The sequence below is a fragment of the Mycobacterium paraterrae genome, assembly GCF_022430545.2.
Classification (GTDB): domain Bacteria; phylum Actinomycetota; class Actinomycetes; order Mycobacteriales; family Mycobacteriaceae; genus Mycobacterium; species Mycobacterium paraterrae.
In genome coordinates this window covers 967,969-1,024,615 of record NZ_CP092488.2, presented here as the reverse complement: position 1 = coordinate 1,024,615, position 56,647 = coordinate 967,969, and the positions used below count along the sequence as shown (strand labels likewise).

The 56,647-nt window shown below is 65.4% G+C and carries 56 protein-coding genes (1 of these 56 cut by a window edge); 33 read left to right on the top strand and 23 right to left on the bottom strand.

The genetic code is table 11. The annotated features are described in order from the left end of the window. Nucleotides 1–309, bottom strand: the 5' portion of a protein-coding gene (locus MKK62_RS04785; RefSeq protein ID WP_131806047.1) for a hypothetical protein. 3 nt of this gene lie to the left of the window's left edge; only the first 309 of its 312 coding nucleotides appear in the window; the start codon lies at nucleotides 307–309; the stop codon falls past the left edge of the window. A gap of 59 nt (nucleotides 310–368) precedes the next feature. Next, nucleotides 369–1,544, bottom strand: a complete 1,176-nt coding sequence (locus tag MKK62_RS04780) for a rolling circle replication-associated protein (protein ID WP_240262119.1) — start codon at nucleotides 1,542–1,544, stop codon at nucleotides 369–371. Nucleotides 1,545–2,282: 738 nt separating this feature from the next. Between MKK62_RS04780 and MKK62_RS04775 the strand changes: the two genes are divergently transcribed. The 3 genes from MKK62_RS04775 (at nucleotide 2,283) to MKK62_RS04765 (ending at nucleotide 3,898) form a co-directional block, all read left to right on the top strand. Then, the gene (locus MKK62_RS04775; RefSeq protein WP_434085071.1) at nucleotides 2,283–2,690 is read left to right on the top strand and encodes a MarR family winged helix-turn-helix transcriptional regulator; all 408 of its coding nucleotides are present in this window, start codon (nucleotides 2,283–2,285) and stop codon (nucleotides 2,688–2,690) included. A gap of 40 nt (nucleotides 2,691–2,730) precedes the next feature. Next, entirely contained in the window at nucleotides 2,731–3,093 is a 363-nt protein-coding gene (locus tag MKK62_RS04770) for a nuclear transport factor 2 family protein (RefSeq protein ID WP_240262121.1), read from the top strand. A gap of 64 nt (nucleotides 3,094–3,157) precedes the next feature. Beyond that, nucleotides 3,158–3,898 carry an SDR family NAD(P)-dependent oxidoreductase gene (locus tag MKK62_RS04765; RefSeq protein ID WP_240262122.1) on the top strand — a complete coding sequence of 247 codons (741 nt, stop codon included), beginning with the start codon at nucleotides 3,158–3,160 and terminating at the stop codon, nucleotides 3,896–3,898. Between the two features lie 30 nt (nucleotides 3,899–3,928). On the opposite strand, the gene MKK62_RS04760 is transcribed toward MKK62_RS04765, so the two are convergent. After that, a complete protein-coding gene (locus MKK62_RS04760; protein ID WP_240262123.1) occupies nucleotides 3,929–5,155 on the bottom strand; it encodes a cytochrome P450 in 1,227 nt (408 codons plus the stop codon). A gap of 103 nt (nucleotides 5,156–5,258) precedes the next feature. Between MKK62_RS04760 and MKK62_RS04755 the strand changes: the two genes are divergently transcribed. The 3 genes from MKK62_RS04755 to MKK62_RS04745 all read left to right on the top strand — a co-directional run bounded on the left by MKK62_RS04755 (nucleotide 5,259) and on the right by MKK62_RS04745 (nucleotide 7,822). After that, complete coding sequence (locus MKK62_RS04755; protein ID WP_350355757.1) at nucleotides 5,259–5,876, top strand: M15 family metallopeptidase; 618 nt, start codon at nucleotides 5,259–5,261, stop codon at nucleotides 5,874–5,876. A gap of 86 nt (nucleotides 5,877–5,962) precedes the next feature. Further along, on the top strand, nucleotides 5,963–6,775 hold the full coding sequence (locus MKK62_RS04750; protein WP_240262124.1) for a methyltransferase domain-containing protein: 813 nt from the start codon (nucleotides 5,963–5,965) through the stop codon (nucleotides 6,773–6,775). Nucleotides 6,776–6,865: 90 nt separating this feature from the next. Next, on the top strand, nucleotides 6,866–7,822 hold the full coding sequence (locus MKK62_RS04745; RefSeq protein WP_240262125.1) for an LLM class F420-dependent oxidoreductase: 957 nt from the start codon (nucleotides 6,866–6,868) through the stop codon (nucleotides 7,820–7,822). On the opposite strand, the gene MKK62_RS04740 is transcribed toward MKK62_RS04745, so the two are convergent. Next, a complete protein-coding gene (locus MKK62_RS04740; RefSeq protein ID WP_240262126.1) occupies nucleotides 7,819–8,706 on the bottom strand; it encodes a LysR family transcriptional regulator in 888 nt (295 codons plus the stop codon). The genes MKK62_RS04745 and MKK62_RS04740 overlap by 4 nt on opposite strands. Before the next feature lie 166 nt (nucleotides 8,707–8,872). Here MKK62_RS04740 and MKK62_RS04735 point away from each other — a divergent pair, with 166 nt between their 5' ends. Continuing rightward, nucleotides 8,873–9,772, top strand: coding sequence for an SDR family oxidoreductase (locus MKK62_RS04735; RefSeq protein ID WP_240262127.1), 900 nt, complete (start codon nucleotides 8,873–8,875; stop codon nucleotides 9,770–9,772). An 84-nt stretch (nucleotides 9,773–9,856) separates the two neighbouring features. On the opposite strand, the gene MKK62_RS04730 is transcribed toward MKK62_RS04735, so the two are convergent. Both MKK62_RS04730 and MKK62_RS04725 read right to left on the bottom strand, forming a co-directional pair. Further along, entirely contained in the window at nucleotides 9,857–10,309 is a 453-nt protein-coding gene (locus tag MKK62_RS04730) for a TIGR03618 family F420-dependent PPOX class oxidoreductase (RefSeq protein WP_240262128.1), read from the bottom strand. Nucleotides 10,310–10,346: 37 nt separating this feature from the next. Then, complete coding sequence (locus tag MKK62_RS04725) at nucleotides 10,347–10,646, bottom strand: 2Fe-2S iron-sulfur cluster-binding protein (RefSeq protein ID WP_240262129.1); 300 nt, start codon at nucleotides 10,644–10,646, stop codon at nucleotides 10,347–10,349. A gap of 72 nt (nucleotides 10,647–10,718) precedes the next feature. On the opposite strand from MKK62_RS04725, the gene MKK62_RS04720 reads away from it, so the two are divergent. The 5 genes from MKK62_RS04720 to MKK62_RS04700 all read left to right on the top strand — a co-directional run bounded on the left by MKK62_RS04720 (nucleotide 10,719) and on the right by MKK62_RS04700 (nucleotide 15,877). Beyond that, a complete protein-coding gene (locus MKK62_RS04720; RefSeq protein ID WP_240262130.1) occupies nucleotides 10,719–12,122 on the top strand; it encodes a class I adenylate-forming enzyme family protein in 1,404 nt (467 codons plus the stop codon). Continuing rightward, nucleotides 12,100–13,005, top strand: coding sequence for an acyl-CoA dehydrogenase family protein (locus MKK62_RS04715; protein ID WP_240262131.1), 906 nt, complete (start codon nucleotides 12,100–12,102; stop codon nucleotides 13,003–13,005). The genes MKK62_RS04720 and MKK62_RS04715 overlap by 23 nt, the downstream gene beginning before the upstream one ends. Continuing rightward, nucleotides 12,992–14,080, top strand: a complete 1,089-nt coding sequence (locus MKK62_RS04710; RefSeq protein WP_240262132.1) for an acyl-CoA dehydrogenase family protein — start codon at nucleotides 12,992–12,994, stop codon at nucleotides 14,078–14,080. Before MKK62_RS04715 ends, MKK62_RS04710 begins: the two co-directional genes overlap by 14 nt. A gap of 1 nt (nucleotide 14,081) precedes the next feature. Continuing rightward, nucleotides 14,082–14,849: an enoyl-CoA hydratase/isomerase family protein gene (locus MKK62_RS04705; protein ID WP_240262133.1), complete on the top strand. Its 768-nt coding sequence runs from the start codon at nucleotides 14,082–14,084 to the stop codon at nucleotides 14,847–14,849. A gap of 185 nt (nucleotides 14,850–15,034) precedes the next feature. Then, on the top strand, nucleotides 15,035–15,877 hold the full coding sequence (locus MKK62_RS04700; protein ID WP_240262134.1) for an SDR family oxidoreductase: 843 nt from the start codon (nucleotides 15,035–15,037) through the stop codon (nucleotides 15,875–15,877). 34 nt (nucleotides 15,878–15,911) lie between these two features. On the opposite strand, the gene budC is transcribed toward MKK62_RS04700, so the two are convergent. After that, the gene (gene budC / locus MKK62_RS04695; RefSeq protein WP_240262135.1) at nucleotides 15,912–16,715 is read right to left on the bottom strand and encodes a meso-2,3-butanediol dehydrogenase; all 804 of its coding nucleotides are present in this window, start codon (nucleotides 16,713–16,715) and stop codon (nucleotides 15,912–15,914) included. A 29-nt stretch (nucleotides 16,716–16,744) separates the two neighbouring features. Then, the gene (locus MKK62_RS04690) at nucleotides 16,745–17,836 is read right to left on the bottom strand and encodes an NADPH:quinone reductase (RefSeq protein WP_240262136.1); all 1,092 of its coding nucleotides are present in this window, start codon (nucleotides 17,834–17,836) and stop codon (nucleotides 16,745–16,747) included. Between the two features lie 60 nt (nucleotides 17,837–17,896). Here MKK62_RS04690 and MKK62_RS04685 point away from each other — a divergent pair, with 60 nt between their 5' ends. Continuing rightward, nucleotides 17,897–18,214, top strand: a complete 318-nt coding sequence (locus MKK62_RS04685; RefSeq protein WP_240262137.1) for a putative quinol monooxygenase — start codon at nucleotides 17,897–17,899, stop codon at nucleotides 18,212–18,214. On the opposite strand, the gene MKK62_RS04680 is transcribed toward MKK62_RS04685, so the two are convergent. Next, entirely contained in the window at nucleotides 18,211–19,818 is a 1,608-nt protein-coding gene (locus MKK62_RS04680; protein ID WP_240262138.1) for an FAD-dependent oxidoreductase, read from the bottom strand. The genes MKK62_RS04685 and MKK62_RS04680 overlap by 4 nt on opposite strands. A gap of 25 nt (nucleotides 19,819–19,843) precedes the next feature. Further along, nucleotides 19,844–20,536: an IclR family transcriptional regulator gene (locus tag MKK62_RS04675; RefSeq protein WP_240262139.1), complete on the bottom strand. Its 693-nt coding sequence runs from the start codon at nucleotides 20,534–20,536 to the stop codon at nucleotides 19,844–19,846. 142 nt (nucleotides 20,537–20,678) lie between these two features. On the opposite strand from MKK62_RS04675, the gene MKK62_RS04670 reads away from it, so the two are divergent. From MKK62_RS04670 to MKK62_RS04625, 10 genes are all read left to right on the top strand, one after another. Beyond that, nucleotides 20,679–21,542 (top strand): alpha/beta fold hydrolase, encoded by an 864-nt coding sequence (locus tag MKK62_RS04670; protein ID WP_240262140.1) that lies wholly within the window; start codon nucleotides 20,679–20,681, stop codon nucleotides 21,540–21,542. A gap of 2 nt (nucleotides 21,543–21,544) precedes the next feature. Beyond that, nucleotides 21,545–23,254 (top strand): bifunctional 3-(3-hydroxy-phenyl)propionate/3-hydroxycinnamic acid hydroxylase, encoded by a 1,710-nt coding sequence (locus MKK62_RS04665; protein ID WP_240262141.1) that lies wholly within the window; start codon nucleotides 21,545–21,547, stop codon nucleotides 23,252–23,254. Beyond that, on the top strand, nucleotides 23,202–24,119 hold the full coding sequence (locus tag MKK62_RS04660; RefSeq protein WP_240262142.1) for a 3-carboxyethylcatechol 2,3-dioxygenase: 918 nt from the start codon (nucleotides 23,202–23,204) through the stop codon (nucleotides 24,117–24,119). The genes MKK62_RS04665 and MKK62_RS04660 overlap by 53 nt, the downstream gene beginning before the upstream one ends. Before the next feature lie 62 nt (nucleotides 24,120–24,181). Further along, the gene (locus MKK62_RS04655) at nucleotides 24,182–25,840 is read left to right on the top strand and encodes an FAD-binding protein (RefSeq protein ID WP_260060492.1); all 1,659 of its coding nucleotides are present in this window, start codon (nucleotides 24,182–24,184) and stop codon (nucleotides 25,838–25,840) included. Then, nucleotides 25,837–27,141 (top strand): LLM class flavin-dependent oxidoreductase, encoded by a 1,305-nt coding sequence (locus MKK62_RS04650; protein ID WP_240262143.1) that lies wholly within the window; start codon nucleotides 25,837–25,839, stop codon nucleotides 27,139–27,141. The genes MKK62_RS04655 and MKK62_RS04650 overlap by 4 nt, the downstream gene beginning before the upstream one ends. 3 nt (nucleotides 27,142–27,144) lie before the next feature. Continuing rightward, entirely contained in the window at nucleotides 27,145–27,975 is an 831-nt protein-coding gene (locus MKK62_RS04645) for a coniferyl-alcohol dehydrogenase (RefSeq protein ID WP_240262144.1), read from the top strand. Beyond that, on the top strand, nucleotides 27,963–28,952 hold the full coding sequence (locus MKK62_RS04640; protein ID WP_240262145.1) for a cyclase family protein: 990 nt from the start codon (nucleotides 27,963–27,965) through the stop codon (nucleotides 28,950–28,952). Before MKK62_RS04645 ends, MKK62_RS04640 begins: the two co-directional genes overlap by 13 nt. Further along, a complete protein-coding gene (locus MKK62_RS04635) occupies nucleotides 28,952–29,779 on the top strand; it encodes an alpha/beta fold hydrolase (protein WP_240262146.1) in 828 nt (275 codons plus the stop codon). Before MKK62_RS04640 ends, MKK62_RS04635 begins: the two co-directional genes overlap by 1 nt. An 81-nt stretch (nucleotides 29,780–29,860) precedes the next feature. Further along, nucleotides 29,861–30,976, top strand: a complete 1,116-nt coding sequence (gene pstS / locus MKK62_RS04630) for a phosphate ABC transporter substrate-binding protein PstS (RefSeq protein ID WP_240263823.1) — start codon at nucleotides 29,861–29,863, stop codon at nucleotides 30,974–30,976. After that, the gene (locus MKK62_RS04625; RefSeq protein ID WP_240262147.1) at nucleotides 30,973–32,886 is read left to right on the top strand and encodes a serine/threonine-protein kinase PknD; all 1,914 of its coding nucleotides are present in this window, start codon (nucleotides 30,973–30,975) and stop codon (nucleotides 32,884–32,886) included. The genes pstS (MKK62_RS04630) and MKK62_RS04625 overlap by 4 nt, the downstream gene beginning before the upstream one ends. Nucleotides 32,887–32,908: 22 nt before the next feature. Here MKK62_RS04625 and pstA read toward each other — a convergent pair whose 3' ends face one another. The 3 genes from pstA to pstS (MKK62_RS04610) all read right to left on the bottom strand — a co-directional run bounded on the left by pstA (nucleotide 32,909) and on the right by pstS (MKK62_RS04610) (nucleotide 35,989). Next, on the bottom strand, nucleotides 32,909–33,814 hold the full coding sequence (pstA, locus tag MKK62_RS04620; RefSeq protein WP_240262148.1) for a phosphate ABC transporter permease PstA: 906 nt from the start codon (nucleotides 33,812–33,814) through the stop codon (nucleotides 32,909–32,911). A gap of 64 nt (nucleotides 33,815–33,878) precedes the next feature. Further along, a complete protein-coding gene (gene pstC, locus MKK62_RS04615) occupies nucleotides 33,879–34,853 on the bottom strand; it encodes a phosphate ABC transporter permease subunit PstC (RefSeq protein WP_240262149.1) in 975 nt (324 codons plus the stop codon). 11 nt (nucleotides 34,854–34,864) lie between these two features. Further along, a complete protein-coding gene (pstS, locus tag MKK62_RS04610) occupies nucleotides 34,865–35,989 on the bottom strand; it encodes a phosphate ABC transporter substrate-binding protein PstS (RefSeq protein ID WP_240262150.1) in 1,125 nt (374 codons plus the stop codon). 236 nt (nucleotides 35,990–36,225) lie between these two features. Here pstS (MKK62_RS04610) and MKK62_RS04605 point away from each other — a divergent pair, with 236 nt between their 5' ends. From MKK62_RS04605 to MKK62_RS04565, 9 genes are all read left to right on the top strand, one after another. Then, nucleotides 36,226–37,041 carry an SDR family NAD(P)-dependent oxidoreductase gene (locus MKK62_RS04605; RefSeq protein WP_240262151.1) on the top strand — a complete coding sequence of 272 codons (816 nt, stop codon included), beginning with the start codon at nucleotides 36,226–36,228 and terminating at the stop codon, nucleotides 37,039–37,041. 44 nt (nucleotides 37,042–37,085) lie between these two features. Continuing rightward, nucleotides 37,086–37,739 carry a TetR/AcrR family transcriptional regulator gene (locus tag MKK62_RS04600; protein WP_240262152.1) on the top strand — a complete coding sequence of 218 codons (654 nt, stop codon included), beginning with the start codon at nucleotides 37,086–37,088 and terminating at the stop codon, nucleotides 37,737–37,739. Between the two features lie 10 nt (nucleotides 37,740–37,749). Continuing rightward, nucleotides 37,750–37,944, top strand: coding sequence for a ferredoxin (locus tag MKK62_RS04595; protein WP_240262153.1), 195 nt, complete (start codon nucleotides 37,750–37,752; stop codon nucleotides 37,942–37,944). Between the two features lie 3 nt (nucleotides 37,945–37,947). Continuing rightward, nucleotides 37,948–39,192, top strand: coding sequence for a cytochrome P450 (locus tag MKK62_RS04590; RefSeq protein WP_240262154.1), 1,245 nt, complete (start codon nucleotides 37,948–37,950; stop codon nucleotides 39,190–39,192). 175 nt (nucleotides 39,193–39,367) lie between these two features. Next, a complete protein-coding gene (locus MKK62_RS04585) occupies nucleotides 39,368–40,429 on the top strand; it encodes an amidohydrolase family protein (protein ID WP_240263824.1) in 1,062 nt (353 codons plus the stop codon). Between the two features lie 8 nt (nucleotides 40,430–40,437). Then, a complete protein-coding gene (locus MKK62_RS04580; RefSeq protein ID WP_240262155.1) occupies nucleotides 40,438–41,685 on the top strand; it encodes a M24 family metallopeptidase in 1,248 nt (415 codons plus the stop codon). 2 nt (nucleotides 41,686–41,687) lie between these two features. Further along, nucleotides 41,688–42,818, top strand: coding sequence for a M24 family metallopeptidase (locus MKK62_RS04575; protein ID WP_240262156.1), 1,131 nt, complete (start codon nucleotides 41,688–41,690; stop codon nucleotides 42,816–42,818). Nucleotides 42,819–42,838: 20 nt separating this feature from the next. Then, on the top strand, nucleotides 42,839–45,241 hold the full coding sequence (locus MKK62_RS04570) for a CaiB/BaiF CoA transferase family protein (RefSeq protein ID WP_240262157.1): 2,403 nt from the start codon (nucleotides 42,839–42,841) through the stop codon (nucleotides 45,239–45,241). Next, entirely contained in the window at nucleotides 45,238–46,044 is an 807-nt protein-coding gene (locus tag MKK62_RS04565) for an SDR family NAD(P)-dependent oxidoreductase (RefSeq protein WP_240262158.1), read from the top strand. Before MKK62_RS04570 ends, MKK62_RS04565 begins: the two co-directional genes overlap by 4 nt. Nucleotides 46,045–46,069: 25 nt before the next feature. On the opposite strand, the gene MKK62_RS04560 is transcribed toward MKK62_RS04565, so the two are convergent. From MKK62_RS04560 to MKK62_RS04550, 3 genes are all read right to left on the bottom strand, one after another. Further along, the gene (locus MKK62_RS04560) at nucleotides 46,070–46,909 is read right to left on the bottom strand and encodes a mycofactocin-coupled SDR family oxidoreductase (RefSeq protein WP_240262159.1); all 840 of its coding nucleotides are present in this window, start codon (nucleotides 46,907–46,909) and stop codon (nucleotides 46,070–46,072) included. A gap of 29 nt (nucleotides 46,910–46,938) precedes the next feature. After that, nucleotides 46,939–48,138 (bottom strand): cytochrome P450, encoded by a 1,200-nt coding sequence (locus MKK62_RS04555; RefSeq protein ID WP_240262160.1) that lies wholly within the window; start codon nucleotides 48,136–48,138, stop codon nucleotides 46,939–46,941. A gap of 285 nt (nucleotides 48,139–48,423) precedes the next feature. After that, entirely contained in the window at nucleotides 48,424–49,077 is a 654-nt protein-coding gene (locus MKK62_RS04550) for a TetR/AcrR family transcriptional regulator (protein WP_240262161.1), read from the bottom strand. Nucleotides 49,078–49,257: 180 nt separating this feature from the next. Here MKK62_RS04550 and MKK62_RS04545 point away from each other — a divergent pair, with 180 nt between their 5' ends. Continuing rightward, complete coding sequence (locus tag MKK62_RS04545; RefSeq protein ID WP_240262162.1) at nucleotides 49,258–50,433, top strand: acyl-CoA dehydrogenase family protein; 1,176 nt, start codon at nucleotides 49,258–49,260, stop codon at nucleotides 50,431–50,433. A 148-nt stretch (nucleotides 50,434–50,581) separates the two neighbouring features. Here MKK62_RS04545 and MKK62_RS04540 read toward each other — a convergent pair whose 3' ends face one another. The 7 genes from MKK62_RS04540 to MKK62_RS04510 form a co-directional block, all read right to left on the bottom strand. Then, nucleotides 50,582–51,325 carry an acyl-CoA dehydrogenase family protein gene (locus tag MKK62_RS04540; RefSeq protein WP_240263825.1) on the bottom strand — a complete coding sequence of 248 codons (744 nt, stop codon included), beginning with the start codon at nucleotides 51,323–51,325 and terminating at the stop codon, nucleotides 50,582–50,584. A 50-nt stretch (nucleotides 51,326–51,375) separates the two neighbouring features. Further along, nucleotides 51,376–52,473, bottom strand: coding sequence for an acyl-CoA dehydrogenase family protein (locus tag MKK62_RS04535; RefSeq protein ID WP_240262163.1), 1,098 nt, complete (start codon nucleotides 52,471–52,473; stop codon nucleotides 51,376–51,378). Continuing rightward, complete coding sequence (locus MKK62_RS04530; RefSeq protein ID WP_240262165.1) at nucleotides 52,470–52,895, bottom strand: nuclear transport factor 2 family protein; 426 nt, start codon at nucleotides 52,893–52,895, stop codon at nucleotides 52,470–52,472. The genes MKK62_RS04535 and MKK62_RS04530 overlap by 4 nt, the downstream gene beginning before the upstream one ends. Beyond that, a complete protein-coding gene (locus MKK62_RS04525) occupies nucleotides 52,879–54,093 on the bottom strand; it encodes a metal-dependent hydrolase family protein (RefSeq protein ID WP_240262166.1) in 1,215 nt (404 codons plus the stop codon). The genes MKK62_RS04530 and MKK62_RS04525 overlap by 17 nt, the downstream gene beginning before the upstream one ends. 3 nt (nucleotides 54,094–54,096) lie before the next feature. Next, nucleotides 54,097–54,420 (bottom strand): hypothetical protein, encoded by a 324-nt coding sequence (locus MKK62_RS04520; RefSeq protein ID WP_240262168.1) that lies wholly within the window; start codon nucleotides 54,418–54,420, stop codon nucleotides 54,097–54,099. After that, a complete protein-coding gene (locus tag MKK62_RS04515; protein ID WP_240262169.1) occupies nucleotides 54,404–55,693 on the bottom strand; it encodes an aromatic ring-hydroxylating oxygenase subunit alpha in 1,290 nt (429 codons plus the stop codon). Before MKK62_RS04515 ends, MKK62_RS04520 begins: the two co-directional genes overlap by 17 nt. Before the next feature lie 105 nt (nucleotides 55,694–55,798). Then, entirely contained in the window at nucleotides 55,799–56,356 is a 558-nt protein-coding gene (locus tag MKK62_RS04510; RefSeq protein WP_240262171.1) for a carboxymuconolactone decarboxylase family protein, read from the bottom strand. Nucleotides 56,357–56,647 lie beyond the last annotated feature (291 nt).

Below are 56,647 nucleotides of genomic sequence, written 5' to 3'. Positions count from 1 at the left end.
TCCGGAGCATCCAGGCGACGCGGGGTCGTCGGAGTGAGCTACAGACAGCGCGTGACGCAGCGGATGAAGTACGGCTGGCCCACCCGTATGCACCGCCAGCCGCAGCTGCTCAATGACTGTGTGCACCTGACGTCGCTCTTCAGTGTCGGAAAGTCCGAATTCATAAAGCTCCCAACGATATTTATGATCCTCCAGCCGCAGGAGTAGCTCGTTGATCACGTTGTCCAGGTCCATCTGCTCAGCGGCCAATTCCTGATGATTCCTCGGCCGCTCACCATCCGGCAGGCGCGGCGACAGTTCGATGGTCACGTGCTAAGCGTATGTAGCCGGTTGCTGCAATGCGACGGTCAGAGGTGAATTGCGTTAGATCACTTACGGCCCGCGAGTTGTTCGTCGCGCACCGCCTTCGCCCGATCCGCCGATAACGCTGCCGCGAGCTGGGATGCGAACGCTGGTCCGTCGTTCACAAGGGCGTAGCCACCCGCGAAGCCGCCTTGGCGGCAGAGAAGTCGCCTCCGACAGACGTTGCGGTGGCGTACTTTGCCAGTCTTGGAGTTTGTTCGTTGAACTGCGACGCGGGTCATTCGCGGAACGAGTGCGGTGGGGAAGCAGTGGGTGCAATCGCTATGAATGGCCTGTGAGCGAGACCACCGACGGATGATCCTTCGGGCCGTCAGGTATGCGTCCTGGGCGATCTCAACGACTGCGGTTGCTCGTTCCAACCCGTGGACCCCCCAAAAGCGACCCGGTCCGCGGCCCGGCCGCCGCCAGGCCTCCGGAACGATGTGCTGGTATTCCTTGTCGCCCAATCTATTCGGTGATGAGTGCTTCGTGAAGTAGATCGCCAAGCGTTTGGGGTCGCAAGCACGCAATCCGTTGAGGCTGTCGATAGCCGTACCGGCGCGCAAGTGGCGTGTGCGTTGTTCAGGGTCGGGATGGGCGACGACTTCCGCCCATTCCTGCGACAACCATTCGCTGAACCTACGGCCTGATCGACCGACGGTATACGGGGGAGCCATCCATAGGTGAATGTGTGGTGCGCCGCGGCGTTGAAATTCCATCTTCCAGATGTAGCGCGCTGGTTCACCCCATTCGCGCTGAAATCGTTTGCGCCACAGCATCATATGTCGCTTTACGCTGGCTCCATCGGGTGCGACCGATTCCCAGTCGCCGGGGTAGGTCAGCGTGACCATCGCGGGTACCCGTCCGCTTTCCACCATCGGCGTGTAGTCCAGCTCGGCGAAGGTGCGGCACATCGCCGCACGCGACTTGCGGGACCATTCGGTGATCGCACGGCCCGACGGGTCAGGCACATCACGACCGGCCTTTATGCGGTCTACCTCGCCCGCTACGTCCTGCATGTGCTGGCCCACGGTCCGCTCAGATGCCTTCTCCGCGCGAACGGGATTGGTCCAGCCGAGACGGACGACGCCCGGGCCGATCGTGATCCGGAATCGCCCGCACTCAGGTTCGACATCCAGCCGGTCCCGTCCATGCGCCCATGGTTCGGCCGGTTCGAACAGCGCCGCTGCCGAGGCCACCATGTTGGGCCTCGGGAACCGCAGCCCCAAGGCATCCGAGGCCGACAGTTCCGCATCAACAATGCCGTCGACGGTGTCGCGGACACTTTTGGCGCATATAACAAGCCCGTTGGTCCCAGCCGGAACACGGTCTACGCCGCTCCCGCCGTCCGACCGACCGCTACCGCTCTCGCGCCCTGCGGCCTTGCCGGCCTCGGGCACTCGCGGTCTACCGGCGTCCGCCGCTCCGTCCGTGTTCCGGCTGGCCGTTCGGGTTGTGTCCGGCCGAAGGGTGAGTCGCTCCGCAATCGAGCTCGTTGAATGCGCGCTCGACCTCGTGATGCCGGGCATCGGGTACCTGCTCCCCGGGAGCCCCCAGCGCGCATCACTGAGTGACGGGCGATGAAGGGTCCCTTGTCGGGAGTGCTGTCACCGTGTCCGGTCTGTGTCCGATCGCCGGACGAGCAGCCTGCGTCAGACGCGCTCAGCGCGGCGTATTTGACGTATGGGAGTCATTAAACCGCAGGCCAGCGGCCGTTCCATCCACCTGAAAAGCGGAAGGTCGCCGGTTCGATCCCGGCCCTGGCCACCACTTCCACCTGGATTGACGTACTCGCTTCGCCGATTCTCATCGGCCCACCAAACCGACCCATCCCGCGGGCCGTCGTCATACTGACAAACGTGACGCCGAAAAAAGTGGGGGACACATCACCCAAGCGGGGATGGCTGACGCCGAAACAGCAGCGCGCCTGGGCGGCCTATATGCGGGTGCAGCTACGAATGAATTACGAGATGAACCGTCAGCTGCAGGCCGATTCGGGTTTGTCGCTGTCCGACTACGACGTGCTGGTGGCGCTCAGCGGCGTTGACGATGAGGGCTTGCGCGTCGGCGACCTGGCCGCGCAGATCGGCTGGGAACGTAGCAGGCTGTCACATCAGTTGCGGCGCATGGAAGAACGCGGTCTCACCGCCCGCCGTCCCGGCACGCAGGACGGGCGCACGACCAACGTCGTGCTCACCGCGAGGGGGCGGCAGGCGATCGTCGACGCCGCGCCTGGGCATGTCGACCTGGTGCGCAGCCTGTTCTTCGACCCGCTGCCTGAGAATCTGCTCCCGTCCTTCACGGCAGCGCTAGAGCACCTTCAGGTCAACCTTGATCACAACAGCTAGAGTTTAGGTGAGTTATCACCTAAAAATCAGGAGCAGCACCATGAACGACGTCATCACCCGCCTGATGGAAGCCAATCTGTTGGGCGTATTTGACGAACGGGACCCGGACCGGCGCGCCGCTGCGATCGCCGTGACCTACGCGGATGACGTGGAGTGGATAGACGACGAAGGCACCGCGACCGGGCATGACGAGCTGAACGCCAAGGCGGCTGACCTGCAGGAAAAGCTGCCGGGCATGCACTTCGTCAAGGCCGGCCCGGTGCGTCAGACCCGCGGCCTGGGTTTCCTCGCTTGGGAGGTCCGGACCCCCGACGACGTCACAGTGGCGTCCGGCTTTGACGTCGCCGAGATAGCCGACGAACGCATCACGCGGATGTGGACGGTGCTGAACGCACCGGAATAGGTGATCTATCACTTAAGTTGTAGTGGTCGAACCAAGACGAACAGACACAAGATCGGAGCCGACCATGGGACAGCTCGACGGCAAAACAGCATTGGTCACCGGAGGTACTTCAGGCATCGGCTTGGCGACCGCGAAGCGGCTGGCCGACGAAGGCGCGTACGTCTTCATCACCGGTCGCGATCGCACTCGTCTAGACGAAGCGGCGGAGTCGATCGGCGCTCACGGTGTGCAGAGCGACATCAGCAAGCCCGAAGAACTGGATAGCCTCGCCGCCGAAATCACCAAGCACGGCAAGGGGCTTGACGTTCTTTTCGCAAACGCTGGTGGCGGCGATTTCGCCACCCTCGCCGATGTGACGCCACAGCACTACCGGGACAACTTCGACCGCAACGTGGCAGGCACCGTGTTCACGGTGCAGAAGGCTTTGCCGTTGCTCAACGACGGCGCTTCTGTGGTGTTGGCAGGATCGACCGCCGCCTCTGAAGGCGTCCCGTCATTCGGGTTGTACGCCGCATCCAAGGCCGCCATCCGCTCGCTTGGCCGGACCTGGGCTGCCGAGCTGGCCGACCGCAAAATCCGGGTCAACACCATCGTTCCCGGCCCCATCGAGACGCCGGGGCTCACCGGCCTGGCACCCGCCGATCAGAAACAGGAGCTGCTGGACGGCATGGCCGCGCAGGTTCCTATGAAGAGGGTGGGCCGTCCCGAGGAGATTGCCTCCGCGGTGCTGTTCCTCGCCTCGGATCAGAGCAGCTTCATGACCGGGGCGGAGTTGGCCGTAGACGGCGGGCAGACACAGCTCTGAGTAGTCGGCCCTGGCGGCCAGTACCCAGAACTAGTCGAACTCGATGGGCAGACTTCGCGGCCCGCTCAGGCTCACGATCGGCTTCCAGGGCACCGGCCCGACGATTCGCGGGTTATGCAGCCGAGACGTCAGCAGCGTCAGTGCCTCGGCGATCTCCCGCCTGGCCAGGTTCGCGCCCAGGCAGTAGTGCGCGCCGCCGCCGAAGGTCAGGATCGCCGGAGCCCCCTCCCGGGTGATGTCGACGCGATCTGGATCGTCGTAAACGCTCGGATCACGGTTGGCGGCAAAGGTATTCAGCAGCACCATCGACCCGGCCGGGAAGACGAAGCCGTCGAGCTCGGCGTCCTCTGCGACCAGCCGCAGCGCCCCGCTCGCGACGGGCGAATGGCGCATGGTCTCCTCGACTGCCTGCATGGCCAGGTCGGGGTTGCCGCGCAACAGGTCCCACTGGCCGGGATGCTCGCAGAGCACCTGCACCGACGCGGCGACCTGATTGCGGGTGGTGTCGGTGCCCGCCAGCAGCAGGCCGCCGGCCAGCATCTGCAATTCGGCGGCGTCGAGTCGCCCCTCGTCGTCCTCGGCATGGATCAGGTCGGAGATCAGATCGTCGGACAGGCTGTATCGGCGCTCGGCGATCATGTCGTCGACGTACGCGTCGAGCTCACCCCACGCCGTCATCACACCGTCCTGAAGCGCCCCGATGTCGGCGGTGAAGCTGAACGCCTGAAAGATCGTGTCGGCCCAGGCCGCGAACCGCTGCCAATCCTCCGGTGGTGCGCCGAGTAGCGCGCAGATGATCGGGACGGGATAGGGGCGCGCGATGTCGGCTACCACGTCGCAGCGGCCCCGGCCCGCGACGTTGTCGACTAGGCCTTGCATCACCGCGACCATGGTGTCGTGCAGGCGAGCTACCGTCCGTGGCGTGAACGCCTTCGAGCACAAACCGCGTAGCCGGCGATGCGCGTCGCCCTCCAGGCACAGCAGGCTGTTGACCACCTTGTCCCACAACGGGCCCGACGTGACACCGTGTGCCTGCAGCACGATTCCCTGCGGCACCTCAAACCTCTTGTCCCGCAACACGGCTCGGACCATCTTGTAGGAGAGGATTTCCGGGCCGAACGGGCCGATCGCGACGGGCGCCTGTTCCTGGGCTTCGCGCAAGCGCGGATATACCTGGGTCGGGTTCTCGTCCGCGCTGTAGTCCAGCGTCGGCAGATCAGCATCGGAGAGCGTGCGCGCGGCGGAACTGACGGTCATGACGGTCTCCTTTGACGCGTCCGACGAATGCCTGCAGCATAAATCCCCCGGGCATACTCGAGCCATGTTTCGGTTCCTGGGCGCATTTCTGCTGTTCGCCTCGATGTGCACCGCGGTGTCGGCCGCCGACGTGCCACCGGTGAGTCCGCAAGCCCGGGCGGCCGGACTCGTCGACGTGCGCACCGTCGTCCCGAACGCGCTGATCGACCTGCGTTACGCGACCCCGAACAACTTCACCCGCACCCAGCTGTATCCGGCCAACGCGCGCTGCCTGGTCCATGAATCCATGGCGCCCGGTCTCGCGTCGGCCGCCAAAGTGCTGGCGTCGCAGGGCCACGTTCTCGTGTTCTGGGACTGCTATCGACCACACGACGTGCAGGTCAAGATGTTCGACATCGTTCCCAACCCGGCCTGGGTGGCCAAACCCGGCAACTTCGCCAAGAGTCACGAAGCGGGGCGGTCGGTGGACGTGACGCTCGCAGACCAGCCGCAGCAGTGCCCGCGCTGCCTGGTCGACATGGGCACCGATTTCGACGACTTCTCCCCGCACGCAACGGCGTTCGCGACCGATGGGGTCAGCCCCGCCCAGCAGACGAATCGGACGAGGCTCCGCGATGCCATGAGTGCGGGCGGGCTGTCGGTGTACTCGGGTGAGTGGTGGCACTTCGACGGCCCCGGCTCCGGGACCCAGCGGCCCATTCTCGATGTTCCCGTGAACTAGCGTCTCACAATTTGAGAAATACGTTTCGTATTATGAAACGCACGCTTAGGCTCGGGACCGAAACACGATCCGCGAGGAGCTCCGTCATGACCGATGAACGCCAGGCCGTCTACACCCACGGGCATCACGAATCGGTACTGCGGAGCCATCGCGTTCGCACGGCGGAAAACTCGGCGGCCTATCTGCTGCCGCATCTGCGGCAAGGGATGTCCGTGCTCGACGTCGGCTGCGGCCCGGGCACGATCACCGTCGATCTCGCGGCCCGGATTGCGCCGGGCTGGGTGACCGCGGTCGAAATGACCGACGATGCACTGAGTTTGGCTCGCGCCGAGGCGCAGCGACAAGACCGGCCGAACATCGAGTTCGTCACCTCGGACGTCCACGCCTTGGTCTTCCCCGACGACACCTTCGACGTCGTCCACGCTCATCAGGTGCTGCAGCACGTCGCCGACCCGGTGCAAGCGCTGCGCGAGATGCGTCGGGTGTGCAAGCCCGGTGGCGTGGTCGCCGCCCGCGACGCCGATTACGCGGGATTCACCTGGTATCCGCTACTGCCTGGACTCGATCGCTGGATGACGCTGTACTCCGCAGCCGCGCGCGCCAACGGCGGGGAACCGGATGCGGGCCGGCGACTGCTGTCGTGGGCGCAGCACGCTGGATTCGACGACATCACCCCGACTGGCGGTTTGTGGTGCTTCGCCACGCCGGAGACGCGCGACTGGTGGGGTGGAATGTGGGCGGACCGCATTGTCGAGTCCGCGCTGGCGCGGCAGTTGGTCGACACCGGGTTGGCCACCTCCGCCGAGTTGGCGGACATCGCTGCGGCCTGGCGGCAGTGGGCGACCGCGCCCGATGGCTGGATCGGTATCCCGCACGGCGAGATTCTCTGCCGCGTCTGACGCATCGCCGCTGATCAGCAGCGTGGTATTGGCATTCTCTTTTTTGGCAAGTACGTTATCTTCGACGGATAACGACACTTTGGAGGAGCCGTGCGTCTCGGAGTAATGATCGGCGCCGAGCGTGGGGATTCCGCGCGCAAGGTTTCTCGGCTGCTCGCCGACATCGAGTGGGCTGAGAACGCGGGCATGGACACCGCATGGATCCCGCAGGTGCCCAACGACTTCGACGCGCTGCTGGCCGTCGCGCTGATGGGTACCCGCACCACCCGCATCGAGCTCGGCACCGCGGTCGTCCCGCTACAGGCGCAGCACCCGGTCGCGCTGGCGCGCCAAGCGTTGTCGACGCATGCCTCGACGGGAGGACGGCTGGCGCTGGGCGTCGGGCCGTCGCACCACTGGATCATCCAAGACATGCTGGGACTGCCCTACGAAAAGCCCGCCGCCTACACCCGCGACTACCTCGAGGTGTTGCGGGCGGCTTTCGCCGGCCCCGGTCAGATCGACGTCGAGAACGAGCACTTCACCGTGCACAACCCGAACGATCTCGCCCCGGTCGCGCCGTTGCCGGTGTTCGTCGCGGCACTCGGTCCGGTGATGTTGGCGCTGGCCGGCGAGCACGCCGACGGCACCGTGCTCTGGATGGCCGACGAGCGTGCCGTCGCCAACCATGTGGTGCCGCGGATCACCAAGGCCGCCGCCAACGCGGGCCGCCCGGCACCGCGAATCGTCGCGGGGATTCCGGTATGCCTGTGTGCCACAAACGAAATTGATGCGGCCAAGGAGCGGGCCAACCGGATTCTGGGCGAGGCCGAGGTGTCGCCGAACTATCAGCGGCTCCTGGATTACGGCGACGCCCGCGACGTCGGCGACATCTGCGCGGCCGGCGACGAGGACGCCATCCTGGCGCGGATGCGTCGATTCGCCGACGCCGGTGTGACCGACCTGTCGGTGCGGTTGCTGCCGATCGGCGACAACCGCGAAGAGCTGATCGCCTCGAAACGGCGTACCCGCGAGATGATTTCGGAGTTAGGCGCCCAACTTCGCTAAGGCGCGGTGAGGTGCTGCCCGGCGAGCTTGCGGAAGGACGCCACCAGCCGACTGTGGTCGTCGGCCCGGCACGCCACTACGACATGGCATGGCTCCACGCCTTCGAGCGGAATTGTCGTCAGGTCTGGGCGCAGGGCGCTGATATGCGAACCCGCGGAAATCGCCACCGCTTGACCGGCCGCGATCACCTCGAACTTGTCCTCGATCGCCTCGATGAACGGGCCGTCGGGGGCGCGTCGCCCATCCGGACGAGGATCGATGCGCCAGAACGCATTCCACACGGGGTCCGAACCGCGAACTTGCGGCATCGGCTCGTCGGCGATGTCATCGATTGTGATCGACTCCTTGCCGGCCAGCCGGTGTTCACGCGACACGACCAGCACCCGTGGCTCGTCGTAGAGGATCGTGACGTGCAACCGGTCGGTCGGAAACGGCAACCGCGTCACCACGGCGTCCACCCGATGATCGAGCAAGGATTGGCGCGCCACGGTCCAGTCCAGGTGCACCGCCTTCACCTCGGCGTCGGGGTGTTGCCGCCGCATTTCACGGACCGCCGGCGTGACGATCATCCCCGTCGTGTAACCGACCGTGATCCGGCTCGGTTGCGCCGCGGCTCGGGTCTGCGCCGCCGCCCGGTTCGCGGACCGCAGCAGAGCCTTAGCCGACGGCAGAAAAGCCTCGCCGGCGTCGGTGAGTCGGGTGCCCTGTGGAGTGCGGTCGAGTAGACGGGCACCCAGTTGCTGCTCTAGACGCCGGATTTGCCGACTCAGTGACGGTTGCGCGACACGCAGCGCGGTGGCCGCGCGACCGAAATGGCGATGCTCGGCGACCACGACGAAATAGCGCACCAACCGGAGGTCGAGATCGGCTGACGTGTCGTCCATACCCGGAGCGTAACCGCCGCAACGGCATCAGGGCCCAAGGAAAGGCAGCCCGACATGCGGTGATGCCTGATCGGTATTGAGCCATTCGAAACAAGTCTTGGACGCATCCGATGCCGCGGACGCAGGGTGGTGTCACCGCTTCAACGTCGTATTCAGGGAGATCAACATGCGAGTTTTCGTCACCGGCGCAACGGGTCACATCGGGTCGGCGGTCGTGCCGGAATTGCTGCAGGCCGGGCATCAGGTCGTCGGGCTGTCCCGCTCGGACCAGGGCGCTGCCGCGCTGGCGGCCCAGGGCGCCGACGTATACCGCGGTGATCTCGACGACCTCGACGGTCTGCGTGAAGCCGCGGCCGCCTCGGACGGCGTGATCCACCTGGCCTTCAAACACAACTTCGACGACTTCCTCGGCTCGGTCGAGTCGGACCGGCAGGCCGTCGAGGCGATCGGCGAAGCATTGATCGGATCAGGCAAGCCGTTCGTCAGCACGGGGGGGACGCTGATGGTGGCGTTCGTCGAGGGGCGCCTCGCGACCGAGAACGACACGCTGCCGGCCGGTCCGAGAATTGACGCGGAGAACGCCGTGATCGCGTTGGCGGACAAGGGAGTTCGATCGTCCGTTATCCGGCTGGCTCCACTGGTGCACAGCGACCTGGACCACCACGGCTTCACCCACCACATCATCGACAGCGCCCGCAAAGCCGGTGTCTCCGCCTACATCGGCGACGGCGCCAACCGCTGGCCCGCCGTGCACACACTCGACGCGGCACGAATGTACCGGCTGGCACTGGAATCCGCGCCCGCGGGCACCAGGCTGCACGGTGTCGCCGACGAAGGTGTGCCGTTCCGTGACATCGCCGAGGTCATCGGCCGCAAACTGGATCTGCCGGTCAGAAGCATCACCGCCGAGCAGGGGCCGGATCACTTCGGATTTCTGGCGATGTTCGCCTCGCTGGACAACGCGACGTCCAACGAGCTGACCCAGAAGGTGCTCGACTGGCACCCGGAACACGTCGGGTTGCTCGCCGACATCGAGGCCGGCCACTACTTCGAGAGCGCCCGTTGACTCTGCGTCGAGGGCGCTGACCACTCGCATTTTCACGCCATGGGCGCAGAGTCAACGAGGAGGGCCTTAAGCGCCGACGCTCGTCTAGTCGCGGGACGGGTTCGAGTACACGCGATTCGGTGAGATCAAAACCGCGGTCCGACGCTGTTCGCGCATCACCCGGTCGTAGGTATCCCAGTCGTCATGGGTGCCTCCGGCCGCGGTAAAGATCTCGCGAAGCAGCACCCGCAGCCGCTCGTCGTCCACGTCCGGGTGCGGATCGTCGGGACCGATCAATTGCGCGGTGCCTTCGACGGTGGCCCACTGCCAACCGGACCGGGCCGTGACAGTGGTGCGCGGATCGGTCCGGAGGTGGTCGAGCTTGCGGGCGCCCCCGATGGCGACGAGGGCGACCACCGGCTCGTCGGTCAGTGGATGGGGGAGCACCCCGGCGTTGACGACGGACGATTGCGCACTGCCGTCGCGACGCAGCGTGGTGAAGACGACGAGGCCTTGATCGGCCGCGGCCAGTTTCTCGAAAGCGGGAAGGTCGGTCATGTGTGCTTCAGCCCACAACGGCCGCGATCCATTCCCCTTATTCGTACTCGACGGTGATCGATGCGGTGTCCGGCACGGCCTGGCAGGTCAGGATGTAGCCCTCGGCGATCTCGTCGTCCTCGAGCACGTCATTCGTGCGCATGGTGGCCTCGCCGTCGATCAGCTTGGCCATGCAAGTCCCGCAGTTGCCGGCTTCACAGCTGAACGGGGGTGACAGGCCGGCTCGTCGCGCGCTTTCCAACAGCGTCTCTCCCGGCACTCGCGGCACCGACACCTTCTTGCGATCGAGCCGGATGTTCACCGTGCCGATCGAGTCGACGTCACCGGCCACCGTCATCCCCACACCTTCCACACTTTGCGTTCTTCGCTTAAGAGAATACTATTCTCCCAAAACGATAGGATCGTCTCAATGTCTCCGACGGCGCTGGTCTTCGAGGAGCGGCAGTTCACGTTGCCGCAGCTCGAGGCGTTGGCCGACGGTCTTGCCATCAGACTGCGTCAGCGTGGCGTGCGGGCCGGCCAGCGGGTCGCATTGATGAGCTCCAACCGTCCCGAGTTCGTCGTCGCCCTGTACGCCATCTGGCGGTTGGCCGCCACCGTCGTACTGATCAGCCCCGCCTGGAAACGGCACGAGGTCCAGCACGCGCTGGCGTTGACCAATCCGTCGCACGGCGTCGGCGACCACGAGGTGCTCGCTGATCTGATGCCGATGCTGCACCTCGACGAGCCGATCACCCCCGGCGATCCCACGCCGGGCTCGGCACCCCCGAAGGGTGCCGATGCCATGCTGGCGTTCAGTTCCGGCACTACGGGTCTGCCGAAAGCGGTTCGGCACACTCATCATTCGTTGCAGACCGCGGTGGGGCACTGGCGCGACGCGATGGGCTTGACCGCTGCCGACCGCATCCAGATCGTCACTCCGCCGTCGCACATTCTCGGTCTGTTGAACATCGTGACCGCGTTACAGACCGGGGTGTGGATGCGCCTGCATCGCCGATTCGACATCGACCGGATGCTGCAGCACATCAACGACGACCGGATTACCGTCGAAATGGCCGTCGCTCCAATCGCTTTAGCCATCGCGCAGCATGCCCGACTCGAATCCTATGACCTGTCGTCGTTGCGGTTCATCATGTGGGGCGCGACGCCGGTCAGCGGCAGCGTCGCCGAGACGGTCACTCGTCGCACCGGAGTCGGGTGGGTGCCGGCCTATGGCACCACGGAACTGCCGGTGATCGCCTGCAATCCACGCGACGGGGCCCGGCTCGACACCGTCGGCCGTCCCATCCCGGGAGTCCAGGTGCGAGTGACGTCGCAGCAGACCGGTGAGCCGCTCCACGTCGGCGAAGTTGGAGAGATTCAGGCGAAGGCTCAATCGCTGATGGCTGGCTACCTGCCCGATGAGGCGACCCGAGAAGTGTTGTGCGACGGCTGGTATCGGACCGGCGACATCGGCTATCTGGATGACGACGGATGGTTGCGCATCACCGACCGATCCAAAGAGATGATCAAGGTCCGCGGATTCCAGGTCGCGCCCGCCGAGGTGGAGACCGTCCTACACGAACACCCCGCTGTCGAGGACTGCGCGGTGTTCGGTGTCCCCGATGGTGCCGACGGCGAACTGGTGGTAGCCGCAATCGCCACGCGTGAGCCGGTCGACGCCGCCGAGCTGACGGCCCGGGTCGGGGAGCGCTTGGCGTCCTACAAGCGTGTGAGTCGCGTGGTGTTCGTGCCCGAAATACCTCGGCTGCCTTCGGGAAAGGTGCTGCGCCGAGTCCTCAAGGAGCGCTATGGATGTACGTCTGACAGCTGAGCAACGGCAATTGCGCGACGCGTCGGCAAAACTCGCCGACGATCTCGGACCGGGGTCTGTGCAGGACCTCGGCGACGCCGACCGAATCGCGCGCCTGGACAAGCAAATTCAGATCACCGGGTGGCGTTCACTGCGTTCCGACGAAGCGTCGGCGGTCGAAGTCGCCATCGTCGCGGAGGAATTCGGCCGGGGGCTGGTCGACGCGCCGTTCCTCGGGCCGGTGCTGGCCGACGACCTCGCGCGCCGAGTCGGCGACGACGCCTCCGGGTCGACCATCGCCGTCGGCGGTCGTGCGATCGATGCGCGCGGGTACCGCCGCGCTTTGCGGCTGGATGGCACGGCCGTGTCGGCCGTCGACGTGGGTGCAAACCTCGATGCCGTCGACCTGACGCGGGCCACCGCTGAGATTTCCGAAAACTTCACGGCTGTCGGCGATCTGGCCTCTGAAGATGCGCAGCGCTGGTTGGCGCTGGCACTGGCGACCATTTCGGCCGACCTGGTCGGCGCTTCCCGCGGTGCGCACACCTTGGCGGTCGAATACGCGAAAATCCGCGAGCAGTATGGCAAGACGATCGGCTCGTATCAGGCCATCGCCCACCTGCTCGCGGAAAGCCTGGCCCTGATCGAAGGATCGATCAGCATCGCTCGCCACGCGGCCTGGGCGGTCGACGAACTGGAGCCGGCGGAGGCGATCCGTGCCGGACGGTTTGCCAAGGTGTACTGCGCGCGTGCGGCACGGACTGTCTGCGAGACCGCGATCCAGGTGCACGGCGGCATCGGCAATACCTGGGAATGCCTCGCGCACGTCTTCCTGCGTCGCGTGCTCACCTCCACTCAACTGTGGCCCGTCAAGCTGGAGGAGATCAGCGTTGGACTTCCGTGACTCGACCGACGAAGCGGCGTTTCGCGACCGGTTGCGTATTTGGCTTTCCCAGCACGCCAAGGAGTTTCCCACTTCGGGAGACGAATACTGGGCCCGCCAGGGCGAATGGCACCGCGCGCTGTATGAGGGCGGCTTCTTCGGGCTGTCCTGGCCGCGTGAATACGGGGGGCAGGAATTGCCGCCGGTATACGACGTCATCCTCGACGAGGAGCTGGCCCGCGCCGAGGCGCCCGCCCGCCCGAGCCTCGGCTACCTGGTAGCCGGTCTGACCCGGCACGCCAGCAAGGAACTGTGCGCGCGCTTCCTGCCCGGCATGATCAACGGCACCGAACGGTGGTGTCAGGGGTTCAGCGAACCCGGTTCCGGGTCGGACCTCGCGTCGCTGACCACCACCGCCGTCCGGCAGGGCGATCACTACGTGGTCAACGGGCACAAAATCTGGACCAGCTACTCCGACGTCGCCGACTGGTGTCTGCTCCTGGCGCGCACCGACCCCGAGCCCAAACGGCACCGCGGCATCTCGGCCTTCATCATCCCGATGAAACAGCCTGGCGTGCAACAACGTCCGCTACAGATGATCAGCGGAGTGACCAAAGAGTTCGGGCAGGTGCTGTTCGACGGCGCCACGGTTCCGGTCGAGAACATGGTCGGCGAACCCGGCGACGGCTGGCCGTTGGCCATGACCGTCGTCGGCCACGAGCGGGAGCCTTCGACGTTGGGTTTCGCGGCACGCTACGGCAAGCTGGTGCGCCAGATGGCCGCGCGTAACGGCGATACACCCAACGAGGAACTCGCGTGGGCCGCAGTACAAACGGAGATGCTGACCCACCACGTGCGGCGACGGCTCTCCGAGCAACTCGACGGGGTAACCCACACCTCGGACGGGTCGCTGGACAAGCTGTTGATGACGTGGGTCGAACAATCCGTCGGCCATGCCGCGCTGGCGGTGTCGGGCACCGACGACCCGAATCTGCTGGAGGCGTACTTCTACAGCCGCGCGCAAAGCGTCATGGGCGGCACATCGCAGATTCAGAAAAACATCATCGCGTCCCGAATCTTGAAGCTAGGAGTCTGACTTGTACGACATGCCAAAGGAAATCGACGTCCAGGCCGACGGTCCGCTGCGGATCATCACCCTGAACCGGCCGGAGTCGCTCAACTCCGTCAACGACGATCTGCACCACGGGCTGGCCAAGTTGTGGCAGCGGCTCAGCGACGACCTGACCGCTCGCGCCGCCGTGATAACCGGTGCCGGACGGGCTTTTTCGGCTGGCGGCGACTTCGGGTACCTGGAAGAGCTGGCCAACGACGCCGACCTGCGCGCCAAGACCATCATCGACGGGCGCGAGATCGTCCTTGGCATGGCGCGCTGCCGGATCCCGGTTGTCGCCGCGGTGAACGGCCCAGCCGTCGGGCTGGGCTGCAGCCTCGTCGCGCTCAGTGACATCGTCTACATCGCCGAAGACGCCTACTTGGCCGACCCGCACGTGCAAGTAGGACTGGTCGCCGCCGACGGCGGGCCGCTGACCTGGCCGCTGCACATCAGCCTGCTCCTGGCGAAGGAGTACGCGCTGACCGGTGCCCGGATCACCGCCGCGAAGGCCGTCGAACTGGGCCTGGCCAACCACGCGGTGGCCGACCCCCTCGGTGAGGCGATCAAGGCCGCAAAGAAGATCCTCGAACTGCCGCAGCAGGCCGTCGAAAGCACCAAACGCGTCCTCAACATCCACCTCGAGAAAGCAGTGCTCGCCACTATCGACTACGCGCTGACCGCGGAGAGCCAGTCGATGCAGACCGAGGACTTCCGGGCCATCGTCGCGAAGTTCAACGCCAACAAGAATTAGCCGTCGTGCCGGGGCGTCCGACGTGCCCACCTTCGAGCGACAGGAAAACGGGTTGTCGCTCAAAGGTGGGCAGATCGGTGGGCGCCGCCGCTGGCGACGTCTGTGGCAGATACTCTCGCTAAGCGAGAATATTGTTCTCATATCGTCTCAGTTGCCTGCCGCCAGTTCCCGAAACGGAGGAAACCGTGAACAACGACGTTCTGATCGTCATCGGAGTGGGCGGCATGGGCGTCTCGGTGGCCCGACGCTGCGGGGCGGGCCGAGCCATCGTGCTGGCCGACATCAACGCCGCGGGTCTCGAGGCGACGGCCGCGGCGCTCACCGAAGACGGCCACTATGTGGTGACGCAGGAGGTCGACGTCACGTCCCGTGAGTCGCTGGCCGCGGTCGCTGAAACGGCGTCGAAGGCCGGGCGGGTCTCCAAGGTCGTGCACACGGCGGGCCTGTCTCCGCAGCAAGCCTCCACCGAGGCGGTGCTAGCCGTCGACCTGCTGGGCGTCGCGCTGAGCATCGACGAATTCGGCAAGGTGATCGAGCCCGGCGGCGCGGGCGTCGTCATCGCCAGCATGGCCGGCCACATGATGCCCCCGCCTGATCCGGAGGTGGCGCGACAGCTGGCCACCCTGCCCGCCGAGGAACTGCTCGGCATCGATGCGTGCGCCAGCATCACCAGTAGCCAGATGGCTTATCCGTTCGCCAAGCGCGCCAACCAGATTCGAGTGGCCGCCGCGGCCGGGACCTGGGGTCAGCGCGGCGCACGGATCAACTCGATCAGCCCTGGAGTCATCTCGACGGCGATGGGACGGCTGGAGCTCGACAGCGAGTCGGGCACGTTAATGCGGGCGATGGTCGACAACTCCGGGCTGCGGCGCTACGGCACGCCCGAAGACATCGCGGGCGCCGTCGAGTTCCTGCTCGGTCCGTCCGCTTCGTTCATCACCGGCACCGATCTGCTCGTCGACGGCGGCGTGATCGGCGCGATCAGCACCGGCACCATCGATTTGGCTCAGTCCCTCGCCGAGCGTTGAGGCTCAAGCGTGGCGGTCGTGACGGACGGTCTCGTCAGCTCGGTGCGGCGGCCTTGGGGAGGCGCGCTTGACCGCTGGATGCGGTTACGCCGCCGTCGACGGCCACGATCTGGCCGGTGATGTAGGCCGCGGCGTCGCTGGCCAGGAAAAGCACTGCCGGGGCGATGTCCTCGGGACGTCCGAGTCGTCCCAGGGCGGTACGGCCGGAGAACAGGGCATTCAACGTCGGATCCTCGGTGAGCAGCGCGGTCGGGGCGGTCGCGGTCAGGCCCGGTGCGACGGCATTGATGCGTACGCCGCGTTCGCCCCAATCCAGCGCTAACGCGCGCACGAAGTTCGAGACCGCGCCCTTGGTGGCGTTGTACGCGGACTGGTCCCAGTCGCCTCCAAGCCCGGAAATGCTGGAGATCGCGACGAATGCGCCGTTCGTGCGTGACAGGACTGGCAGCGCATGCTTGGCGAGGTAGAAGAACCCGTCGATGTTGGTGGCGCGCATCGCGACCCAATCCTCGTCGGGCAGCTCGTCGATCTGCCCCATGGTATATCCGGCGGCGTTGCTCACCACCACGTCGAGGCGGCCGAACTGGGCCACTGCGGTGTCGACGAGTCCACGAACCTGCTCGGGGTCAGACATGTCGGTCGTCACGGCGAAGGCACGGCCTTCGGGTAGACCAGCGACGGCCTCGTCGAGAACCTCCCGCCGACGCCCGGTGATGAGGACCGTGGCGCCCGCATCGGTGAACGCTCGCGCTATTGCCAACCCGATACCGGTACCGCCGCCGGTGATCAGCACGGCGGCATCAGTGAAGTCAAAGGTCAGCGTTCCAGCCCTCATCATCTGCTTCTCCTCGCATTTTGGTGTCGTGGTTATTCGCCGACCCGGATGAGAACTTTGCCCGTTACCCCGGCTTCGACGGCGTCGTGCGCGGCCGCGGTGTTCTCCAGGTCGAAGAAGTGCAGCGGCAGGCCGGCGTCCTCGCCCACGCCCAGGGCGCCGTCGGCGGCCGCAGCCGTGATGTCCTCGGCGGCGTGGCGCAGTGCTTCGTCGCCGACGGTGTAGAGGATCAAGAACTGGTAGCGCGCGTTGACCATCATGTTGGGCCGGATGTCGAGTGTGAAGCTGTCGCCGCCGTTGTTGGCGTAGATCGCGATCGACGCCCGGTTGTTGGCGACCGCGGCGTCGAGTTCGGCGTTCTGCGCAGGCGCGACCTCGACGATGATGTCGACGCCGCCGTGAGCGATGTCCCGGATGGCCGTCGCGGCGTGCTCGGTCTTGTAGTTGACGACGTGGTGCGCGCCGGCGGCGGTCGCCAGCGCGGCTTTCTCCGGGCTGCTGACCGTGGTGATCACCTTTGCTCCCGCCCAGCGGGCGAGCTGGATGGCGGCGTGGCCGACGGCTCCGGCGCCGCCGGCGATCAGGACCGTGGCGCCGTCGAGGGAGCCGGGGGCCAGCCGCGCCGGCCAGTCCTCCGCGACGGTCAGCGCGCGGTGGGCGGTCATCGCAGGCACACCGAGGCTGGCGCCGACCTCGAAGCCGGCGCGGTCGGGCAGTGGCACGACGTTGGTGGTGGGCAGCACCACGTACTCCTGGGCGGTGCCACCGGGACGTTGGTGCTGGGCCATAAAGACCCACACCCGGTCACCCACGGCGAGCCCCGCGACGTCCGGGCCGATCGCGTCAACCACGCCGGCGCCGTCCTGGTTGGGCACCAGCTCGGGGAACTCGAGCTGGTGACCGGACGTCGCGCCGCTGCGGCGCTTCCAGTCGGTCGGGTTGACGCCGGACAGCGCGACGCGCACCCGCACCTCACCGGCACCCGGTTCGGCGATGTCGCGGTCGGTCAGTTGCAGGACGGAGCTGTCGCCCGTTCGGGAGTACGTGATCGCTTTCACGTCACCGGCCAACGCTGGACGGCCCGCACCGTATTCCGACTTTGGGCCACCCGGATGGAATGACATTCGGTCTTACCGTGTTCCGGCCAGCGGGTTGCGAACCCGTCGATCCAGAGGAGGAAATCCATGCCGACGTTCACCGTCTTCGGGTCCGTGAAGTTCGTCCCGGGCTCCCGCGAACAATTGCTCGCTCTGCTCGACGCCCATCGCGCCCGCAGCCTCGAGGAGCCAGGCACGTTGCAATTCGAGATCCTGGTGCCCCGTGATCAAACGAACGTGCTCTACATGTACGAGGTGTACGCCGACGAGCAAGCTTTTGCAGCCCGCGTGAACGGGGCGTCCCTTGCACGCATCACCGAGGAGACCGCCGGAATCATCACCGAACTCATCGCCAACAGCGTGACCGCCATCGACATGGCGAGCCTAGCGGCGGGACCGGGCTAGTCGACGGACTTTCCGGTCGCGGCGGCATATCCGGCGCGGTAGCCGAAAACCATTGCCGGACCGATGGTTCCGCCAGCTCCGCCGTAGGCTCGGCCGGTCACGCCGCCCATCGCGTTTCCCGCGGCGAACAGCCCAGGGATCGACCCGCCGCTGACATGCAGGACGCGCCCGTCGCGGTCGGTGCGCGGTCCGCCTTTGGTGCCCATCGCGCCTACCGACACTGGAACGGCGTAGAACGGCGCGGTGTCCACCGGGCCGAGAGTCTTACCGGCGAGTGTCGTGGCGTGCTCGTCGCCCCAGTACCCGTCGTAAGCGCTTGAGCCACGGCCGAAGTCGGGGTCGACCCCCTCGCCGACATTGTGGTTCCAGGCGCCGATGGTGCGGTTCAGCCCGTCGAGTGCGATCCCGGTCTTGGCGGACAACTCATTCAGATCCGCGGATTCGCAGAACCAGTCCGGGACCGGGCCGTCGGGGTCCACGCCCAAAAACCCGTAGCGCTTGAGGTGCTGGGAGTCGAAAACCATCCAGGCCGGGTCGTTGACGTAGCCGTCGCGCGGGTCCAGGTAGTGGAACGCGCCGGCCATCGAGTTGTAGTCACACGCCTCGTTGACGAATCGTCGGCCGAGCCGGTTGACGATGATGCTGCGTGGCCGCGTGCGCTCGAGTCGCACGCTGCGGCTGCGTTGATGGCCGTCGATCGTGTCGCCCGGGATCTGGACGATCGGCACCCACCAGGCCTCGCCCATGTTGGCCAAGTCGGCGCCGTGCGCCATCGCCATGCGCAGCCCGTCGCCGGTGTTGTTGGGTGGCGACACGGAGCCGTGCATCGGGCCACGCAGAAAAGCGTTGACCAGAGCCGGATTCCACTCGAATCCGCCGGTGCCAAGGATGACGCCGGTGCGGGCCTGCACGGTCAACGGGCCGCCTTCCGTGGCGATCCGCACGCCGATTATTCGCCCGTTTTCGGCGATGAGTTCCTCGGCGCGGGCACTGGTCTGCGGCGTGACGCCCGCGTCGAGCAAACCTTTGAGCAGCCCGGCGATCAGTGCGGTGCCCGCCACGCACAGGTCGGCATTCGGGTCGCCGCCGGCGTACAGCCGGGCCCGGGTCTCGGCGTCGAACCCGACGTTCGACCAGTCCTGTGGGAACGCGGTGATCCGGTCGCTCCACTCGCCGAGTTGATTGAGGTCGAAGGGGGCGGCGCTCAACGACCGCCCGCCCCCGGGCTGCCCGCCGGGTAGCTCCGGCTTGTAATCGGGGAATCCGGCCGCGATTTCGAAGCGCAGGCTGCTGTGGGCCTCGATGAAGTCGAGCATCGCGGGACCGGTCCGGACGAACGTCTCAACCAGCGCATCGTCCATCGAGCCGAGCGACTGGGCGCGCAGGTAGCTGAGCGCATCCTCGATCGACAGTTCGCCATCGGGGGAGCGGTTGTGCGCCGGAATCCACACCACGCCACCAGAAACGGCGGTGGTGCCACCGACCGTCGCGGCCTTCTCGTAGACCGCCACCGATGCGCCGCTGGCGGCGGCGGTCAGCGCAGCGGCGAGTGCGGCGCCTCCGCTACCCAGCACGACGACGTCGACTTCCTGATCCCAAGGCATAGGTTGTTCAGTTCCTTTCGATCGGTCAGCCGAGGACCGCCGACAATTCCTTGGCTGCCCTGACGACTGCGTCCTTGCCGCTCATCACGACGTCCTCCCGATGGGAGATCAGGTTGATGCATGCCGGCGACGACCACAGGTCACGGTGTACCGGCACCGCCAAACCGTAAGTGTTGGGCTCGATCTCGCCGTGAGTGATCACCCAGCCTTGAGCGCGGGCACTGGCCACCAGATCGCGTTCGTCGGGCCTCGGCGGCAGGCTGGCCAGCAACGCGATACCCGCCGCACCGCGATCCAACGGATAACGGCTGCCTTCATGGAACGCCAGCTGGTAGGGCACTTGCGTCGGCACGATCACCGCGACAGCGACCTGTTGATCGCCCTCGGCCACGAGCAGCGAGACTGTTGTTCCCAGATCGTCGGCCAGCGCCCGCAGGATCGGCACGCTCAACTGACGCATGTTGCGGTCGAACGACGCACCAAGCACCGCCAGGCCGGCCGCCGGTCGGTAGCGGCCGTCTTCGCCTTTGGCGACAAACCGGAATTGAGTCAGCGTGGCGAGCAGGCGATAGGCGATCGTGCGATGCACGCCGATGCCGTCGGCGACCTGCTGCACGGTCATACCCGCGGGCGCATCGGCGACCAGTTGCAACGCGGTCAACCCGCGGGCCAGGGTCTGCGACCCGGGAGCGGTGGATGTTCTCGGTGTCTCGCCCATCTCAGTTCGCCACGATCCTGCTTGACAGACATCTCACCGAGAGTGATGCTCTATATATAGTGCACATTAGTGTGCGATTTTAGCACACTACATTGACGCGATACGAGAACCACATTTCCGCCGATCGGCAAGAGAGGAACCGGTGGCCGAGCACGAAAGCGTGTGGAGTGACCTGCAAGGTGTCCCGTTCGCACAGGGCTATCTGAACGCCGCCGGCGTACGAACGCGTTATCTGCACGCGGGTGACGACAGCAAGCCGCCACTGATCCTGCTGCACGGCTCTGGCGGCCATGCCGAGGCCTACGTCCGCAACCTCGAGGCGCATGCCGAGCACTTCTCGACGTGGTCGATCGACATGCTGGGTCACGGGTACACCGACAAACCCGGTCACCCGTTGGAGATTCACCACTATGTCGACCACTTGTTCGCGTTTATGGACGCGATCGGCGTCGAGCGTGCGCATCTGTCGGGGGAATCCCTTGGCGGCTGGGTGGTTTCGCGTGCCGCGGCCGATCATCCCGGCAAGGTCGACCGTCTGGTGCTCAACACCGCCGGCGGGTCGCAGGCCGACCCGGAAGTGATGAAGCGGATCATCACGCTCTCGATGGCGGCAGCCGAGAACCCGAGTTGGGAGACCGTGCAGGCGCGCATCAAATGGCTGATGGCCGACAAGACAAAGGATTACGACGACCTGGTGGCGAGCCGCCAGCGGGTGTACCGTCAACCGGGTTTCGTGAACGCGATGCGCGACATCATGGCGCTGCAGGATCCCGAGATCCGCGCACGTAACCTAATGAGCGCCGACGACTACGGCGCAATCACCGCGCCCACTTTGGTGCTGTGGACCAGTGACGACCCCACCGCCGACGTCACCGAGGGTCGCCGCATCGCGTCGATGATTCCCGGCGCCCGGTTCGAGGTGATGTCGGGCTGCGGCCACTGGCCTCAATACGAAGACACCAAGACTTTCGACCGTCTGCACATCGACTTCCTGCTGGGCCGCTGACGGTGTCCGAGGGGTCACAGGTCCAGGACGCGGACGTCGACGTCGTCGTCGTCGGCGCCGGGCCAGTCGGCCTGACACTGGCCAATATCTTTGGCCTACAAGGTGTCAGCACCCTGGTGGTCGAAGAACGCGACACGCTGATCGACTATCCCCGCGGGGTAGGCCTCGACGACGAGTCGCTGCGCACCTTCCAGGCGCTCGGTCTGGTCGAGCATGTCCTGCCGCACACGGTACCTAACCAGATTCTGCGTTTCGTCGACGCTAGGCGTCGTGTCCTTGCCGAAATGGCGCCTCCCGATGCACGTTTCGGCTGGCCTAAGCGCAACGGCTTCGTCCAGCCGCTGGTCGACGCCGAGTTGCTGCGCGGCCTGAGCAGATTCGAGCACGTCGAGGTGCAGTGGGCGCGGACCATGGCCTCCTACACCGAGACGTCCGACGCGGTCACCGTGCTGCTCGACGGCGATGGCGGACCCACCAGCGTCCGTACCCAATACGTCGTCGGCTGTGACGGCGGTCGAAGCGCCACCCGGCGGCTGATGGGGGTGTCTTTCGACGGCACCACCTCGCCGACGCGGTGGCTGGTCGTCGACATCGCCAACGACCCGCTCGGGCACCCCAACAGCGAAGTCGGCGCCGACCCGGCCCGCCCTTACGCCTCGATCTCGATCGCGCACGGAATTCGCCGCTTCGAGTTCATGATTCACGCCGACGAGACCGACGAGCAGGCCGAGGACCCAGCCTTCCTCGCTCAGATGCTGTCGTCGATGGTGCCGCACCCCGACCGGGTCGACGTGATCCGTCACCGGCTCTACACCCACCACTCCCGGATTGCGGGGGCGTTCCGCAAGGGACGTGTGTTGCTGGCCGGCGACGCCGCGCACCTGATGCCGGTGTGGCAGGGGCAGGGCTACAACAGCGGCATCCGCGACGCGACCAACCTCGGCTGGAAGCTCGCCGCGGTGGTCAACGGCTATGCCGGGGATGCGTTGCTCGACACCTACGACGTCGAACGCCGCAAGCATGCCCGCGCGATGATCGACCTGTCGACCATGGTCGGCCGTGTCATCTCGCCGACCAACCGACGTGTCGCCGCGGCCCGTGACCTGCTGGTACGGTCGGCGTCAATTGTGCCGTCGCTCAAGCGATATGTCCTGGAGATGCGGTTCAAGCCGATGCCCCGCTACGAGCAGGGTGCCGTCGTGCATGCCGATCCACGACGGGCCGATTCGCCGGTGGGAACGCTGTTCGTGCAACCCAGGGTCGACACCCGGGAGCGCGAGAACGTCCTACTCGACGATGTATTGGGCAGCGGGTTCGCCGTCATCTGCTGGAACAACAACCCGCGAGAGATCCTCGGCGCCAAAGCATTCGCGGACTGGCAGGCGCTCGGTGCCAAGCTCGTCGCGGCCCGGCCGTTGACCCAACTGCATTGGGACGGTCACGACGACCCCGACGTGACGGTGGTCGGCGACCGGGCGGGCCAGCTCAAAGCCTGGTTCGACGGGCACCGGGAATCTGTCCTTTTCCTGCGTCCCGACCGTTGCATCGCGGGAGCCTGCATCGCCCAACTCGCGCCCGAATTGAGTGCTTCCCTTTTCGACGCCCTCACCTTGACGCCGAGAGGTGGTGATATCCGAAGTGCCAATCGCCCTGTGCTGCATGTCCCACAGTCCACTGCTCAATCTGCCCGGGCCGTCGCAGGACCTTCTTGATGACATCGACGGCGCGCTCACGCAGGCAAGGGAATTCGTCGCGGACTTCAACCCGGAACTTGTGGTCATCTTCGCCCCCGACCACTACAACGGCTTCTTCTATCGGACGATGCCGCCGTTCTGCATCGGCACCGAGGCCCAAGGAGTCGGCGACTACGGAACACACCAAGGACCGCTCGACGTGCCCGAAGCTACCGCGGTCGCCTGCGCGAAGGCCGTGCTGTCGGCCGGCGTCGACCTCGCCGTTTCGGCGGCCATGGATGTCGACCATGGAACGGTGCAACCGCTGGAAAAGCTGTTCGGCACCGCGACGGCCCGACCGATGATCCCGATCTTCATCAACTCGGTCGCTACCCCGCTGGGTCCGCTCCACCGCTGCCGCGCGCTGGGCACCGCGGTCGGCAGCTACCTGAATACGCTCGACCGACGGGTGCTGGTGATGGGATCCGGTGGGCTGTCCCATGATCCGCCGGTACCCACCTTGGCAACCGCTACGCCACAGGTCGTGGAGCGGATCGTGCACGGTCGGCCGATGACTCCCGAGCAGCGCGCGGCACGCCAGACTGCGGTGATGGAGGCGGCCAAGGACTTCACCGCCGGCAACAGCGCGCTGAAGAAGCTGAATCCCGGTTTCGACCAACGATTCCTGGAGATCGTCGACAGCGGGGACCTCGCCGAGCTGGACACGTGGTCGAACGCGTTCATCGCGGCCGAGGGCGGCAACTCGGCGCACGAAATCCGTACCTGGGTAGCAGCTTTCGCTGCGCTGGCGGCCGTCGGCGCGTACAAGACGGCTGTGCGCTATTACCGCCCGGTTCCCGAGTTGATTGCGGGCTTTGCGATCCGGACGGCGGTGTCGGCGTGACCAGCTCAGCGTCCTTCGACAGCACCGTCGACGTGCTGGTGATCGGCTCCGGCGGCGGGGGCATGACCGCAGCGCTGGCCGCCGACGCGTCGGGCCTGTCCACCCTGATCGTCGAGAAGTCCAGCCAATTCGGCGGATCCACCGCGCTGTCCGGCGGCGGCATCTGGGTACCGGGAGCGCCCGCGCAACGACGGGCCGGCTACACACCCGATCCCGACGAGGTCGTCGACTACCTGAGGCGCATCACCGACGGCCTGGTCAGCGACGCCCGAATCCGGCAGTACGTCGACGCGGCGCCGGAGATGATGGAGTTCCTCGAAAAGCTCAGTCCATGGCTGGAATTCGTCTGGAAGCCCGGGTACGCCGACTACTACCCGGAACTTCCCGGGGGGTCCGAACTCGGCAGCACCATCAACGTCCCGCCGATCGACCTGCGCGTACTGGGCGACGAAGAGCAGAATCTCCTCACGCCGCTGGCGTTGGCACCTCGTGGAATCAAGGAGCTTCGCTCGTTCTACCAGGTGCGGCAGTCCTGGGCGGGCAAGGGTGTGCTGGTGAAGCTGGTCTGGCGGATGGTCCGGGCCCGTGTCTTCGGTGACCGGATGGCCGCCATCGGCCAGTCACTGGCCGCACGGCTGCGTCTGGCGCTAAAGGACCGGGGCATCCCGCTGTGGCTGGACACACCGATGACGCAACTGCTCACCGACGACGGGTCGGTGGTGGGCGCCGTGGTTCTGAAAAACGGTCGACCGCAACGCATCGGCGCACGCCGCGGCGTGATCGTCGCGACCGGCGGATTCGACCACGACATGGCCTGGCGCAAAGAACACCAACCGACGCTCGACCAGGACTGGAGCTTCGGCAACCCCTCGGCCACCGGCGACGGCATCCGGGCGGGCCAGCAGATCGGGGCCGCCGCCGACATGCTGGACGAAGCCTGGTGGTTCCCGGCGATCCAGTGGCCGGACGGGCGAATGCAGTTCATGCTCAACGAGCGGATGATGCCGTCGCAGTTCATCGTCAACGGCGCCGGCAAACGGTTCATCAACGAGGCCGCCCCGTATATGGACTTCGGCCACGCGATGATCGAAGGCCAGAAATCGGGCGTCACCCACATCCCATGCTGGCTCATCACCGACCACCGATCCTTTTTGCGCTACGTGGTGGCTGGCCACCTGCCGATTCCGAAGATCCCGTTCGCACCGGTACCCACCGGCCGTAAAATCCCCAAGACTTGGCTGGAATCCGGCGTGGTCAAGGCGGCCGACACGTGGGACGAGCTGGCGGCCAAGATCAGCGTGCCGCCCGGTGAATTATGTCGCACCGCTACACGTTTCAACGAGCTGGCAGATAAGGGCCACGACGACGACTTCAACCGGGGCGACAGCGTTTACGACAACTACTACGGTGATCCCACGCTGCCCAACCCCAACCTCTATCCGCTGGGCAAGCCGCCGTACTACGCATTCCGGATGGTTCTCGGCGACCTGGGCACGTCGGGCGGTCTGCGCACCGACGAATACGCGCGCGTGCTGCGCGCCGACGACACCGTGGTCCGCGGGCTCTACGCCGTGGGCAACGCCTCGTCGGCGGTCATGGGCAGAAGCTACGCCGGAGCCGGCGCCACTATCGGACCCGCGATGACTTTCGGCTACGTCGCAGCCAAACACCTTGTCAGCCATAGCCAACAACAACCGAGTGTTCCGGGAGGTACCAGTTGAAGATCTCGCTGTTCTACGAATTCGCCCTGCCCCGACCGTGGTCGGATGACGACGAGCACCTGCTGCTCAAGGACGCCATGGACGAGGTCGAGGCGGCCGACAAGGCCGGCTTTTCCACCGTCTGGCTGACCGAGCACCACTTCCTCGAGGAGTACTGTCACTCCACCGCGCCGGAGATGTTCTTAGCCGGAGCGAGCCAGCGCACCAAAGACATTCGGCTTGGCTTCGGCATCATGCACCTGCCGCCGGCGGTCAACCACCCGGCGCGGGTCGCCGAGCGAATCGCGACCCTCGACCTGATCTCCGATGGCCGAGTGGAATTCGGCACCGGCGAATCATCGTCGATCGGTGAACTGGGCGGCTTCAACATCGACCCCGCCGACAAGCGCGCGCAGTGGGAAGAGGCGCTCGAGGTGTCCATCCGCTGCATGACCGAGGAGCCGTTCTCCGGGTTCTCCGGTGAGCACATCCAGATGCCGGCCCGCAACGTCGTGCCCAAGCCGCTGCAGAAACCGCATCCCCCGGTGTGGGTAGCCTGCACCCGACCGGCTTCGGTGCAGATGGCAGCCCAGAAATGCCTCGGCGCATTGAGTTTCGCCTACACGGGCCCGGGACCGTTGACCGAGCGGGTGAATGGTTACTACAAAGAACTCGAAGAGGTCGGTGTGCCGGTCACGCCCGCGATCAACCCGAACATCCTCGCGATCGGCGGTGACCTGTCGATGATGGTCGCCAAAACCGACGAGCAGGCGGTGCAGCGCCTCGGTATGGGCGGCGGCTTCTTCTCGTTCGGCATCATGCACTACTACATGACCGGGGTCCACACCCCAGGTCGGACCGGGGTCTGGCAACGTTATCTCGAAGAGTGCGAAAAGGATCCGACGCTGGCCTACGGTCCGGGACGTGGCGCGATCGGCTCGCCGGCCACCGTGCGCGAATTCCTCCGTGGCTACGAGGAAAGCGGTGTCGACGAGATCATCCTGCTGCTCAATCCGCGCAGCCACGAAGGCACGATGGAATCCATCGAGCTGATGGGCAAAGAAGTACTGCCCGAGTTCATCGAGCGCGATCAGAGAGCGGTCGCCGAGAAGGCCAAGCGGCTGGAGCCAGTCGTCGAGAAGATCGAGGCACGCCGGCCCGAGCCAACCACGCCCGCATTCGACGAGAGCTATTCCTTCGGTGGTCTGCCGACCGGCCGCGGCGGAAAGTTCACCGCGAGCGAGATTCCCGAAGCGATGGCCGAGATCAACGAGGGGCGCGTGCAGGCCGCACGCCGGCTCAAAGACGAGTCGAAGAAGTAGTCGTTGGGGCAGATCGACGAGCTGTGGCGCTACGACGGCCGGCGCGCGGTTGTCACCGGGTGTGCGTCCGGCATCGGCGCGCATGTAGCGCGCCAGCTCACCGAATTGGGCGCGCACGTCGTCGGGCTGGACAAGCAACTGCCAACGGCTGACGTCGCGGAGTTCCACGCGACAGATCTCACCGACCCGTCATCGATCGACCGCGCGGTGGAGTCAGTGGGCGGCCGGGTCGACGTGTTGTTCAACGTCGCCGGGGTATCGTCCGGTATCGGCGATCCGCTGCTGGTCGTCACGATCAACTTCCTCGGCCTGCGCCACATCACCGAGGCACTGGTGGAATCGATGCCCGTCGGCTCGTCGATCGTAAGCGTCTCGTCGCTCGCCGCGAGGGAATACCGTCGGAACCAGGATGTGACAGCAGGCCTACTGCGCACGCGCTCGATGCCCGACGGAATCGACTGGTGCACCAGCCATCCCGAGGCACTGGCCGACGGCGGCTATCGATTGTCCAAAGAAGCGATCATCCTCTACACCATGAGCAAGACGGCGGATCTCGGTGCCCGAGGCATCCGGATCAACTGCACCGGACCCGGGGTTACCGAAACCCCGATCCTCGACCAACTGCGCGCGGCCTACGGCCAGGACTACCTCGACGACATCCCCAAGCCGTTGGGCCGGGTATCGACCCCCGCCGAACAGGCTGCCGCGTTGGTGTTCCTGAATAGCCAGGCCGCCAGCTATATTTCGGGCCACATACTGTGGGTCGACGGCGGCAACATCGGCTCAGCAGTGGCACGTGAACTCGAGGAAGGGCAAGCAGTGTGGCCAGCCTGACCGATTTCCGCCGGGTGTCCGCCGAGGTGTCCAACTGGGGGCGTTGGGGTGACGACGACGAGCTCGGAACGCTGAACTTCATCACTCCGGAGAAGGTCGCAGAGGCGGCCGGTTTGGTCAAGCGCGGCAAGGTCTTTCCACTCGGCGTCGACTTCGGATCCTCAGGACCCCAGGGAGCATTCAAGTTTCGGCACAACCCGATTCACACCATGACCGTGGACGGTGGCGACGCGTATTCGCTACCGCGCTTCGGCCCGGAATGGGTCGGCAACCCTAGCGCCCAGGACATGGGGAATTACTTTCAAGACGACCTGTTCCGCTTCAACGACGACATGATCGTCATGCCGTTGCAGTGCGCCACCCAGTGGGATGCGCTGTCCCACGTCTACTACGAGGACAAGCTGTACAACGGCTTTCCCGCCGACTCGGTGACCAGCTTCGGCGCGCGGCACTGCGGCATCGACAAGGTCGACGGCAAGGGCATCACCTCACGCGGCGTCCTGCTCGACGTCGCGCGGCATCGCGGTGTGCCGACGTTCATCGAATTGGGAAATCCGATCACCACAGAGGAACTGGACGAGGTGGCCCGCGCGCAGCGCGTGACGATCGGACGCGGTGACATCGTCCTGGTCAGAACCGGTTGGTGGGCACGGTTTGTCGAGACCGGGAACGGCGGCGAACCCGGCTCGGGCCTGGACTGGCTGTGCGCATCCTGGTTGCACGACCACGATGTCGCCGCGGTGGCCGCCGATAACCTGATGGTCGAAGACCCGGTTTCGGGGGTGACGGGAACCTTCATGCCGATGCACATGCTGTGTCTTCGCGACATGGGATTGATGCTCGGTGAGTATTGGGATCTCAACGCGCTGGCCGCGGACTGCGCCGCGGACGGCGTCTACGAGTTCCAGCTCGTCGCGCCTCCCCTGAGGTTCACCGGCGCGGTCGGCTCGCCAGTTAACCCGATAGCGATCAAATAGTGGAGATCTACCGCAGGACAACCACGATCGATGGCTTGACCACGCAATACCTGGAGGCCGGCCACGGCGACCCGGTCGTCTTGCTCCACGGCGGCGAGTTCGGCGTCAGCGCCGAAATCGGTTGGGAAGCAACATTACCGGCGCTGGCCGAGCGCTACCGCGTGTTGGCGCCCGACATGCTCGGCTTCGGAGGCTCGGCCAAAGTCCTCGACTTCAACGACGGCCGTGGGATGCGGATCCGCCACATAGCCCGGTTCTGTGAACAACTCGGCATCGGCTCGGCGCACTTCGTTGGCAATTCGATGGGTGCGATCAACCTGCTCGTCGATGCCACCTCGGACCTCCCGCTGCTGCCGATGCGCAGCCTGGTGGCGATCTGCGGCGGTGGTGAGATCCAGCGCAACCAGCACATGCAAGCGCTCTACGACTACGACGCCAGCCTTCCCGCGATGCGCCTGATCGTCGAGGCGCTTTTCCTTGACCCCAAGTATCCGGCCGACGAGGACTATGTCCGGCGCCGGTATGAATCCAGCATCGCGCCCGGGGCCTGGGAGACGCTGGCTGCGGCCCGCTTCCGCCGGCCCGGTGCACCGCCGCCACCTAGTCCGTCGAGCACACGCGCGTACGAACGTGTCGCCGTCCCGGCCCTGATCGTCGAAGGGGCCGGGGACAAACTATTGCCGCCTGGATGGGCGAAGGAGATCGCCGATCAGCTGCCGCATGGACGGTCTGCGGTGATCGACGCCGCGGGCCACTGCCCGCAGATCGAGCAGCCAGAGGACTTGGCCTCGGTTGTCCTGCGCTTTTGGGCCGATATCCAGGGCTGATTGGTCGCACGCAAAGCCGGCACCAAGCTCGCATTCATCTTTCATTAAGCTCGGCGCGGTTTCCTGTTAACTGTGGACCCCCTGTCGAAGACCGTCCGATGTACCACGGTGCTGAGCCTGCTGGTCGTCGCGGCCCTGGTGCTGTCCGCGTGCGGCAGCAGCAACAGCACCTCGACCTCGGGTTCCGGGCCGGCGTCGATCCCCGTCAACTGCGGCGGCAAGAAGAAACTGCAGGCCAGCGGCTCGACCGCGCAGACCAATGCGATCGAGCAGTTCGTGTATGCCTACATTCGCGCCTGCCCCGGCTACACCCTGGACTACGACGCCAACGGCTCAGGTGCCGGTGTGCAGCAGTTCGTCAACAACGAGACCGATCTCGGCGGCTCCGACAAACCGCTCGACCCGGGCAAAGACGAGCCCGACAAGGCCCAGCGCCGCTGCGGTTCACCAGCATGGGACCTGCCCGCCGTGTTCGGCCCGATCGCGGTCACCTACAACCTCGACGGCGTGAGCACGCTGAACCTTGACGGTCCGACCACCGCGAAGATCTTCAACGGAACGATCACCATGTGGGACGACCCGGCCATCAAGGCGCTCAACGCCGACGCCAAGCTGCCGGCGACACCGATCAACGTGGTCTTCCGCGACGACAAATCAGGCACCACCTACAACTTTCAGAAGTATCTCGACGCCGCTTCCGACGGTGCCTGGGGCAAGGGCACCGACGAGACGTTCGACGGAGGCGTCGGTCAGGGCGCGACGGGCAACGAGGGCACGTCGGCGGCGCTGCGGTCGACCAACGGGTCGATCACCTATAACGAGTGGTCGTTCGCCGTCGGCCATCAGCTGAGCATGGCGCAGATCGTGACGTCGGCCGGTCCCAGTCCGGTGACCATCACCACCGACTCGGTCGCCAAGACCATCGCCGGTGCCAAGTTCGCCGGCCAGGGCAACGATCTGGTGGTCGACACCTCGTCGTTTTACAAGCCGTCACAGGCCGGCGCCTACCCGATCGTGCTCGCGACCTACGAGATCGTGTGTTCGAAATATCCCGACGCGGCGACCGGCGCGGCGGTCAAGGCGTTCATGCAAGCCACAATCGGGGCCGGCCAGGACGGGCTAGACCAATACGGTTACATCCCGATTCCCAGCTCTTTCCAGTCGAAATTGTCCGCGGCGGTGAACGGAATCTCATGACAAGCACCGGTTACACCCGCGTCGGATCCTGGTTCGGGCCGTATCGCCTCACCCGCCTGCTGGGACGCGGCGGCATGGGCGAGGTCTACGAAGCCGAGGACACCCGCAAGGGGCGGATCGTCGCGCTCAAGCTGATCTCGCCGCAGTTCTCCGACGACCCGCTGTTCCGGGCCAGGATGCAACGCGAGGCCGGCGCCGCGGGCCGATTGACCGAACCGCATGTGGTGCCGATCCACGACTACGGCGAAATCAATGACCAGCTGTACTTGGATATGCGGCTGATCGATGGATCCAGCCTTGCCGCGGTGCTGAAGCGGACCGGACCGATGAGCCCACCCCGAGCGGTGGCGATTGTGCGCCAGGTCGCCTCCGCGCTCGACGCCGCGCACGCCAACGGCATCTTGCACCGTGACGTGAAACCCGAGAACATCTTGCTCACCGGTGACGACTTCGTGTACCTGGTGGACTTCGGGATTGCCCGCGCCGCAACCGATCCCGGGCTCACCCAGGCCGGGATGGCGATGGGGACCTACAACTACATGGCCCCGGAGCGGTTCAGCGGCAACGAGGTCACCTATCAGTCCGACATCTACTCGCTGGCCTGTGTGCTCGGCGAATGCCTCACCGGCACGCCGCCGTATCGCGCCGACAGCATCGAACGACTGGTCCACGCGCATTTGCTGGAGCCCGCCCCACGGCCCAGCCAACTGCGGCCCGGCCGGGTGCCGGCGGCGCTGGATGAGGTGGTGGCCAAGGGCATGGCCAAGAAGCCCGAGGACCGCTACCGCAGCGCCGGCGAGCTCGCCAGCGCCGCTCTGCATGCGCTGACCGCACCCGAGCAGCACCAGTCCGAGAGCATGCTGCAGCACACCGAGGATGCGGCCAATGCGCACACCATGATTCGTCCGGCGGTCAGCCGTGGCGGTTCGGCGCCACCCGTCGGCTCCGGTGGCTGGAGCTATCGTCCATCGCCGAATGCGGTCGCGGCGTCCAGCTCGCATCCCGATTTCAGTGCCCCGTCTCCGCGGCGACGCGATCGACGCAAGCTCTGGCTGATCCTTGGTGCTGTCGCGGTTCTCGTCGTCGCGGTGTTCGGCTATGTGGTGCGCCCACACAATGGAACGCCCGGCCAGTCCTGCGGACAGAACGTCCTGCCGTTCAACGGCCTCAACTTCAGGCTGTCGCCCGGCGGGGTCGCGGTCGACTCCGCGGGCGCGGTGTACGTCACCAATCAAGGCATGTACGGCCGCGTAGTGAAGCTCGCCCCGGGCTCGGAGACCCCGACCGTGCTGCCGTTCACCGGGCTCTATCAGCCGCAGGCGGTGGCCGTCGACTCGGCGGGAACGGTGTATGTCACCGACTTCAACCACCGGGTCGTCTCGATGGCCGCTGGCTCGAACAACCAGACCCAGTTGCCGTTCAGCGGCCTCAGCTACCCCGAAGGCGTGGCGGTGGACAGCGCCGGAAGCGTGTACGTCGCCGATCGCGGTAACGACCGAGTGGTGAAATTGCCGGCCGGCACCAACACCCCCACGGTCCTGCCGTTCACTGGCCTGAACAACCCCGACGGTGTCGCGGTAGACCAACGCGGCAACGTCTATGTCACCGATTCCGACAACAACCGGGTCCTGCGGTTGGCGGCCGGAGCAGAAGAGCAAACGGTGTTGCCGTTCACCGGACTCAGCGTGCCATGGGGGGTCGTCGTGGACCCTGTCGGAAACGTCTACGTCAGCGAGCACGACAACAACAGGGTGCTCAAGCTGCCCCCGGATTCCAGCGCTCCCACCGCGTTGCCTTTGGACGGCCTCAACACTCCGCTGCAGTTGGCGCTGGATAAGGACAACAATGTCTACGTCGCCGATCGCGGTAACGACCGGGTGGCCGAGCTCCGGGTAGCCGGCTGCTCCTGACTCGGCACAATTGCCGGGCGACTCAGCGGCGGCGCCACTCGATCAGCCGATTGGCCACTGCGGCAACCAGATACACCACTGCCACGACGATGATCAACGTCAGCGCCGCACCCCACACCCTGAGGAAGCCGGCGCGTTCGGGATTGTTGAGCTCGGAATAGATCAGCAGCGGAAGCGAGGCCATGTTGCCGTTGAAGATGTCGAAGTTGATCGATCGGCTGTAGCCGACCAGTACCAGCACCGGCGCCGTTTCGCCCATCACCCGGGCAATGGCGAGCAGGATGCCGGTGATCATGCCCGGCAGCGCGATCGGGACGACGATCCGCATGATCGTCTTCCATTTCGGAATTCCCAACGCGTAGCTCGCTTCTCGGAGATCCTGCGGCACCAGTCGGAGCATCTCCTCGGTGGATCGCACCACGACCGGCAACATCAGCAAGACCAGGGCGAGCGATACCGCGAAGGCGCTCTGCGGAAATCCGATGGTGGCGATCCACAGACTGAAGATGAACAGCGCCGCCACGATCGAAGGCAGCCCGGCCAGCACGTCGACCATGAAGGTGGTGAATCGGGCCAGCCGTCCGGACCCGTATTCCGCCAGGTACACCGCGGTCATGAAGCCCAGCGGTATGGCGATGAGCGCCGCAACCGCGGCCTGAATCACCGTGCCGTACAAGGCGTGATAGACGCCGCCGGCGAAATGTTCGGGAAGCACACCGCGCAGTGAGTGGCTCCACCAACCTGGTTGCACGATGGCGTAGGAGCCGCGCTGAATCACGATCCACAGCACCCACACCAGTGGCACCAACGCGATCGCGAACGACAGCGCGAAAAACGCCGCGGCGATGTTGTTTTTGATTCGCCGACCGAGGCTGATCGGATGAACCGAGATGGCTTTGATGGGGCGGTCGATGGCGGGGGTGTTCATATGCGCCGCTCTTCGTCCTTGGCGCCGCTCATGCGGCGCCGGTTCGGGTCGCCGGCGCGGGTGCTCATGCCTTGACCGCCCGCCCGACGATCGCGCGGGCCGCGGCGTTGACGATGAAGGTCAGCACGAACAGCACGAAGCCCGCCGCGATGTAGGCGCCGGTGGGCAGCGGATCGCTGAATTCGCTTGCCGCGGACGCGATCTTGGATGCGAAGGTGTAGCCGCCGTCGAACAGCGACCAATGGCCCGCGGAGGCGGACGCTCGCAGGATGATCAGCACCGCGACCGTCTCGCCCAGTGCTCGTCCCAGGCCGAGCATGGAGGCCGCGACTGCGCCTTTGCGGCCGTAGGGCAGCACGGCCATCCGTACCACCTCCCACTTCGTCGCGCCCAGCGCCTGCGCGGCTTCGGTGTGGCTGCTCGGGGTCTGCCGGAACACCTCCCGCGACACCGAGGTGATGATCGGCAGAACCATCACCGCCAGCACGACGCCCGCAGTGAAGATGTTGCCGCCCCCGGCCAGCGACACGTCACCGGCTTTGAACAGAAAAATCCAGCCGAGGCTGTGGTTGAGCAGCGTCTCGACCGGCGCGAGTTGTGGCGCCAGAACGAAAATTCCCCAGAGCCCGAACACAATTGACGGCACCGCGGCCAACAGGTCGACGATTGCGCTGAAGGGCCGAGCCAATCGCGGCGGTGCGTACTGCGTCAGGAACACCGCGATCCCGATCGCGATCGGCACTGCCAGCGCCATCGCCCACAACGAACTCAGCAGCGTCACCATGAACAGGTCGCGGATGCCGAATGCGAGGTTGGCGCCGCTGGTGGTGGTGAACTGCGCGCTGGTGAAGAAGTTGGCGTGATTGGCGAGCAGTGACGGGATCGCCTGCACCAGAAGGAATATGGCGATCAGCCCGATCACGATGGTGATCGTGGAAGCGGCTAGGGCAGCGGCCGACTTGAAGAGTCGGTCGCCCACCCGCGCCGGTTTGTCAGTTGTTTCGCCGGCCCGCAGCGCGGGCACTGTCGCGGTCGGCATCGAGGTGATGATCAGGAGATGGCGTTGACCGCCGTCGACAACCTGGACTTGAACGCATCCGGGATGGGGATGTACCCGTTGTCCGCCAGCCCGCTCTGCCCTGGTCCGATGGTGGCTTGCAGGAATGCCTTGACGGCCGTGCCGACACCGGCATCTGAATACTTCGAGCAGACGACCTCATAGGTCGCCAGCACGATCGGGTAGGCGCCCGCCTGCGTCGGCTTGTAGAACGACAGGGTATCGAGGACGAGGTCGTTGCCCTGGCCCTTGATCTTGGCGCCGGCGATGGTCTTGCCGACCGAGTCGGCGGTGATGGCGACCGGATCGGATCCCGCGGAGGTGACGATCTTGGCCTGGTTCAACTTCTGCGCTTGCGCAAACGACCACTCGTTGTAGGTGATCGACCCCGGGGTGTTCTTGATGGCCGCCGAGGTGCCGTCGTTGCCTTTGGCCCCTTCGCCGACACCGCCGTTGAACGACTTGCCGTGGCCCTTGCCCCACGCGCCGTCGGAGGCGCCGTCGAGGTATTGCTGGAAGTTGTCCGTCGTCCCGGATTGGTCGCTGCGGAACACGACATGGATTGGCAGGTCAGGCAGCGCAGTTCCGGCGTTGAGCGCCGCGATCGCCGGGTCGTTCCAGGTCTTGATCGTACCGTTGAAGATCTTTGCCGTGGTGGGCCCGTCGAGGTTCAGCGACGTCACGCCATTGACGTTGTAGGTGACCGCAATGGGTCCGAACACCGTCGGCAGATCCCAGGCCGGCGAACCGCAGCGCTGCTGCGCTTTCGCGTGCTCGTCGTCGCTCAATGCGACATCTGAGCCGCCGAAATCGGTTTGATTGCCGACGAATTCGTTGATCCCGGCACCCGATCCGTTGGCGGTGTAATTCAAGGTCTGTCCCGAGCACGCCTGTTCGAAGGCGTTGACGAAGCGGGCCATCGCGTTGGCCTGCGCGGTCGACCCACTGGCTTTCAGGGCCTTCTTGCCGCCGCAATGCACGTCCGCCGACGAGGCCGCTGAGGCGGATGTTCCCCCGCCTTGGTTGCCGGACTCATTGTTGTTGCTGCCACACGCGGACAGCATGAGCGCGCCGGTGGCCAGCATGCCCATCGCGGCGCCGAATCGGTTCAGTCTCAAATCAGTTCCTTTGAACGGTCGGGCTGATGGCTATCTTTACTGCGCCATTGGGCCAGGACGGGCCACGCGGGATCCCGACAAACGGAAGCGTTGCTGCTCTTGGCCAACACTGTGAGGACTCAAAGTAAACAAACCGTCTCACCAAGCCGAACGTAGCACCGCGGTCTAGCCGGACCCTGTGAGTGTCGTAAATCAATCGCTTGACTTAACTATCGGCCCACTTATTAACTCAATGGATGGTCAACGAACTGCTCGGCAAGGTCGCCATCGTCACCGGAGGGGCCTCGGGCATCGGCGCCGGAATCGTCGAGAAGTTTCTCGCGGAGGGCGCGCGGGTGGTGATCGCCGATGTGGAGCGGGAGCGGGGCGAAGCTCTGGCCTCGAGGCTCGGCGGCGATGTGGCCTTCCGGCTCGTCGACGTCGGGGACCCCGATCAGGTCTCCGCCCTCGCCGTCTATGCCGTCGAAACTTTCGGCGGACTCGACGTAATGGTGAACAACGCCGGGATCTCGAGCAAGATGCACCGCAGTTTCCTCGACGACGACTTCGCCGACTTCCACCGTGTCATGTCGGTCAACGTCCTGGGTGTGATGGCCGGTACCCGCGATGCGGCTCGATACATGTCGACCCACGGTGGCGGCTCGATCATCAACGTGTCGTCGATCGGCGGTATCCAGGCCGGCGGCGGTGTGATGACCTATCGCGCGTCGAAGGCCGCCGTCATCATGTTCACGCAATCGTCGGCGATCGAATTGGCGCACTTTGACATCCGCGTCAATGCGATCGCGCCGGGCAGCATACCGACCCCGATTCTGGCGTCGTCGGCGTCGGGAAAGTCGCGCGATGAACTCGAGCGATTCGAACAGAAGTTGCGGGCGCAGATGCGCGCCGACCGTCCACTGCAGCGGGAAGGCACACCGGAGGACGTCGCCGAGGCGGCGCTCTATTTGGCCGGCGACCGTGCTCGCTATGTGACCGGCACGGTGATGCGCGTCGACGGGGGGACCACCGCCGGCAAAGTGCTGCGGCGACGCAGCGAGCAGGGTAGTTAAATCAATCGCTTGACTTAATTGTGGTCAGCGCGTTGACTGACCGAGTGACCACCGCGAGGGCCGCGCGCAGCGAACGGGCCAGCACCACTCAAGACGCGATTCTGACCGCCGCTGAGCGGCTATTCGCCGAACACGGTGTGTTCGCTGTCTCGAATCGTCAGGTCAGCGAGGCCGCCGGGCAGGGAAACAACGCCGCCGTCGGTTATCACTTCGGCACCAAGACCGACCTCGTGCGTGCGATCGAGCAGCGGCACCGTGAGCCGATCGAGCGGTTGCGTGAGGACATGGTCGCGAGGACCCGCGGCTCCGACGACCCCCGCAGCTGGGTTGCCTGCTTGGTGCGCCCGCTGACCGACCATCTCGCGGCGCTGGGAAACCCGAGCTGGTATGCGCGGTTCGCGGCCCAGGTGATGACCGACCCGGCCTACTACAACATCGTCGTCAAGGACGCCCTGACATCTGAGTCCCTGGTGCAGGTCATCGATGGCATCAACCGTTGCCTGCCCGAACTTCCGCTCGATGTTCGGGTGGAGCGCAACTTGATGGCGCGCAATCTGCTGGTGCACACCTGCGCCGATCGCGAACGCGCGTTGGCCCGCGGCGAATCCGCGCCGTGGACATCCTGGGAGGCGGCGGGCACGCGCCTTATCGACGCGGTGGTCGGGCTGTGGCTGGCACCCGTCACGCCCCACGAATGAAGAGTTGATGATGAAAGTCTCTGTGGAACAAGACAAGTGCGCATCATCGGGTAACTGCGTGATGCATGCGCCAGAAATCTTCGATCAGCGCGACGACGACGGCGTCGTCATCGTGCTCGACGAGAACCCGCCGGCCGAGCACGCCGACGCCGTCCGCAAGGCCGAGGTGGGTTGCCCCGCTGTGGCCATTCACATCGAGGAGTGAGAAGTGCCCGACACACTCACCGGCGCAACGACCGAGACGGTCTCCGGCGCCCCCGACTATCCGATGGAGCGCGCCGGCGGTTGCCCGTTCGCGCCGCCGCCTGAAGTAATGCGCCTCGCCGAGGCGGGACCGCTGTCCAGGGTCAAAATCTGGGACGGCAGCACGCCCTGGCTCGTCACGGGCTACGAAGTGGCCCGCACGCTGTTCGCCGACTCCCGGGTCAGCGTCGACGACCGCCGCCCCGGGTTCCCGCACTGGAACGAGGGCATGCTCTCGACGGTGCACAAGCGGCCGCGGTCGGTGTTCACCTCCGATGCCGAGGAGCACACCCGGTTCCGTCGAATGCTGTCAAAACCGTTCACGTTCAAGCGCGTTGAAGGGTTGCGGCCGGCCATCCAGCAGATCACCGACGACGCGATCGACGCGATGCTGGCCGGTCCGAAGCCCGGTGAGATTGTGAGCGCTCTGGCGCTTCCGGTGCCTTCGCTGGTGATCAGCCAGCTGTTGGGGGTGCCGTACGAAGACGCCGAGATGTTCCAGCACCACGCCAACGTCGGCCTCGCGCGGTATGCCGCCGCCGAGGACACGATGAAGGGCGCGATGAGCCTGCACAAGTATCTTGCGCAGCTAGTCGAGGCCAAGATGGAGTCGCCGGCCGAGGATGCGGTGTCGGATTTGGCCGAGCGAGTCAAGGCCGGGGAATTGAGCGTCAAGGAGGCCGCGCAGCTCGGTACCGGGTTGCTGATCGCCGGACACGAGACCACCGCCAACATGATCGGCCTCGGGGTGCTGGCATTGCTGGAAAACCCGGACCAGGCGGCCATACTGCGCGACACCGACGACCCCAGCGTCATCGCCAACGCGGTCGAAGAGCTGCTGCGCTACCTGTCGATCATCCAGAACGGCCAGCGCCGCGTTGCCGCCGAGGATATCGACATCGCCGGCGTGGTCATCAAAGCCGGCGAGGGCATCATCATCGACAACGCGCCGGCGAACTGGGACCCAGCAGAGTTCAGCGAGCCCGACCGGCTCTACCTGCATCGGTCGGGTGCCGGCCAGCACATTGCCTTCGGCTACGGCCGGCACCAATGCGTCGGTCAGCAACTCGCCCGCGCCGAACTGCAAATCGTGTTCCACACCCTGCTTCGCCGCGTACCCACGCTGAAACCCGCGGTGCCGATCGACGACGTTCCGCTCAAACACGACCGGCTCGCCTACGGCGTCTACGAACTTCCGGTGACCTGGTGAATACGCCCGCCGGGCGATCCGGGCTGACTAGTCTCGATGACACAATTCGATTGGAGGGCCAATGATGTCGCCTCAAACCAGCACGCTTTCGCTCTACCCGCCCGGAGGATTCGGCGCGCCGAAAGACCGGCACGGTCAGGCCGACGCCAGCAAGACCGGACTGCCCGCCGGCACCGTGGTGTTCTCGGCGGACAACCACATCTCGATCGCCGACGACATCTTCTACAACCGCTTTCCCGACGAGCTGAAAGAGAAGGCGCCGAGGATCTGGTACGAGGACGGCGCCTACCAGGTTGGCAGGAAGGGGCAGTCGTTTCTGCCCGGCGATTTCAGCGCGGTGCTGATGCAATACGACGACCTGCCCGGAGCCGCCAGCACCAACATCGCGGCCCGCATCCAGGAGTTGCGTGAAGACGGCGTCGACAAGGAACTCGCCTTTCCCAACGCGATTCTCGCGCTGTTCCACTACCCGGACAAGCAACTCCGCGAGCTGGCCTTCCGGATCTACAACGAGTACATGGCCGAGTTGCAGGAGCAGTCGAACGGCCACTTCTACGGCGCCGGACTGATCAACTGGTGGGATCCGGCCGGTGCGAAAAAGACGCTGGCCGAATTGAAATCGCTCGGCTTGAAGACCTTCCTGTTGCCGCTGAACCCCGGCAAGGACGACGACGGCAACGTCATCGACTACGGCAGCGACGCCATGAAGCCGGTCTGGGATGAAATCGAGGCCGCCGGGCTGCCGATCACCCACCACATCGGCGAGACCCCGCCGAAGACTCCCTGTCAATTCAACAGCGTGGTCGTCGGCATGATGATCAACATCGACGGTTTCCGGGAGCAGTTCGCCAAGTACCTGTTCACCGGCATCCTCGATGACCACCCAAGCTTGCGGATCGGCTGGTTCGAAGGCGGAATTTCCTGGGTGCCTTGGGCTTTGCAAGATGCCGAGCATCTGGTGGCGTCCTACCAGCACATGTTCAACCGCCCCCTCGAACACGACGTGCGTTACTACTGGGACACCCACATGAGCGCCTCGTTCATGGTGGACCCACTGGGGTTGCAGTTGATCGACCAGATCGGGGTCGACAGAGTGATGTGGTCCAGCGACTACCCGCACAACGAAAGCACCTTCGGTTACTCGGAGAAGTCGCTGGCATCAGTTGTCGATGCCGTCGGTGCCGACGACGCGGTCAAGATCGTGAGTACCAACGTCACCAAATTCCTCGGGCTGTAGGCCTTTTGATGACTTCGACCCATTCGGTGCTGCCGCCTCTGACGTCGGTGGCCGACATTCCGGAGATTCCGGACATCGAACGGATGCGCCGCGAGACCGGTGCGCGGCTGCGTGCCGCGATGGCCGATCGCGGCATCGACGCCCTGATCCTGTTGGGCAACAACAGTGTCGTCTATGCGGCGGGGGTGAGTTGGCCGCTCGGTGATGCCGGATTGTCGTATGTCGAACGCCCCGTGGCGGTCGTGCTCGTCGACGACCCGCACCCGCACCTGTTCCTTCCGTTCCGGGAGGGCGCATCTTCGGAGTCGGGCCTGCCGGCCGACCACCTGCACGGCCCGGTTTATCTCGAATTCGACGAAGGTGTAGAGCGTTTCGCGCGACTGCTACCGGAACTCATCCCGGCCTCGGCCGTGATCGCGGTCGACGAACTCACCGGGGCCATGCGACGCGCTCAGCCGCAGCTGTTCCTCTCGGGGCCACCGAGCGATGCCGCTCAGATCGTCGGTGCGGCCAAGCTGATCAAGACCCCGGACGAGATCGCCTGTATCAACACCGCGGTGAAGATCACCGACACGGCCATGGTCGACGTGCAGGCTGCGCTCGCGCCCGGCATTCGGCAGATCGACCTGTCCGCGGAGTTCACCCGCCGCACGTTCGAACTCGGCGCGATGGCCAGCATGCTGGAGCCGATCTGGCAGGTGATGCCCAAGTTCAAAGCGGACGGGGTCTGGACCACCCACGGTGATTTGGCGTTGCCGCTGTTGACAACCGAGCGTGAGCTCGCCGCCGGTGACGTGCTGTGGACCGACGTCAGCATCACCTACCAGGGTTACTGCTCTGACTTCGGACGCACGTGGATCGTCGGCGACCAGCCCACCGCCCGCCAACATGCGCAGTATGACAAGTGGCAGGAGATCATGGACGCTGTGCTCGGCGTGGTGCGCGCCGGCGCGACGGTCGCGGATCTCGGCAGGACGGCGACGAAAGCCAACGGTGGTGTCCGGCCGTGGCTGCCGCACTTCTACCTCGGGCACAGCATCGGCGTCAACGCCGCCGAAATACCCATGATCGGAACCGATCTCGGCGACGACTTCGACGAGAACTTCGTCCTCGAGCCGGGCATGGTGATGGTCCTCGAACCCGTGGTGTGGGAAGAGGGCACCGGGGGCTATCGCAGCGAGGAGATCGTCGTCATCACTGAGGACGGGCATATCCGGCTGACCAACTATCCCTACGCTCCGTACGGAGTCCGCTGATCATGGGTACCGAGGTGGTGGCCGACGACCGCGCTCTCCGGACGGGTCGCCGCGACCGCGCGTTGGCGCAGATGGCAAGGCACGATCTCGACGTGCTGGTGCTGGGCCGGCAGGCGAACGTCCGCTACGTGTCCGGCGCGCCGCAGCTGTGGGTAGCGGGGACACGACCCTTCGGGCCGACGTGTGTGGTCGTGCGTGAAACCGGTGCGATCCATCTACTCAGCACCTGGGATGAAGGTGTGCCGGAGGACATTCCGCACGAAAATCTCTACGGCATCGCCTGGAACCCGATGAACACGATCGCCAACCTGCAGCGCATCGACGGTGCTGCAGCGGCGAAGCGGGTGGGCACCGACGCACTGTCACCGGGGTTCGCACAGCTGCTGCCGATGGCATTCCCGAATGCGGAGTTGGTCGACGGTGAGCTGGCGATGCGCGCGGCCCGGCGCATCAAGACCCCCGAAGAAGTGGTCGCGCTGCGTGAGGCCATCCGGGTGGCCGAACTCGGGTTGGCCGCCGCCGTGGCCGAACTGCGGCCGGGCGTCAGCGAAAAGGCTTTGTCCGGTGTGCTGTTGGAGGCGATGGCGGCCGGCGGGGTCAGCACCCCGTCAACCCAGGACGCCGTCTGGGTGACCGCGCGCGACCATCCGTGGCGCCGGGCGAGCCCGGACGGCCTGGTTCGTGACGGCGACTTGGTGGCGTTCTCGTCAGGAGTTCTCGACGGCGGCTACACCGGCGAGGTCGGCCGCACCTGGGCGGTTGGCGACGTCGCAGGTTCTGCCGACCTTTACCGCCGCTGGGATACCTTGTGGGACAGGCTATATGAGGCGTGCCGCCCGGGCGCACCGGCCATCGACCTGCTGTCCGCGTATCAAGCCGCCGGCGAACAACTGCCTGCGATGCCGATCGCGCGAGGCCTGGGTCTGGGGTTCGACCCGCCCGTGGTGTCCCAGCACCTGCCGGCGACCGCCGCCGAGGAGCAACTGGAAGCGGGCATGGTGCTGGCGGTCACCGGCTACGTCTGGGAATCCGGCGTGGGTGCGGTATTCGGGCGCGAGGCGGTGTTGATCACCTCCGACGGCGCCGAGGTTCTCACGTCGAGTCCCTCGGCCACCTTCGCGGTCGGCGCCTGAACGTGGGGGAGGAGTAGCCGGTGGCGCCCCTGCACGGCTACACCGTCGTCGATCTGTCCACCGGTATCGCGGGCGCATACTGCACGAAGCTGCTGGCGGACGGCGGCGCACAGGTGATCAAAGTCGAGTCGCCACAGGGAGATCCATTGCGACGATGGTCAGCGTCCGGCGCCGACATCGACGGTGACGGCGCTTTGTTCCAGTTCCTCGCCGGCGGCAAGCGCAGTGTGGCGGCCGGCGCCGGCGACGCGGATCTGGTCAACGACCTGCTGGCTGCCGCGGACGCGGTGGTGTGGTCCCGCGGATCCGCGGTTGCCGAGCGCTTCACCCCGCAAGCGCTGCGCGAGTCACATCCGCACCTGGTGGTCACGGCCATCACCCCATTCGGATTGGACGGCCCGTGGCGCGATCGCCCGGCGACCGAGTTCACCCTGCAGGCATGGTCCGGTGGCATCGTCGGCCTGGGTCGCGGATCTGCCGATCGGGCACCGGTATTCGTCGGCGGGCAGGTCGGTGACTACCTGACCGGCGCCTACGCCAGCGCCGCGACTCTGACGTCTCGGATGCGGCAGTTGGAAGCCGGAACCGGAGAGCTGCTCGACGTGTCGATGCTCGAAGCGCACATCCTCGGCCTGACCTATTACCCGGTCACGTTCTTCGAGATGCTGGGACACCCGTGGCGGGACGCCCGCAAGCTCACCATTCCCGGAATCGCCAAAGCCAAGGACGGCTTGGTCGACGTCGGATGCGGCACGGCGCAGCAATGGTTCGACCTGTGCGCGATGATCGGCAGGCAGGATTGGATCGACGAAGAGTCGCCGCTGTCGATCACCGAGATGGCCAACGAGAAGGCCGCCGAAATCCACGCATGGTTCGAAACGCAGAACGCCGACGACATCCGGGATCTCGCGAGTGCGTTCCGGATACCCAACGCTCCGGTGGCGAACGGCGCGAACATCACTGAGCTCGAGCATTTCCAGCATCGTGGCACGTTTGTGGCCAACCCGCGCGACGGATTCACCCAGCCCGGCCCTCCCTACCGGCTGCGGCCCGCGCTGCTCGCTGCGGCGCAGCCGGCGCCGCGGCTTGGCGAACACACCGCGCACTATCAGAGGTCACGGCCGACCCCGATCGAGCGTCCCGTGGCAGACGTCGTAAACCAGTTGCCGCTCAACGGCATACGAATCCTGGATTTGACCACGTTTTGGGCCGGTCCGAGCTGCACGCATTTTCTGGCGCTGCTCGGGGCCGACGTCATCCACGTTGAGTCGACCCGGAAGCCCGACGGCACCCGCATGCTCGCCGGCATTCCCGTCACCGAGGACCAGTGGTGGGAGAAGTCGCCCATCTTCTCGGCGCTGAACACCAACAAGCGCGGCGTCACCGTCGACCTTCAGACCGATGCTGGTCGAAACGTGTTGCGCCGACTGGTCGCAACCTCCGAGGTGGTAGTCGAGAACTTCACACCCCGGGTGCTCGATCAGATCGGCCTGGACTTCGCTGCACTGCAGACGATTCGGCCCGATGCCATCCTGCTGCGGATGCCCGGCTTCGGGCTCGACGGGCCGTGGCGCGACAACCCGGCGTTCGCCTACGTCATCGAGGCCGCGTCCGGCGTGAGCTGGCTTACCGGCTACCCCGACCGCAACCCCTACGAGCCGTACTCGATCGGCGACCCGAACGCCGGCATCCACGCCGTCAACGCGCTGCTACTCGCGCTCGAGCACCGGCGCGCTACCGGGCAGGGGGTGATGATCGAGGCGGCGATGGTCGACGCGGCCGTGAACATCGCCGCCGAACAGGTCATCGAATACTCTGCCTACGGGGCGCTGTTGCAGCGCGCCGGCAACCGCGGACCGGTCGCCGCGCCCCAAAACCTTTACCGCTGCGCCGACATCGACGAATTCGATCGTCTCGACAGCTGGGTCGCGATCGCGGTGGCCGACGACGATCAATGGATCGGGCTTTGCGCCGCGCTCGGTGAACCCGACTGGGCGCTCGACCCGTCACTCGCCAGCGCCGACGGCCGCCGCGCCCAGCACGACCTGATCGACGAGCGGCTGGCCGTGTGGTGCCAAACACGCAGCGGCGACGACATCGTGCGCTGCCTGTGGGACGCCGGCGTTCCGGTCGCCAAGGTGATGCAACCGCACCGACAGACCGAGATCCCGCAGCTGCACTTCCGTCGCTTCTTCGAAGATGTCGGGCACCCCGTCAACGACACGACACCGCACAGCACCGTGCCGGTACGGTTCTCGGCCGGACCAGAACGATTCCATCGGACCCCGGCGCCGCTACTCGGCCAACACAACCACGAGCTGCTGGCTGAGATCGGTTTCAGCGCAGACGAAATCGTCGAGTTGGAAAACGAGGGCGTGATCGGTTACACGCCCGGCTCCGCGCGACGGGCCGCCGCCCGATGACTATCAGCCCGTCCGACATTCTGCTCACCGATCGCGTCGCGGTGGTCACCGGCGGAGGTACCGGCATTGGTCGCGGTGTCGCGGCGGGTCTGGCCGCATTCGGTGCTCGAGTGGCGATTTGGGAGCGCGACGCTGACAGCTGCGCCGAATCCGCCGACGCCATTGGCGCTCTGGGCATCGTCACCGACGTCCGGGACAGCCATCAGGTCCGCGCGGCACTCGACCAGACTGCCGCGGAGCTCGGCACGGTGACCATCCTGGTGAACAATGCGGGCGGAGTGTTCTTCTCGAAACTGCTCGACACCACCGAAAATGGTTGGGACGCACTCTACAAAGCGAATCTTCGGCATGTGTTGCTCTGCACGCAGCTCGTGGCCCGCGAGCTGGTCGGCGCCGACCTGCCCGGCAGCGTCATCAACCTGACGTCCATCGAAGGTGTGCGTGCCGCGCCCGGCTACGCGGCGTACGCGGGCGCGAAGGCGGGCGTCATCAATTACACCAAGACCGCCGCGTTCGAGCTGGCACCCAACGGGATTCGTGTCAACGCGATCGCGCCTGACCTCACCCTGACCGAGGGACTGATGCGGCTCAACCCAGACGGCCCGGGTCCAGCGGCCAGCCGGGCGATCCCACAGGGCCGCCCTGGCCACGTCTACGAAATCGCCAGTACAGCAGTCTTTCTCGCATCTGACATGGCGAGCTACATCACCGGCCAAACTTTCCATGTCGATGGGGGTACCCACGCCGCCGGTGGGTGGTACCACGTCCCCGACACCGACGGTTTTGCCTTGGGGCCGGGCTAGACCTCCCGACGGCAACGACGGGAAGCTACTTCAGGCAGCTGCCGCCGTCGACGGGAAGCGTCACACCTGTGATGTAGCGCGCTTCGTCGGAGGCCAGGAACAGCACGGCGTTGGCAATGTCCTCGGGCTCGACCCACCCGATCGGCAGGGTGTGCATCAGCTGGCCGACGACCTTCATGTCCTCGGGGCCTGGGTTCTCCAGATCGGGACGGAACAACTTCATCGTGCCGTCGTTCATGAACAGCGGGGTGTTGACGTTGGTCGGGTGCACGCTGTTGACGCGAATGTTTTGCGCGCCGAGTTCGACGGCGAAGGTGCGCATCAGGCCGACCACGCCGTGCTTGGCGGCGACGTAGTGACCGGTGTGCGGGTACGCCTTGAGTCCGCCGACCGAGCTGGTCAGGATGATCGATCCACCGTTGCCGCCCGCAAGGATATGTGGCACACCGGCTTTCACGGTCTTCCAGACACCGCCGAGGTTGATGTCGATCATCTCGGTCCAGTCGGTTTCGCTGGTCTTGTCCAGCGTCTGACCACCGTTGCCGATGCCGGCGTTGGCGACGATGATGTCGAGCTTGCCGAGCTGCTCGACGCCGGTGTCCACCGCGGACTTGAGCGCGTCGTAGTCACGGACGTCGACTTCCGCGGTGTAGATCCGGCGGTTGTGGCCCTTGACCAGATCTGCGGTCTCGGCCAGATCCTCCGGTGTGGAGGCGGCGATCAGATCCACGGTGTCGAGCTTCTTGCAGACATCGACCGCGATGATGTCGGCACCCTCTTGAGCCAACCGCACCGCATGCGCGCGACCCTGACCACGGGCCGCACCGGTGATGAACGCGACCTTGCCTTCGACGCGACCCGCCATCGTTACCTCATCTCCTTAGTTGTGATCGCTCAACCGACGACCGCCGGCATCGTGTCCCAGCCACGAACGGTTGACGTCGGTGACAATGCGGCACGGCTGAGGTCGACCTGCCATTCGGGGAAGCGCTTGAGGATTTCCTCGAGCGCGATTCGTCCCTCCAGCCGCGCCAGCGCCGAGCCCAGGCAGTAGTGGGTGCCGACGCTGAAGGACAGGTGCTGGCGTGGCTCGCGGTGAATGTCGAAAACGTCGCCGTCCGGCGGGAATTGGCGGTGGTCGCGGTTGGCCGCGCCGATGAGCATCATCATCGCGCTGCCCTCGGGCACGGTCTGTCCATAGTAGGTGACGTCGCGCGTCACGTAGCGGGCCACGTGCGGGGCGGGCGGCTCGAAGCGCAGCAGTTCCTCGATGGCCGCGGGGATCAGGGCCGGGTTTTCGACTAGGTCCCGACGCTGGTCCGGGTGCTCGGCCAACACCTTTCCGGCCCAACCGATCAGCCGGGTGGTGGTCTCGTTGCCCGCGCCCGATACGACGGCGATGTAGGTCAGCAACTCGTCGCGGGTCAGCTTCCGTGTCACGCCCTTCTCGTCAACGAACTCGACGTTCAAGAGGTCGGTCATGATGTCGTCGGACGGGTGCTTGGCACGCCAATCGATGAATTCGGCGAAGAACTCGCCGTTGTCCATCGGGGACGAGACATCCATCGGTTTGCCTGCCTCGGTGCGCATTTGGTTGTTCGCTCTGTCGCGCGCCGCTTCTTGGTATTCGTCGGGAACACCGAGCAGCATGCCGATCACCTTCATCGGCATCTGAGCGCCAAGGTCGCCGACGAAGTCGAAGCTGTCGCCGCTGGCAATGGGATCCAAACTGTGCGCGCAGAATTCGCGGATCTTGGGTTCGAGCGCGTTGATCTTGCGAGGCGTGAACATCCGGGCCAGCAGTTTGCGGTGCACGTCGTGGATTGGTGGGTCCTCGAAGATGATCACGCCCGGTGGGATGTCGATGTTGGCCTTGATCAGTTCGATGATGGCGCCCCGAGCCGAGCTGAACGTCGCGTGGTCGACGAGTGCGTCGTCGACGTCGGAGAACCGGCTCAGCGCATAGAAGTCGTGCTGGGAGTTGTAATACAGCGGCGCTTCCTCGCGGATCGCCTTGAAAGCTTGGTAGGGGTCGGCATTGATCTCCACGTCGTACGGGTCGTAGTAGACGCCGTCGGGTGCAGCCACTGTCACTGGGGTCTCGCCTCTCGCCGCGCGCGCATGGGTGATGGCGCAAAGAATCTGCGGCCACTCTGTCACCGGGCGGTGGCGGGTGTCAATGTAAGATCCATTTTCGCTACTCATTATTCTTTGATAGCGAGAATCTCATTCTCCAACCGGCGTTCTGCGTGCGATATGCGAACACAGTTTCCGTGCTTTACCTGGCGATCCGCCCGCGTGGGCGCTACCTCAGCAGAACTTCGGGTCGCACGAGCGCAAGTACGATTCTCGCTGAGCGGTACGGAGGTTCTCAGTCGACTATGTGCCGACGAATCCTCGCGAGCAGAAGTCCCAGACCTCGTCGGCGGTGATCGGGTGCACGGTGGCGTCGTCGGTGCCGCCGCTCGACTGGGCGATGAACATCACCGTCTGCATGGTCATCGCGGCCATCCGCCTCGGATTGATGCCAGAACGCAATTCGCCGGCCTCGCTGGCCGCTTCCATCAACTCGGTGAGCAAAGTCACCAAGGGCGCATGCGCCACTTTGACTTCCTCGGGATGTGACACCAGCAACCGCGGAGCAAAGTCGGTGAACAGCGGCCGCTTCGCGGTCGGATCCGGGCGTGACGCTTCAAACAGCAGCTCGACTGCAACCTTCAAGCGCTCGATCGGGTCACTGTGGTTGGCGGTGGCGGCGCGGATCTGGTCCGAGGAGCGGCTCAGGGCGTCTTCGAAGAGCGCCAGCAGCAACTCATGTTTGCCGTCGAACTGCAGGTAGAAGCTTCGCAGCGATTGCCGAGAACGGTCGACGACCTCTTGGACGGTAAAGTCCGTGCTGCCCTTCTCGATGATGATGGCCTGCGCGGCGTCCAGGAAACGCTGCACCCGCTGCGCGGCCCGTAGTTTCGCTGTCTTGATCGACCGCTCGACGGCGCGCTGCTTCCAGGCCGGCTCCTCGCTGGGACTGGTCACGGGCGGCTCGGAGTGCTGCCGAGAGGGGAGAACATGGTTGGACTCTACCGGAGAACGCCGTGTCATTGCTGTGCTCTCCCCCTCGCGGGACGACGTGTCTGAGATTGTAACTTTCCCTTCGCGAGAATAGTATTCTCTTACCGCCCTCCAGGGAAGCGGAATGCGAATTACGGAGCGCACATGCAGCTGACCTTCGATGCCGACGTCGAAGCGTTTCGGGCCGAATTCGTGGCTTTCCTCGACGAGCACCAGCCTGTGGAGGCGCAGGCCGTGCAGCGTTCGCGGTCGTCGTCCGACGTCCCGCAGTGGGCCCGGCAATGGCAGCAGCTGTTGTTCGACAACGGCTGGCTGCTACCCGGCCAGCCCCCGGAGTTCGGCGGCCGCAACGCCAGCGTGCTGCAGCAGTACGTGCACGCCGAGGAGTTGTCCCGCCGTCGGATCTACCAGAGCTTCAATCCGCAGGGCGTCGGCATCATTGCCGCGTCGCTGCTGTCTTTCGGGACGCCGGAGCAAAAGCGGCAGTGGGCGGTACCCATCCTGCGGGCCGAGATCACCGCATCACTGGGCATGAGTGAGCCGGGCGCCGGTTCGGATCTCGCGTCGCTGCGCACCGCCGCGGTTCGTGACGGGGACCATTTCGTAGTCAACGGGCAGAAGGTGTGGACGTCGGGCGCCCATGACGCCGACGTGCTGCTGACCTTCGTGCGGACCGACCCCGACGCACCGAAACACAAGGGGATCAGCGTGCTGTTGATTCCCACCGACAGCCCGGGCCTGACGCGCCGGCCGTTCGCCTCGGCCGCCGCCCGCGACGACCAGGACTTCAACGAGGTGTTCTTTACCGACGTGCGGGTGCCGGCGGAGAATCTGGTGGGCCCGCTGAACGAAGGATGGCGGGTCGCCAACGGCTCGCTCGGGCACGAACGAAATATGCTCTGGATGGGCTATGCCGACCAATTGCAGCACTTGGCAGCCGATTTCGAGCCGTCGGGGGAGCTCGAACGCGATCGGTACGCCACCTTGGTGATGGATTGCGAGGCGCTGCGGCTCATCGGTTCGGTGACGCTGGCGCGGGCCGCCCGGGGCGAGGACGACGTGGCGGGCCAGTCGGTGCTCAAGCTGCTCGGGTCCGAGGCCGTTCAAGCCGGGACCGAGCATGTGCTGGGCGCCAGCCGAGTCGACGGGCTTGTCCACCCGGCCCTCACGGGTTCTTATGCACCGCTGAGTCTGGATGCGCATTTCGGCAGCTGGTTCGATCGCTACCTCCGTACCTTCGCCGCGACGATTGCCGGCGGCACGTCGGAGATCCAGCGGAACATCATTGCCCAGCGAATTCTGGGCCTGCCGCGAATCTGATTATCAGTCGAACGTGATCCACACGGCGTTACCGGAAGCGGGACCCGGCGTGCCCGCCTTCGAGCGAATTCGATTACTGATTCGCTCAGAGGTGGGCAGAAGGGTACATACCTTTCGTCAGTGACGGGTGTGACCGTTGAGCCTTCGCTCAGAGCTGGATGAGTCGTGGCGCAAAACCCTTGGTGCGTAGTGTAATTCCTGCTTCACGGGTCAGGTCGCGAGAACTACCGAGCAATCCGTCGAGCACCAGCGCGCGTTTGATGTGGCGTTGCAGGCCGTGCTCGGCGGTGAACCCGATACCGCCGAGCACCTGTTGACAATGTCGTGCCGCGGTCAGCGCCGCCTGTCCCGCGGCGGCCTTGGCGAGCGCGAAGCCGAGATCGTCGGGTTCGGTCGCGGCGGCCACCAGCGTCGCCTCGGCGCCCTCGATCGCAACCAGCGTCTCGGCGAGGCGGTGCCGGACCGCCTGGAACGACGCGACGGGGCGCCCGAATTGCGTGCGGTCGAGGGCGTGTTGACGGGCCAGCGACAGCATGGCCCGGCTCGTGCCTACCAGCCACCAGCCAACGGCCTGCCGTCCCGGCCCCAGCGGAGTCGAATCCCCTTCGCCGACAGGGTGAATCGGCAGATCGTCGCCCAGCACCGAACTCGGCTCACCGGAACGCGCCCACACCACCCACGAGTCGCCGGTATACCGTAGCGGCACCGTGCCGCCGCCGTCGCGACCGGCTGCACGTAGCACCACGTCGTTGACCACCGGGGCGTGGGCGCCTGTCTCACCGAGGAGGCGAAACACCAGTGGGACTGCGACATCAGGCATTTCGTCGAGCATTTCGAGCCAACCGAGCTCGATCAGCGCCCTGTCGAGTCGCTCACCCGACGAAGTTTCCATCGTCTTACGCAGGCCGTCTTCCAGCAGCTGCACGGATTGGGCGTCCACGCTCACTCCTTGCCCAGATCAAGGAGCCGGCGCGCGATGATGTTGCGCTGGATCTCGGCCGTACCTCCGTAGATGGTCGACGCGCGAGAATAGAGGAACTCCGAGCGCCAAGGAGTGTCGTCCAACTCCAGCACGCCCGGTAACAGGTCGCGCACCGTGTCGTACAACCGCTGCTCGGCGCCGGCCAGCAGCACCTTGTCGATCGACGTCTGCGGCCCCAACGACTCGCCGTCGGCCAGCCTGTGCTGGGTGGCACGCGACCGGCAGCGCAGCGTGTGCAGCGCGAGATACGCTGCGCCGAGCTCGTATTCGTCCGGATCGTGAGCCTCGGCGATCAGCTCGTCGAAACGCGAGTAAAGGTACGCGATACGCTGCCAGAAGCAGGTGGAGCGTTCGTAGGGCAGCAGGTCCATCGCCAGCCGCCAACCGTCGCCCGGTTTTCCGAGCATGCGGTCACCCGGCACCACGACGTCGTCGTAGTAGACCTCGCAGAATTCGTCCACACCGTGCATGGTGCGCAACGGGCGTACGCTGATGCCAGGGGTATCCAGGTCGACAAAAAAAGCAGTGATGCCTTGATGGTTTGGGTAGCCGGGCGCGGTCCGGGTGAGCAGGATGCATCGGGTGGAGAACTGCGCGTAGCTCGTCCACACCTTTTGGCCGTTGACGATCCAGTTGTCACCGTCCTGCACGGCCCGAGTGGTCAGCGATGCCAGGTCGCTGCCGGACCCGGGCTCGGAAAAGCCTTGGCACCATTGCTCTTCGCCGCGCAATAGGCGTGGAACCATCTCGGCGGCGAGCCCGTCGGGCGCGTAATCGATCATGGTCGGCGTCAGCACTTCGAGCATCGAATAGGGGCCCGGCTCGGCGAGGCGGCGACCCACCACTTCTTCGCCGACGACCGCGCGCAGGATCGCGGGACCGCCCAACCCGCCGACCTCGACCGGCCAGCCGTAGCGCATCCAATCGGCGTCGTAGAGCGCTCGGCTGACCCGGGCCATCTGCTTCATGTGGCCTTCGAGTGAATGATCCGGGCCCGGCGTCAGGTCCTGCTCGTCGAGCCAGGCCCGAAGATCCGTCCGGAACTGTTCGACCTTCATGCTGTCGAGCTGGGACGCCCGATCGCGTGTGGCCGACCCGAATCGTGTACGCCACTACGCCGGATGAAAGTCATGGCACGGGTTTTCAAGCGCCACCCGTCGGCGGTGCGCACGTAGTTGTCCTTGTAGTAGCCGATCCGCATGTCGTGGGTGGCGTGGTCGATGAAGCACAACGGCTGGGTCCCGGTCGCGGTGTCGCCCTCGAGGTCGATCACCGGGGTCGCGGTCATGAACAGACCCTTCGGCGCGGCATCGACAAGCACGGGAAACCGGTCCAGCGAGTAGGTTTCGCCGAACGCGCTGTAAGTGCCGTCCGGGGTGAAAACCGCGACCAAACCGTCGATGTCTTCCTGGGTGATCGTCACCGCGTAACGGGCCAGCAGTTGCTGGATCTCCACGAGATCCTCAATTCGGTCCGACATAGACTGTGCCGCCTTTCATCACGAAGTTCACGTGTTGCGTCACGGTGATGTCCGACAACGGATCTCCCGGCACCGCGATAATGTCGGCGAGCTGACCCTCTGCCAGCCGGCCGCGGTCATTGACGTTGATCAGGTCGGCCGCGACCGTGGTGGCGGCCCGCAGCACCGCCAGCGGCGGCATGCCCCACTCCACCAACGTGACGAGCTCGTCGGCGTTCTTGCCGTGTGGGATCGCCGGCGCGTCGGTGCCGACCGCGATCTTCACCCCAGCTTCGTAGGCGGCCTTGATCGACGTCTCCGCCTTCGGAAACATCTCGGCCGCCTTGTCCTGCAGCTCTTTTGGAGCGCGGGACACGTCCATCGCTTGGGCCAGCCGGCGGGTGGTCACCAGGAAGCGGTCGTTGTCGACCAGCATCTGGATGGCCTCGTCGTCCATCAGGAAACCGTGCTCGATGCAGTCGATGCCGCACGCGACCGCGTGCTTGACGGCTTCTGCGCCGTGCGTGTGCGCGGCCACCCGCAGCCCTCGTCGGTGCGCCTCGTCGACGATCGCGCGGAGCTCCTCGTCCGAATAGTGTTGCGCACCAGCCTCACCGGTCAGCGACATCACGCCGCCGGACACGCATACCTTGATCAATTGCGCGCCGTGCTTGATCTGGTAACGCACGGCTTTACGGATCTCGTCGACACCATTGGCGATGCCCTCTTCGACGGTCAGCTCGAGCGCGCCCGGCATGAAAGCGGCGAACATCGTCGGATCAAGGTGGCCGCCGGTCGGTGTGATCGCATGACCGGCCGGCACAATTCGGGGCCCATCGACCCACCCCGCGTCGATGGCCTTGCCCAGCGCCACGTCGAGCAGGTAGCCACCGGTCTTCACGAAGAGCCCCAAGTTGCGCACCGTGGTGAACCCTGCGCGCAACGTGCGTCGGGCGTTACCGATGGCGCGCAACACCCGCGTCGGCGGATCGTCTTGCACCTGGGACAGTCCGGGCGTCTCGCCCCGTCCACCCATCAGCAGGTTGACTTCCATGTCCATCAGTCCTGGCAACAGGATGGAATCGCCGAGATCGATGATGTCGCCTTCGGGTTCGCCACCGACACCGACGATCCGGTCGCCGTCGACGCGCACGATGCCTGGCGAGACGATCTCACCGGCGTCGACGTCGAGCAGCCCGGCGGCCTTCAGCGTGAGCACCGGCTAGATCACCGGCTCCCGCAGCACCTCGACCCAGGCGGCCCCGCTGTCGGGAACGCGCGGCTGCTTCCACGCCTCGATCGGGAACGACACCATCACCAGCGACTGCATGATGTGCATGAGTGTCCTCGCGTCGTCGGGCAGATCGTCCAACGGGAACTTATCGCAGTACGCGATGACATCGTTGAGCTTCGGGAATGCCACGTCGTAGAACGCCTGCATCTCGGCCATCGAGGAGCTCAGCCGTTTGGCGTAACGCTCCGGTTCGGTGGCCAGATCCCAGTCGAGAAACGGCTCGAGGGCGGCGAATTCAGACGGTAACGCCATTGTTGTGGTGCTCCTTTTCCCATTTCGCGACGAAGTCGCCCGTGGTCTTGTGCAAGTGGCGGATCAAAACCTCTTGGTCGCAGAGCAGGAACTCCTTGACGGCCCGAGTGCCGATCATGGTCTGCGTCGCCTCCAGCGTGTTGGCATCCTGCAGCGCGTACTCCTTGAACGTCACCGCCGCCAACTCCTGGGCCAGCCGTTCCCGCGCGTTGCGCGGCGGAACGAAATACAGCGTCGACTCGAAGATGTGCTTGTCGACCGCGGTCGGCCAGTAGTGGTAGGTCAGGAACCAGCCCGGCTCCCAGATCAGCAGCATGAAGTTCGGGTAGAACAGCCACGAGTCGATGCCCCACTGCGGCACCCGCTTCACGTTGACACCCGGTGGCAGCTCCAGGTTTTCGATGATTTCCGGCTTGTCCCACGGGCCGAATAGCCCGCTGCGCAGCACCTGATCCATCGGCTTGACCATGGACATGTCCGTGGGTGGCGCCTGCCCACCCCAGGTCGACTGCAGGTTGTGCGGGCCGGCCAACTCGTAGTGAAGCGCCTCGTAGCCGAACTTTTGGATCTTGGCGGCTTCTTCCTTGGTGTACTGACCCTGGTGCAGGATCGGCGCGTGGTAGAACTCGACGAACGCGTCGATGAACAGCTTCCAGTTGCTGCCGACTTCCGCGCGGTAAGAATAGGTTTCGGTCATTTCGCCGAACGGATAGCCCTCGATGCTTTTGGCCAGCGGACCGAGGTAGTCGACTAGCGGTGCCGCATCCGAGTCGAAGTTGATGAAAATGAAGCCTTCCCACACTTCACAGCGCACCGGTGCCAGGCCGTAGTTCGTTTTGTCGAGGCCGAAGAATTCCTCTTCCTGCTGAACGAAGGTCAGGTCACCGTCGAGGCTGTAGCGCCAGGCGTGGTACTTGCAGGTGAACTGCCGGCAGGTACCGGAGGTCTCTTCGTTCGGAAAATCGTTCCACACCAGCTTGTTTCCGCGGTGCCGGCACACGTTGTGATACGCCTTGACCGAGCCGTCCTTGGTCTTGACGATGATCACGGACGTGCCCTTACCCGCCGACGGCAGCTCTTTGGTGAAGTAGCTGCCGGTGCGGGGGAGTCGGTCGATCCGGCCAACGTTGAGCCAGGTCTTCTTGAAGACCGCCTCGCGTTCAGCTTCGAAGAACGCCGGGTCGATCGAGTCGGTGTAGTCCACCGGGTCCGTGCCCAGGTCCGGGTAATTCTCGGTCCAGCTGCCCGCGGCGGGCTTGGGGAAGTGTGCCAATGTCCTTACCTCTCTTGTGTTCCGGCGCGTTCTTCAGCGCCGCTTCTCCTCATCGCCCTGCGGGCTCTGCATCGTCGCGGGCGCGGTATCTAGCGCCGCTTCTCCTCATCGCCCTGCGGGCTCTGCATCGTCGCCGGCGCGGTCCTCGACCTCGACGCCAAAAGTGTTCAATGCCAGTGCCAGCGCGATGTAGTTGCCAGCCGTAAAGACCAGGTCCATCCGCTGCTGCACGTCGAGCCGTTCGCCGAGTGCCGTCCAGGTCTGATCGGAGAGGTTGCTCTTCTCGTCGAGTTCGTCGACGGCACGCAACACAGCGTCGTCGAACGCGTCATCTGAGTGCCCGTTCCGCGCGGCGGCGATGTCCGCATCGGTGAGCCCGACTCGCGCGCCCAGCTCGACGTGGTGAGTCCATTCGTAGTCGCACTCGCGGCGGTGCGCGACGCGCAGGATCACCAGCTCGCGTACCCGCGCCGGCAACGTCGACCCGTACAGCAGGTAGGTGCTGAATTTGAGGTAGGCGCGGGTCAGCTTCGGGTGACGGACCAGCGTGGATAACAGGGTGCCGGCGTCGTCGGGGTTGCGACGCTCCTCGGGCAGCATCACCGATACCGCGTCCCGGGCGGCGTCGTCCCACTCCTCCGCCGTCAAAGGGGACAGGCGCATGCGGGCTCCTCAGGTAAGAGAATCGTATTCTCAAATTTGACCAACAGGTTTCCACGAACTCCGCCGTTGGTCAATATCCGGGTGTCATCTGCACCGACGCGTGCGCTCCAGGTAACCCCATCCGATCTGCCAACCCAGCCCCTGCGGCGGGGCCGGTACCCTTGGAATGTTGATTCTCTCGATTCAAGAAGCTAGTTTTCATGGCACGGGAGAAGTCAACGGCGAAAGCAATTCGTCGACGGGGCGACCACGGGTTCGCAACAATCGCTTGAAAGCGTGAGCCAGTGACCA

What these genes read in the sequence shown, in the direction of transcription:
- MKK62_RS04780 (WP_240262119.1), bottom strand. Translation starts at nt 1,544, where the DNA reads ATGGTGGCCTCGGCAGCGGCGCTGTTCGAACCGGCCGAACCATGGGCG.
- MKK62_RS04775 (WP_434085071.1), top strand. Translation starts at nt 2,283, where the DNA reads ATGCGGGTGCAGCTACGAATGAATTACGAGATGAACCGTCAGCTGCAG.
- MKK62_RS04770 (WP_240262121.1), top strand. Translation starts at nt 2,731, where the DNA reads ATGAACGACGTCATCACCCGCCTGATGGAAGCCAATCTGTTGGGCGTA.
- MKK62_RS04765 (WP_240262122.1), top strand. Translation starts at nt 3,158, where the DNA reads ATGGGACAGCTCGACGGCAAAACAGCATTGGTCACCGGAGGTACTTCA.
- MKK62_RS04760 (WP_240262123.1), bottom strand. Translation starts at nt 5,155, where the DNA reads ATGACCGTCAGTTCCGCCGCGCGCACGCTCTCCGATGCTGATCTGCCG.
- MKK62_RS04755 (WP_350355757.1), top strand. Translation starts at nt 5,259, where the DNA reads ATGTGCACCGCGGTGTCGGCCGCCGACGTGCCACCGGTGAGTCCGCAA.
- MKK62_RS04750 (WP_240262124.1), top strand. Translation starts at nt 5,963, where the DNA reads ATGACCGATGAACGCCAGGCCGTCTACACCCACGGGCATCACGAATCG.
- MKK62_RS04740 (WP_240262126.1), bottom strand. Translation starts at nt 8,706, where the DNA reads ATGGACGACACGTCAGCCGATCTCGACCTCCGGTTGGTGCGCTATTTC.
- MKK62_RS04735 (WP_240262127.1), top strand. Translation starts at nt 8,873, where the DNA reads ATGCGAGTTTTCGTCACCGGCGCAACGGGTCACATCGGGTCGGCGGTC.
- MKK62_RS04730 (WP_240262128.1), bottom strand. Translation starts at nt 10,309, where the DNA reads ATGACCGACCTTCCCGCTTTCGAGAAACTGGCCGCGGCCGATCAAGGC.
- MKK62_RS04725 (WP_240262129.1), bottom strand. Translation starts at nt 10,646, where the DNA reads ATGACGGTGGCCGGTGACGTCGACTCGATCGGCACGGTGAACATCCGG.
- MKK62_RS04720 (WP_240262130.1), top strand. Translation starts at nt 10,719, where the DNA reads ATGTCTCCGACGGCGCTGGTCTTCGAGGAGCGGCAGTTCACGTTGCCG.
- MKK62_RS04715 (WP_240262131.1), top strand. Translation starts at nt 12,100, where the DNA reads ATGGATGTACGTCTGACAGCTGAGCAACGGCAATTGCGCGACGCGTCG.
- budC (WP_240262135.1), bottom strand. Translation starts at nt 16,715, where the DNA reads ATGATGAGGGCTGGAACGCTGACCTTTGACTTCACTGATGCCGCCGTG.
- MKK62_RS04690 (WP_240262136.1), bottom strand. Translation starts at nt 17,836, where the DNA reads ATGTCATTCCATCCGGGTGGCCCAAAGTCGGAATACGGTGCGGGCCGT.
- MKK62_RS04685 (WP_240262137.1), top strand. Translation starts at nt 17,897, where the DNA reads ATGCCGACGTTCACCGTCTTCGGGTCCGTGAAGTTCGTCCCGGGCTCC.
- MKK62_RS04680 (WP_240262138.1), bottom strand. Translation starts at nt 19,818, where the DNA reads ATGCCTTGGGATCAGGAAGTCGACGTCGTCGTGCTGGGTAGCGGAGGC.
- MKK62_RS04675 (WP_240262139.1), bottom strand. Translation starts at nt 20,536, where the DNA reads ATGGGCGAGACACCGAGAACATCCACCGCTCCCGGGTCGCAGACCCTG.
- MKK62_RS04660 (WP_240262142.1), top strand. Translation starts at nt 23,202, where the DNA reads ATGTCCCACAGTCCACTGCTCAATCTGCCCGGGCCGTCGCAGGACCTT.
- MKK62_RS04655 (WP_260060492.1), top strand. Translation starts at nt 24,182, where the DNA reads ATGACCGCAGCGCTGGCCGCCGACGCGTCGGGCCTGTCCACCCTGATC.
- MKK62_RS04625 (WP_240262147.1), top strand. Translation starts at nt 30,973, where the DNA reads ATGACAAGCACCGGTTACACCCGCGTCGGATCCTGGTTCGGGCCGTAT.
- pstA (WP_240262148.1), bottom strand. Translation starts at nt 33,814, where the DNA reads ATGAACACCCCCGCCATCGACCGCCCCATCAAAGCCATCTCGGTTCAT.
- pstC (WP_240262149.1), bottom strand. Translation starts at nt 34,853, where the DNA reads ATGCCGACCGCGACAGTGCCCGCGCTGCGGGCCGGCGAAACAACTGAC.
- MKK62_RS04605 (WP_240262151.1), top strand. Translation starts at nt 36,226, where the DNA reads ATGGTCAACGAACTGCTCGGCAAGGTCGCCATCGTCACCGGAGGGGCC.
- MKK62_RS04595 (WP_240262153.1), top strand. Translation starts at nt 37,750, where the DNA reads ATGAAAGTCTCTGTGGAACAAGACAAGTGCGCATCATCGGGTAACTGC.
- MKK62_RS04580 (WP_240262155.1), top strand. Translation starts at nt 40,438, where the DNA reads ATGACTTCGACCCATTCGGTGCTGCCGCCTCTGACGTCGGTGGCCGAC.
- MKK62_RS04575 (WP_240262156.1), top strand. Translation starts at nt 41,688, where the DNA reads ATGGGTACCGAGGTGGTGGCCGACGACCGCGCTCTCCGGACGGGTCGC.
- MKK62_RS04565 (WP_240262158.1), top strand. Translation starts at nt 45,238, where the DNA reads ATGACTATCAGCCCGTCCGACATTCTGCTCACCGATCGCGTCGCGGTG.
- MKK62_RS04560 (WP_240262159.1), bottom strand. Translation starts at nt 46,909, where the DNA reads ATGGCGGGTCGCGTCGAAGGCAAGGTCGCGTTCATCACCGGTGCGGCC.
- MKK62_RS04545 (WP_240262162.1), top strand. Translation starts at nt 49,258, where the DNA reads ATGCAGCTGACCTTCGATGCCGACGTCGAAGCGTTTCGGGCCGAATTC.
- MKK62_RS04540 (WP_240263825.1), bottom strand. Translation starts at nt 51,325, where the DNA reads ATGGAAACTTCGTCGGGTGAGCGACTCGACAGGGCGCTGATCGAGCTC.
- MKK62_RS04535 (WP_240262163.1), bottom strand. Translation starts at nt 52,473, where the DNA reads ATGAAGGTCGAACAGTTCCGGACGGATCTTCGGGCCTGGCTCGACGAG.
- MKK62_RS04530 (WP_240262165.1), bottom strand. Translation starts at nt 52,895, where the DNA reads ATGTCGGACCGAATTGAGGATCTCGTGGAGATCCAGCAACTGCTGGCC.
- MKK62_RS04520 (WP_240262168.1), bottom strand. Translation starts at nt 54,420, where the DNA reads ATGGCGTTACCGTCTGAATTCGCCGCCCTCGAGCCGTTTCTCGACTGG.
- MKK62_RS04510 (WP_240262171.1), bottom strand. Translation starts at nt 56,356, where the DNA reads ATGCGCCTGTCCCCTTTGACGGCGGAGGAGTGGGACGACGCCGCCCGG.